At 44.5% G+C, this 57,671-nt stretch carries 49 protein-coding genes, 1 other RNA gene and 1 pseudogene (2 of these 51 only partly in view); 37 read left to right on the top strand and 14 right to left on the bottom strand.

Annotated elements, in window-relative coordinates:
* From rpoN to smpB, 8 genes and pseudogenes are all read left to right on the top strand, one after another.
* Window positions 1-139: the end of an RNA polymerase factor sigma-54 gene (rpoN, locus tag DESPCE1_RS0119770; protein ID WP_014795767.1), read on the top strand. 1,265 nt of this gene lie to the left of the window's left edge; the window shows 139 of its 1,404 coding nt (coding positions 1,266-1,404); its start codon lies off the left edge, out of view; it ends in the stop codon at window positions 137-139.
* A gap of 279 nt (window positions 140-418) precedes the next feature.
* The gene (pgk, locus tag DESPCE1_RS0119765; protein WP_019851462.1) at window positions 419-1,603 is read left to right on the top strand and encodes a phosphoglycerate kinase; all 1,185 of its coding nucleotides are present in this window, start codon (window positions 419-421) and stop codon (window positions 1,601-1,603) included.
* Between the two features lie 29 nt (window positions 1,604-1,632).
* On the top strand, window positions 1,633-2,400 hold the full coding sequence (gene tpiA / locus DESPCE1_RS0119760) for a triose-phosphate isomerase (RefSeq protein WP_019851461.1): 768 nt from the start codon (window positions 1,633-1,635) through the stop codon (window positions 2,398-2,400).
* A 59-nt stretch (window positions 2,401-2,459) separates the two neighbouring features.
* Window positions 2,460-3,929, top strand: a pseudogene (gene gpmI, locus DESPCE1_RS0119755) (2,3-bisphosphoglycerate-independent phosphoglycerate mutase); the annotation flags it as partial.
* A 388-nt stretch (window positions 3,930-4,317) separates the two neighbouring features.
* Window positions 4,318-5,595: a phosphopyruvate hydratase gene (gene eno, locus DESPCE1_RS0119750; RefSeq protein ID WP_019851459.1), complete on the top strand. Its 1,278-nt coding sequence runs from the start codon at window positions 4,318-4,320 to the stop codon at window positions 5,593-5,595.
* A 177-nt stretch (window positions 5,596-5,772) separates the two neighbouring features.
* Window positions 5,773-5,997: a preprotein translocase subunit SecG gene (secG, locus tag DESPCE1_RS0119745; RefSeq protein ID WP_014795762.1), complete on the top strand. Its 225-nt coding sequence runs from the start codon at window positions 5,773-5,775 to the stop codon at window positions 5,995-5,997.
* Between the two features lie 259 nt (window positions 5,998-6,256).
* A complete protein-coding gene (locus DESPCE1_RS0119740; RefSeq protein WP_014795761.1) occupies window positions 6,257-8,272 on the top strand; it encodes a sodium-translocating pyrophosphatase in 2,016 nt (671 codons plus the stop codon).
* Between the two features lie 215 nt (window positions 8,273-8,487).
* A complete protein-coding gene (gene smpB / locus DESPCE1_RS0119735; protein ID WP_014795760.1) occupies window positions 8,488-8,958 on the top strand; it encodes an SsrA-binding protein SmpB in 471 nt (156 codons plus the stop codon).
* 90 nt (window positions 8,959-9,048) lie between these two features.
* On the opposite strand, the gene DESPCE1_RS0119730 is transcribed toward smpB, so the two are convergent.
* Together DESPCE1_RS0119730 and DESPCE1_RS0119725 are read right to left on the bottom strand one after the other, a co-directional pair.
* Entirely contained in the window at window positions 9,049-9,288 is a 240-nt protein-coding gene (locus DESPCE1_RS0119730; protein WP_014795759.1) for a DUF2922 domain-containing protein, read from the bottom strand.
* Between the two features lie 35 nt (window positions 9,289-9,323).
* Window positions 9,324-9,548 (bottom strand): DUF1659 domain-containing protein, encoded by a 225-nt coding sequence (locus tag DESPCE1_RS0119725; protein ID WP_014795758.1) that lies wholly within the window; start codon window positions 9,546-9,548, stop codon window positions 9,324-9,326.
* Between the two features lie 229 nt (window positions 9,549-9,777).
* Here DESPCE1_RS0119725 and DESPCE1_RS0119720 point away from each other — a divergent pair, with 229 nt between their 5' ends.
* The 16 genes from DESPCE1_RS0119720 (at window position 9,778) to glpK (ending at window position 28,770) form a co-directional block, all read left to right on the top strand.
* Window positions 9,778-10,602 (top strand): DUF3102 domain-containing protein, encoded by an 825-nt coding sequence (locus DESPCE1_RS0119720; RefSeq protein WP_014795757.1) that lies wholly within the window; start codon window positions 9,778-9,780, stop codon window positions 10,600-10,602.
* Window positions 10,603-10,872: 270 nt separating this feature from the next.
* Window positions 10,873-11,850 carry an MBL fold metallo-hydrolase gene (locus tag DESPCE1_RS0119715; protein WP_019851458.1) on the top strand — a complete coding sequence of 326 codons (978 nt, stop codon included), beginning with the start codon at window positions 10,873-10,875 and terminating at the stop codon, window positions 11,848-11,850.
* A 177-nt stretch (window positions 11,851-12,027) separates the two neighbouring features.
* Window positions 12,028-13,614 carry a VWA domain-containing protein gene (locus DESPCE1_RS0119710; protein WP_019851457.1) on the top strand — a complete coding sequence of 529 codons (1,587 nt, stop codon included), beginning with the start codon at window positions 12,028-12,030 and terminating at the stop codon, window positions 13,612-13,614.
* Between the two features lie 11 nt (window positions 13,615-13,625).
* On the top strand, window positions 13,626-14,261 hold the full coding sequence (locus tag DESPCE1_RS0119705) for a 5-bromo-4-chloroindolyl phosphate hydrolysis family protein (protein ID WP_019851456.1): 636 nt from the start codon (window positions 13,626-13,628) through the stop codon (window positions 14,259-14,261).
* Complete coding sequence (locus DESPCE1_RS0119700) at window positions 14,262-15,362, top strand: hypothetical protein (RefSeq protein ID WP_019851455.1); 1,101 nt, start codon at window positions 14,262-14,264, stop codon at window positions 15,360-15,362.
* Window positions 15,363-15,388: 26 nt separating this feature from the next.
* Complete coding sequence (locus tag DESPCE1_RS0119695; protein WP_019851454.1) at window positions 15,389-16,498, top strand: toxic anion resistance protein; 1,110 nt, start codon at window positions 15,389-15,391, stop codon at window positions 16,496-16,498.
* Window positions 16,499-16,791: 293 nt separating this feature from the next.
* The gene (locus DESPCE1_RS0119690; RefSeq protein ID WP_019851453.1) at window positions 16,792-19,401 is read left to right on the top strand and encodes a molybdopterin-dependent oxidoreductase; all 2,610 of its coding nucleotides are present in this window, start codon (window positions 16,792-16,794) and stop codon (window positions 19,399-19,401) included.
* Between the two features lie 13 nt (window positions 19,402-19,414).
* On the top strand, window positions 19,415-19,993 hold the full coding sequence (locus DESPCE1_RS0119685; protein ID WP_014795750.1) for a 4Fe-4S dicluster domain-containing protein: 579 nt from the start codon (window positions 19,415-19,417) through the stop codon (window positions 19,991-19,993).
* A 3-nt stretch (window positions 19,994-19,996) separates the two neighbouring features.
* Window positions 19,997-20,830, top strand: coding sequence for a DmsC/YnfH family molybdoenzyme membrane anchor subunit (locus tag DESPCE1_RS0119680; protein WP_014795749.1), 834 nt, complete (start codon window positions 19,997-19,999; stop codon window positions 20,828-20,830).
* Between the two features lie 187 nt (window positions 20,831-21,017).
* Window positions 21,018-22,712 carry a DUF3365 domain-containing protein gene (locus DESPCE1_RS0119675; protein WP_172637637.1) on the top strand — a complete coding sequence of 565 codons (1,695 nt, stop codon included), beginning with the start codon at window positions 21,018-21,020 and terminating at the stop codon, window positions 22,710-22,712.
* 50 nt (window positions 22,713-22,762) lie between these two features.
* Window positions 22,763-23,464 (top strand): response regulator transcription factor, encoded by a 702-nt coding sequence (locus tag DESPCE1_RS0119670; RefSeq protein ID WP_019851452.1) that lies wholly within the window; start codon window positions 22,763-22,765, stop codon window positions 23,462-23,464.
* Between the two features lie 100 nt (window positions 23,465-23,564).
* A complete protein-coding gene (locus DESPCE1_RS0119665) occupies window positions 23,565-24,251 on the top strand; it encodes a molecular chaperone (protein WP_019851451.1) in 687 nt (228 codons plus the stop codon).
* A 248-nt stretch (window positions 24,252-24,499) separates the two neighbouring features.
* A complete protein-coding gene (locus DESPCE1_RS0119660; protein WP_014795745.1) occupies window positions 24,500-24,790 on the top strand; it encodes a DUF2325 domain-containing protein in 291 nt (96 codons plus the stop codon).
* Window positions 24,791-24,823: 33 nt separating this feature from the next.
* Window positions 24,824-25,417, top strand: coding sequence for a DUF3793 family protein (locus DESPCE1_RS0119655; protein WP_019851450.1), 594 nt, complete (start codon window positions 24,824-24,826; stop codon window positions 25,415-25,417).
* Window positions 25,418-25,494: 77 nt separating this feature from the next.
* Window positions 25,495-27,084: a prenyltransferase/squalene oxidase repeat-containing protein gene (locus DESPCE1_RS0119650; protein ID WP_028305643.1), complete on the top strand. Its 1,590-nt coding sequence runs from the start codon at window positions 25,495-25,497 to the stop codon at window positions 27,082-27,084.
* Window positions 27,085-27,273: 189 nt separating this feature from the next.
* Window positions 27,274-28,770: a glycerol kinase GlpK gene (gene glpK / locus DESPCE1_RS0119645; RefSeq protein ID WP_019851448.1), complete on the top strand. Its 1,497-nt coding sequence runs from the start codon at window positions 27,274-27,276 to the stop codon at window positions 28,768-28,770.
* Here the strand turns inward: glpK and DESPCE1_RS0119640 are convergent.
* The 9 genes from DESPCE1_RS0119640 to DESPCE1_RS0119600 all read right to left on the bottom strand — a co-directional run bounded on the left by DESPCE1_RS0119640 (window position 28,765) and on the right by DESPCE1_RS0119600 (window position 41,128).
* Window positions 28,765-30,093, bottom strand: a complete 1,329-nt coding sequence (locus DESPCE1_RS0119640; RefSeq protein WP_019851447.1) for an efflux RND transporter periplasmic adaptor subunit — start codon at window positions 30,091-30,093, stop codon at window positions 28,765-28,767. The genes glpK and DESPCE1_RS0119640 overlap by 6 nt on opposite strands.
* A gap of 57 nt (window positions 30,094-30,150) precedes the next feature.
* Window positions 30,151-32,529: an ABC transporter permease gene (locus tag DESPCE1_RS0119635; RefSeq protein WP_019851446.1), complete on the bottom strand. Its 2,379-nt coding sequence runs from the start codon at window positions 32,527-32,529 to the stop codon at window positions 30,151-30,153.
* On the bottom strand, window positions 32,523-33,227 hold the full coding sequence (locus DESPCE1_RS0119630; protein WP_014795739.1) for an ABC transporter ATP-binding protein: 705 nt from the start codon (window positions 33,225-33,227) through the stop codon (window positions 32,523-32,525). Before DESPCE1_RS0119630 ends, DESPCE1_RS0119635 begins: the two co-directional genes overlap by 7 nt.
* A complete protein-coding gene (locus tag DESPCE1_RS0119625) occupies window positions 33,224-33,877 on the bottom strand; it encodes a TetR/AcrR family transcriptional regulator (RefSeq protein ID WP_019851445.1) in 654 nt (217 codons plus the stop codon). Before DESPCE1_RS0119625 ends, DESPCE1_RS0119630 begins: the two co-directional genes overlap by 4 nt.
* Window positions 33,878-33,997: 120 nt before the next feature.
* Window positions 33,998-35,389: a sigma-54 dependent transcriptional regulator gene (locus DESPCE1_RS0119620; protein ID WP_014795737.1), complete on the bottom strand. Its 1,392-nt coding sequence runs from the start codon at window positions 35,387-35,389 to the stop codon at window positions 33,998-34,000.
* On the bottom strand, window positions 35,386-37,527 hold the full coding sequence (locus DESPCE1_RS0119615) for a PAS domain-containing sensor histidine kinase (protein WP_019851444.1): 2,142 nt from the start codon (window positions 37,525-37,527) through the stop codon (window positions 35,386-35,388). The genes DESPCE1_RS0119620 and DESPCE1_RS0119615 overlap by 4 nt, the downstream gene beginning before the upstream one ends.
* Before the next feature lie 186 nt (window positions 37,528-37,713).
* The gene (locus DESPCE1_RS0119610; protein ID WP_014795735.1) at window positions 37,714-39,063 is read right to left on the bottom strand and encodes a YeiH family protein; all 1,350 of its coding nucleotides are present in this window, start codon (window positions 39,061-39,063) and stop codon (window positions 37,714-37,716) included.
* Window positions 39,064-39,337: 274 nt separating this feature from the next.
* Complete coding sequence (locus tag DESPCE1_RS0119605) at window positions 39,338-39,703, bottom strand: hypothetical protein (protein ID WP_019851443.1); 366 nt, start codon at window positions 39,701-39,703, stop codon at window positions 39,338-39,340.
* Between the two features lie 72 nt (window positions 39,704-39,775).
* The gene (locus DESPCE1_RS0119600; protein ID WP_019851442.1) at window positions 39,776-41,128 is read right to left on the bottom strand and encodes a YeiH family protein; all 1,353 of its coding nucleotides are present in this window, start codon (window positions 41,126-41,128) and stop codon (window positions 39,776-39,778) included.
* 150 nt (window positions 41,129-41,278) lie between these two features.
* Here DESPCE1_RS0119600 and DESPCE1_RS23920 point away from each other — a divergent pair, with 150 nt between their 5' ends.
* From DESPCE1_RS23920 to ssrA, 4 genes are all read left to right on the top strand, one after another.
* Window positions 41,279-41,776, top strand: a complete 498-nt coding sequence (locus DESPCE1_RS23920; protein ID WP_242835411.1) for a hypothetical protein — start codon at window positions 41,279-41,281, stop codon at window positions 41,774-41,776.
* Window positions 41,777-41,778: 2 nt separating this feature from the next.
* Window positions 41,779-42,486 (top strand): RNA-guided endonuclease InsQ/TnpB family protein, encoded by a 708-nt coding sequence (locus tag DESPCE1_RS23915; RefSeq protein WP_371200625.1) that lies wholly within the window; start codon window positions 41,779-41,781, stop codon window positions 42,484-42,486.
* Between the two features lie 323 nt (window positions 42,487-42,809).
* Window positions 42,810-43,145 carry a hypothetical protein gene (locus tag DESPCE1_RS0119590; protein WP_014795732.1) on the top strand — a complete coding sequence of 112 codons (336 nt, stop codon included), beginning with the start codon at window positions 42,810-42,812 and terminating at the stop codon, window positions 43,143-43,145.
* Window positions 43,146-43,254: 109 nt separating this feature from the next.
* Window positions 43,255-43,605: a transfer-messenger RNA gene (gene ssrA, locus DESPCE1_RS22805) on the top strand.
* Window positions 43,606-43,881: 276 nt separating this feature from the next.
* Here ssrA and DESPCE1_RS0119585 read toward each other — a convergent pair.
* Window positions 43,882-44,067 (bottom strand): hypothetical protein, encoded by a 186-nt coding sequence (locus DESPCE1_RS0119585; protein WP_019851441.1) that lies wholly within the window; start codon window positions 44,065-44,067, stop codon window positions 43,882-43,884.
* A gap of 355 nt (window positions 44,068-44,422) precedes the next feature.
* Here DESPCE1_RS0119585 and DESPCE1_RS23910 point away from each other — a divergent pair, with 355 nt between their 5' ends.
* The 7 genes from DESPCE1_RS23910 (at window position 44,423) to DESPCE1_RS0119540 (ending at window position 51,659) form a co-directional block, all read left to right on the top strand.
* Window positions 44,423-44,842 (top strand): hypothetical protein, encoded by a 420-nt coding sequence (locus tag DESPCE1_RS23910; RefSeq protein WP_028305642.1) that lies wholly within the window; start codon window positions 44,423-44,425, stop codon window positions 44,840-44,842.
* A complete protein-coding gene (gene istA / locus DESPCE1_RS23905) occupies window positions 44,794-45,270 on the top strand; it encodes an IS21 family transposase (protein ID WP_242835410.1) in 477 nt (158 codons plus the stop codon). The genes DESPCE1_RS23910 and istA overlap by 49 nt, the downstream gene beginning before the upstream one ends.
* A 227-nt stretch (window positions 45,271-45,497) precedes the next feature.
* Window positions 45,498-45,890, top strand: coding sequence for a hypothetical protein (locus tag DESPCE1_RS23900; RefSeq protein ID WP_028305640.1), 393 nt, complete (start codon window positions 45,498-45,500; stop codon window positions 45,888-45,890).
* A complete protein-coding gene (locus DESPCE1_RS0119560; RefSeq protein ID WP_019851440.1) occupies window positions 45,874-46,194 on the top strand; it encodes an ATP-binding protein in 321 nt (106 codons plus the stop codon). The genes DESPCE1_RS23900 and DESPCE1_RS0119560 overlap by 17 nt, the downstream gene beginning before the upstream one ends.
* Before the next feature lie 347 nt (window positions 46,195-46,541).
* Window positions 46,542-48,410 carry a hypothetical protein gene (locus tag DESPCE1_RS22160; RefSeq protein ID WP_019851439.1) on the top strand — a complete coding sequence of 623 codons (1,869 nt, stop codon included), beginning with the start codon at window positions 46,542-46,544 and terminating at the stop codon, window positions 48,408-48,410.
* A gap of 565 nt (window positions 48,411-48,975) precedes the next feature.
* On the top strand, window positions 48,976-49,932 hold the full coding sequence (locus DESPCE1_RS0119545; protein WP_242835409.1) for a DUF2935 domain-containing protein: 957 nt from the start codon (window positions 48,976-48,978) through the stop codon (window positions 49,930-49,932).
* Window positions 49,933-50,084: 152 nt separating this feature from the next.
* Window positions 50,085-51,659 carry an FAD-dependent oxidoreductase gene (locus tag DESPCE1_RS0119540; RefSeq protein WP_019851436.1) on the top strand — a complete coding sequence of 525 codons (1,575 nt, stop codon included), beginning with the start codon at window positions 50,085-50,087 and terminating at the stop codon, window positions 51,657-51,659.
* A gap of 132 nt (window positions 51,660-51,791) precedes the next feature.
* On the opposite strand, the gene DESPCE1_RS0119535 is transcribed toward DESPCE1_RS0119540, so the two are convergent.
* Entirely contained in the window at window positions 51,792-53,207 is a 1,416-nt protein-coding gene (locus DESPCE1_RS0119535; protein WP_019851435.1) for a sorbosone dehydrogenase family protein, read from the bottom strand.
* A gap of 153 nt (window positions 53,208-53,360) precedes the next feature.
* On the opposite strand from DESPCE1_RS0119535, the gene DESPCE1_RS0119530 reads away from it, so the two are divergent.
* The gene (locus DESPCE1_RS0119530; RefSeq protein WP_019851434.1) at window positions 53,361-54,560 is read left to right on the top strand and encodes a CynX/NimT family MFS transporter; all 1,200 of its coding nucleotides are present in this window, start codon (window positions 53,361-53,363) and stop codon (window positions 54,558-54,560) included.
* A gap of 198 nt (window positions 54,561-54,758) precedes the next feature.
* A complete protein-coding gene (locus DESPCE1_RS24105) occupies window positions 54,759-55,829 on the top strand; it encodes a PrpR N-terminal domain-containing protein (protein ID WP_019851433.1) in 1,071 nt (356 codons plus the stop codon).
* Between the two features lie 34 nt (window positions 55,830-55,863).
* Here DESPCE1_RS24105 and DESPCE1_RS0119520 read toward each other — a convergent pair whose 3' ends face one another.
* Window positions 55,864-57,671: the 3' portion of an APC family permease gene (locus DESPCE1_RS0119520; RefSeq protein WP_019851432.1), read on the bottom strand. The gene runs 19 nt beyond the window's last position; 1,808 of the gene's 1,827 nt are visible here — the last part of the coding sequence; its start codon lies off the right edge, out of view; the stop codon is at window positions 55,864-55,866.

The raw sequence follows: 57,671 nt of genomic DNA, 5'->3' as shown, positions 1-57,671 counted from the left end.
GGATCCCAAGAGCCCATACTCTGATCAGAAACTCTCAGAGATCCTTAAAGGAAAGAATATGGAGATTTCACGACGAACCGTCGCGAAATACCGTGATGAACTGGGTATCCCTTCAACAACTCTACGGAAACGCTATTAGCGAATAATGATCAGCTGAATAATTACAATCTGATAGTGAATGCCCTTAAAATTTGGGATCAAGGTATAGTCTAAAGAGTAGAAACTTCCTTCGAGCGGTATACTAAGATGATAGAAAGTGCTAAACTAAGACAGATTGGATTGGCATAAAATTGCCAATGGCTATGATTCATTACTCAAAATTTACATAGATAGTAATGCTTAACTTACTGAACACATAAGCTTTCATAGCAAAGACCCAGAGATGATTAAGCTAATGAGGAAAGGAGAACCATACTTAATGCATAAGAAAGGGCTTAAGGACATCGTGGTACGAGATAAACGTGTTTTTGTGCGGGTTGATTTTAACGTACCCATGGATGATCATGGCAATATTACCAACGACACGAGGATTCGGGCAGCTTTGCCTACCATTCAATACCTAATCGGCGAAGGGGCCAAAATTATTCTTGCCTCCCATTTAGGACGTCCTAAAGGAAAACCCGATCCGAAGTACTCCCTTGCTCCCGTAGCAAAACGCCTCAGTGAATTGCTCAATCGACCGGTATCCATTGCCCCGGATTGTATCGGTCCGGAAGTAGAAAAAGAAGTGGCCCAATTACATGAAGGTGAGGTCCTTCTCTTAGAAAACGTTCGTTATCACGAAGAGGAAGAAAAGAATGAGCCGGAGTTTGTTAAGCAATTAGCTCGCTTAGCCGAAGTGTATGTTAATGATGCTTTTGGCACAGCTCACCGGGCTCATGCTTCCACAGAAGGAATCGCTCATCATATTCCCGGCGTGGCAGGCCTCCTTCTCCAAAAGGAAATCGAAAGCATGGGCAAGGCCTTGGAAGATGCGGAGCGGCCTTTTGTGGCCATTATTGGAGGAGCCAAGGTCAGTGATAAAATCGGTGTCATTGAGAACTTGCTCAATAAAGTCGATGCTCTTATCATTGGTGGTGGAATGGCCAATACCTTCCTGAAAGCTCAGGGATATGACCTGGGAAAATCTTTGGTGGAAGCAGATAAATTATCCTTAGCTCAAGAGATTCTTGATAAAGCGCAGGAACTTAAAGTAGACATTCTTTTGCCTCAAGATGTAGTGGCGGCAAAAGAATTTAAGGCCGATGCACCTTATCGGATTACCACCATCCAAGAGTTAACTGAGGACGAAATGGCCTTGGATATCGGACCGGAAAGCGCCGGCCTTTTCAGCGAAAGAATACAAAAGGCACGGACCATCGTGTGGAATGGCCCTATGGGTGTCTTTGAAATGGAACATTTCGCCAAAGGGACAGAGAAGGTTGCTCAGGCCGTGGCTCTATGCCCGGGCATGACTATAGTAGGCGGTGGAGATTCTGTGGCTGCCGTAGAAAAAATGGGTGTGGGGAATCAAATGAGCCATATCTCTACAGGAGGAGGAGCTTCTTTGAAGCTCTTAGAAGGGAAGACCCTACCCGGTGTAGCCGCACTTCAAACTATATAAACTATCTCATCTTGAAAGGAGCTCATTTAATGGCCAAACGACATCCTATTATCGCTGGAAATTGGAAGATGAATAAAAGCCTTCGTGAAGCTCAGGATTATGCGGTAAGGCTCTTAGGAATGCTTGGTGAACTTACTGAAATTGATGTTGTCGTGTGTGCTCCCTTTACAGCCTTAAGTGTTCTCAAGGATGAGCTGGAGGAGAGCGTCATTCATATTGGGGCTCAGGACATGTTCTACGCCCCTAATGGGGCCTATACCGGAGAGATTTCTGCCGCTATGCTGGTGGATGTTGCTTGCACCTATGTCATCCTCGGGCATTCGGAGCGCCGGGAAGTTCTCCGTGAAACAGATGAAGAGATTGCCAAAAAGGTGAAGGCAGCTCTCAAAGCAGGGCTTACCCCTATTCTCTGTGTGGGTGAAAACTTAGCCAACCGTGAAGAAGGAAAGGCCTTTGCTATCGTTCGCGGTCAGGTGGAAAAGGATCTCACTGATCTTTCAGCGGATGAATTGAAAAGAGTGGTCATTGCCTATGAGCCCATTTGGGCCATTGGAACGGGTAAAACCGCCTCCAGTGAAGATGCTCAAGAGATGTGCGCCATGATTCGCTCCACATTAGCCGGAATTGCCGGCGTGGTTGCCGATGAAATCAACATCCTCTATGGAGGGAGCGTTAAGGGCGACAATATCGGGGAACTCATGGAGCAACCGGATGTGGATGGAGCCCTTGTGGGCGGGGCCAGCCTTGAGCCTGAAGGATTTGCGCAACTGGTTCAGAATGCGGTGGCTGCCCTATGAAGCCCCTTTTATTAATGATTCTTGACGGATGGGGCCATAGTCCTCAGGCAGAGGGCAATGCCATAGCCAATGCCCAAAAGCCGAGCTTCAATACGCTGTTTGAGGAGTACCCCCATACCTTCATCGTTGCTTCAGGGGAAGAGGTAGGATTACCCCCAGGGCAAATGGGAAACTCGGAAGTCGGCCATTTAAATATTGGGGCGGGGCGGGTGGTGTATCAGGAATTCACCCGTATTTCCAAAGCCATACGGACCGGTGAGTTTGCCCAAAATACCGTATTGAAAGAAGCCATGGAACGGGTAAAGGATGGGCCCAACGCTCTGCACCTTATGGGATTGCTCTCAGACGGAGGGGTTCACTCACATAGTGAGCATCTTTTTGCCCTTTTAGATATGGCAAAAGCCATGGGGGTTAAAAAAGTATTTATCCATGCCCTTTTAGATGGCCGGGATGTGCTGCCTCAAAGTGCTAAGGTATTCATGACCAGACTCAATATTAAATGTAAGGAATTAGGCCTTGGCAAAGTCGCTACCGTAAGTGGCCGTTATTATACGATGGATCGGGATAAACGTTGGGAGCGGGTAGAAAAGGGTTACCGGGCCTTAGTCGATGGGGAAGGTTTGAAAGCACCTAACCCTTTGGCAGCGATTGAACAATCTTATGATATCAGAGTCACGGATGAGTTTGTAGCGCCTACGGTCATTGTGGATTCAGAAGGAAAGGCCGTTGGAACCCTCCAGGATGGAGATAGCTTCATCTTCTTTAACTTCCGTTCCGATCGTGCCCGGGAGATTTCTTATGCCCTCGTGAATGAGGAATTTACTGGCTTTGAGCGAGGAAAACCTTTGAATCTTCATTATGTGTGTATGACTGAATATGACGATACTCTGAAAGTTCCAGTGGCTTTTCCTGCTCAGAACTTAGACAATACCTTAGGGGAGGTTCTGGCAAAACATAAGAAGAAGCAGCTTCGTATCGCTGAGACAGAAAAATACGCCCATGTTACTTTCTTTTTTAACGGAGGGGTAGAGGATCCTTGTCCTGGCGAAACCCGTTGCCTTATTCCTTCTCCAAAAGTTGCTACCTATAATCTGAAGCCGGAAATGAGTGCCTATGAAATTACTGAGGAGCTCCTTAAACGCTTGGATACAGAGGATTATGACATTATCATTCTGAACTTTGCCAATTCGGATATGGTGGGTCATACCGGGGAATTTGGGGCTACCGTTAAAGCCATAGAAGCGGTGGATGAGTGTATTGGAAAAATCGTTCCCAAGATTTTAGAGCGCCAGGGAACTGTCATCATAACAGCTGATCATGGCAATGCTGAAGCTAAAGTGGACTTGGAAACAGGCCAACCTCTGACTGCCCATACTTCCAATCCGGTGCCTTTTATCTTGGTTAATGATGACCTTAAGGGCAAAACCTTGCGGGAGGGAGGGGCTCTTCGGGATGTGGCTCCTACGGCCCTGGAGCTGATGAAAATTCCTAAGCCTCAGGAAATGACCGGAAAATCCTTGATTCTGTAATGATGGCTCTCTCCAGTATTTTGCTTTAGGCGTTCACTCTATAAGCTGCGCGGAGCAATCTAATCGCTCAAGACTTCCGCTACGTCAGGTCCACCTGCGCCGCTAAGCAGCTTTCTGTGGCATGGCGGCTTGGGCGAAACCCTCATCCGGCTTTCGTGCCCAAATCGCTCCTGCTCAATGGGCGGTTGGAAACGTCCTGTTTCCAACCTGACTCCGCTGCAGCCTTTCGCGAAGATTGCTTCCTGCTCGCTTAAAAGCCGTTCCCTGCCTGAAAGCAAAATCCTTGGGTTGTTTTTGGGGTCTTAGCGATGCGGATGCAGGATAAAGATCATTAAGCAAGTTTACGACAAGAATTTAGGTTGAATACTATATTTAGGAGGTTATACATATGAGTTATATCGACGAGATTTATGGACGTGAGATCCTGGATTCCCGTGGCAATCCTACTGTTGAGGTAGAAGTCGTTTTAGAAGATGGTTCCATGGGGCGGGCGGCTGTTCCCTCAGGTGCTTCCACAGGTGCGTTTGAAGCCGTTGAATTGAGAGATGGCGATAAAGGGCGTTTTCTGGGTAAAGGGGTTCTTAAAGCCGTAGAACATGTTAATAAAGTGATCGCCCCGGAACTGGAAGGATTAAACCCCTTTGACCAACCGGCTATTGACCGTGAACTCATTGCTCTTGATGGAACAGAGAACAAGGGTAAACTTGGAGCCAATGCCATTCTAGGAGTTTCTTTGGCTAACGCCAAAGCTGCAGCAGAATGCGTTGGACTTCCCCTTTATCAATACTTAGGGGGCGTTAACGCCAAGGAGCTCCCTGTTCCGATGATGAACATCTTAAACGGCGGTCAGCATGCCGATAATAACGTGGATATTCAAGAATTTATGATTATGCCTGTAGGTGCTAAAAGCTTTACTGAAGCTCTGCAAATGGGAACAGAAGTATATCATAGCTTGAAGGCAGTTCTTAAGGAAAAGTCTCTTGCGACTGCCATTGGCGATGAGGGAGGATTTGCCCCCAGCTTGGAATCCAATGCCGATGCACTGCTGGCTATTATGGATGCCATTCAACGTGCAGGTTACACGCCTGGAAAAGATATCGCTCTGGCCCTGGATGTAGCAGCCACGGAGCTTTATAAAGATGGAAAATATCATCTTGAAGGGGAAGGACTAACCAAGACTTCTGATGAAATGATTGCCTATTATGAAGATCTGGTTGAAAAGTACCCTATCGTTTCCATCGAGGACGGGTTGTCTGAAGAAGACTGGGAAGGATGGAAAAAGCTTACTGAAAAACTTGGAAGCAAGATTCAACTGGTGGGAGATGATCTGTTTGTCACCAATCCTGCCCGCTTGGCACGGGGTATTAAGGAAAAATGCGCCAATTCCATCTTAATTAAACTCAATCAGATCGGGACCCTTACTGAAACCCTGGATGCCATCGAAATGGCCAAACGTGCTGGATACACAACGGTTATTTCACATCGCTCCGGGGAAACAGAGGATGTGACTATGGCTCATGTAGCCGTCGCTGTCAATGCAGGACAGATTAAAACAGGTGCGCCCGCACGGACAGAACGTGTAGCAAAATATAATGAACTTCTTCGCATCGAAGAAGAACTTGGGGAAACCGGAGTTTATCGCGGCCATGAGGCATTGGGCCGTTGATGGTTCCATATTGACAGTTGACTTATCTACTCTTGCCTTTTGTCAAATTTTTGTGCTAAAATAGCGGTACTGACTAAATCATAAGGAATGACCGCCACGAGAGAAGTGGCGGTTTACCTGATATAGGCAGGATACTGCTTCCGACTGATTTTTAATATATTTAGGGGGTGAATAGGTATGGTTATTTTTCTAACCGTTATATTAGTCCTTAGCTCCTTGGGTCTGATCGCAACGGTTTTACTTCAATCCGGCGTGAGTGCAGGTTTGGGGGCTATTGGTGGCGCCAGTGAGTCCTTCTTTGGGAAGAAGAAGGGATTGGATGCTGTCCTTCAAAAAGTTAGTATTGCCTCAGCTGTGGTATTTTTGCTGAGTTCTCTGGGGGTAGCCTGGCTTATGAAATAAAGTCAGGTCCCCTTTTTCCCTTTATTCAGCTTCCGTAAAAATAGAGCAATAACCGCAGAAAGCTAATCCTTTAAAAACAGAAGTTCTTATAACCTGCATAATTGAACCGGTAGGTTCACCTTCATCCATTACCTTACTAAAATCAATAATGAACAATCCTAGTATGTAGTTTTAATGGTGCCAAACGGGAACTGAATTAATATTTAGGGGGAAACTGGCTCATTACATAAATTTTCATTATTTAGGGGGGTTTTTGATAATGGATTTTGCTTCAATGCCTATATGGGCTGTCTTAGCAGGTCTTGTCGGGCTGGCATTTGCCTTTTACTTCGCAAGTAGTGTTTTAAAAGAAAGCCCAGGAAATGCTCGGATGCAGGAAATTTCTCTCGCGATTCAAGAGGGTGCCATGGCATTTCTCAATCGCCAGTACAAAACACTTATTCCTTTTGTAATCATCATCTTTATTATCCTGACTTTCTTAAAAAGCTGGCAAACTGCGGTATCTTTCCTTGTGGGAGCGCTGCTTTCCGCTGTGGCCGGCTATGTGGGTATGGGAATTACCACTCGTGCTAATGCCCGTACTACGGAAGCCGCCCGGACCAGCTTGAACAAGGCCTTAGGAGTATCCTTCCGTGCAGGGGCTGTTATGGGTCTTTCTGTTAACGGATTAGGTCTTATTGGGGTCGCTGCTCTTTTCTTATGGTTCCAAGATGCTGAAACCATCAACTCTTTTGCCTTTGGTGCCAGTGCTATTGCTTTGTTTGCTCGTGTCGGCGGTGGTATCTATACGAAAGCAGCCGATGTCGGTGCGGACTTGGTAGGTAAAGTTGAAGCCGGTATTCCTGAAGATGATCCTCGTAACCCTGCTGTTATCGCCGATAATGTGGGAGATAACGTAGGTGATACTGCCGGGATGGGAGCCGACCTTTTCGAATCCTATGCTGCTACCACCATTGCAGCTATGCTTATCGGTGCTGTAGCTTTCCAATCCGTAGGAAGCGGAGCTCCCGGACTTATGCTTCCCCTCATGATTGGGGTGGCTGGAATGCTTTCTTCGATTATTGCAAGCTTTTTTGTTCGTACCGGAGAAAATGCCAATCCACAAACTGCCTTGAACAAAGGGTTGTGGGGTACTAACTTATTAACAGCTATCGCTTCTTACGCTATCGTCCAATTGATGATCACTGAACCTGTGCGTGTAAGTGAAACCCTTACGCTAACTCCTAACAATATATTCATTGCGATTATTTGTGGATTAGTCGTTAATATTCTTATTGGTCTATTAACAGAGTACTATACGTCAAATCAGAAGGCTCCTTCCCAAGCAATTGCCAAAGCTTCTGAGACCGGTGCAGCCACCAATATTATTCAGGGTCTGGCTACCGGTATGAAGAGTACCGCTCTTCCTGTTATCGTCATTTGCGTTGCTACTTATGTTTCCTTTGCAGTCGCTGGAATCTTCGGTATTGCTATGGCTGCTATGGCTATGCTTTCTACTGCAGGGATGGTCGTGGCCATCGACTCCTTCGGACCGGTTGCAGATAATGCCGGCGGTATTGCTGAAATGGCCGAATTAGAGCCCGAGGTCCGTAAAACCACGGATAAACTCGACTCTGTAGGGAACACCACTGCCGCTGTGGCTAAAGGATTTGCTATCGGTTCCGCAGCCTTGACCGCCTTAGCTCTCTTTAATGCTTACTCTGAGCTTGCGCATCTTGATCGTATCGATATTCTCGTACCCACCACGATTATCGGTCTCTTCATCGGAGCCGCGCTACCCTTCCTCTTCTCTGCTTTTGCTATGGAAGCTGTAGGTAAAGCTGCTTTCGAAATGATTGGTGAAGTCCGTCGCCAATTCCGTGAGATTCCTGGTCTTATGGAAGGAAAGGCTAAACCGGATTATCGCGCTTGCGTGGATATCTCCACTAAAGCTGCTATTCGTCAAATGATTGTTCCTGGACTCTTAGCCATAGGCTCTCCGATCCTGGTAGGGTTTTTACTTGGTAAGGATGCTTTAGGTGGAATGCTTGCCGGTGGAACAGTTTCCGGATTGCTCATGGCAATCTTCATGGCTAACGCTGGTGGAGCTTGGGACAATGCCAAGAAGTATGTTGAAGCTGGAAATCTCGGCGGTAAAGGAACTCCGACCCATGCCGCTGCTGTCATCGGGGACACCGTAGGCGACCCCTTCAAGGATACGGCTGGCCCGTCCTTAAACGCCTTGATCAAAGTTATGGGTACCATTTCCCTGATTATCGCTCCATTTTTGATTTAGTAGATTAGATTATCCAGGAAGAGAGTATCGCTGACTACCTTTTAAAGTAATCAGCGATGCTCCTTTTTCATATCCCTAGTCCAAGGTCTTGAGCAGTTTGAACAGCACTGCATTAAGCCAGCTGCTTACCCTACTGGAAGAAAGCGAGAGTTTATGCTATACTTATGATCTAAAGTTTTACTGTATGTAAACGGGAATCTGGGAGGAGGAGCCTTGTGGCATCTGAAGGAATTAAAGTTATCTCCGACAACCGAAAAGCCTATCATGATTATTTTGTAGAGGAGAAGCTGGAAGCCGGGATTATCCTCACAGGAACCGAGATTAAATCCATTCGTAATGGACGTGTCAACCTCAAGGACAGCTATGCCCGGATTGAAAACGGTGAGGTTTGGCTTTATCAGCTGCATATTAGCCCATACGAGCAAGGAAACCGTTTTAATCATGATCCCTTGCGCAAGCGCAAACTCCTTCTTAATCGTTCAGAGATCATTAAGCTTATCGGGAAAGTGCAACAACAGGGACTGACCCTGATTCCCACCAAGATTTACCTTAAACATGGCCTGGCTAAAATCGAACTCGGGGTTTGCCGAGGGAAAAAGAATTATGATAAACGCCAAGATATTGCCGAGCGGGATGCCAAACGTGAGATTGAGCGTCACTTCCGGGATCAAGGCAAAAACTATTGACCTGACTAAAAAAACCAAAGGGTACTCCTTTTTGAAGGGAGTATCCTTTGGTTTTTCTTACATGGAGCAATGACCCTTCAGATCCTCCGCTTAAGCTTGCGGGGGATCGTACATGTCATTGGTCATCGTTCCCACGATCCGGATATCTCTCTTTCCGATCAGCTCACCGCTGGGGGAAAGAAAGATATTCTTTTCGATGATCGTATCCATGGCGGCTTCGATTTCGCCTTTAGTCAAGTCCGGCCTTGGATCATCCAGGCTGAAGGAAAAGGCTTTGTTTCCGGTTGTGTTAAAGGTCAGCCGCAGAACCGTTTTGCTTATGATTGCCATCGCAGCACCTCCTTTCCGGTTAATGCTTTCAGGAATTACTCGTCTATCAAATCATAATTTTTTCTGAGGATCGTCTGAATCACCAGACGTTCGCTCAGACCGAATAAAGCTGCCGCCACATCATAAATATCTTGGTCCGTGGCCTCAGCTTTGACGTTGTTCAGGCTTTTTTGCCTGATGATCGGGGAACCGGAGGGGGTTTCACCCACCTGATATCTTATCACTACAGTTGAGCTCAATGGATGAGCTACTACAGCCATATGCATCACCCTCCTTTCCGCTGTATTGACCGACCGGGAGACCCCGTCCTGTCCTATCTTATGGGCTTGTTCATCCAGAGGTGACAGAAGCAACGACTATCGTGGTTAAGGGAATGTATATTCTTGGAGTTCCTTGTCAGGTTTGTCACACTTAAGACCTTGATCACATAGTCTATGAGTAAATCAATCAAAAAGGACGGGAATTCCCGATTAAAGGCAGGGAACCATCATGGGGGATGTGAGCACAGAACGCACGCCGCTTTTAATAGCAGCTGAAATCAATACGATGAAGCATCAGGTATGCAAAGTTCTTCTGTACAATGCCATCGAGATCGGCAGCCGCCTGGTGGAGGCCAAGGGTCTGCTCCCCTATGGTGAATGGGGCCGGTGGCTGGAAGAGTCAGTCAGTTACTCCCAGAAAACGGCGGGCAACCTGATCCGCCTGTTTGAGGAGTATGGGCCCCCACAGCCCGCCTCACCAGATTGGCAAGCGCTTTCCAAACTGAGCTACACTCAGGGGCTCATTCTGCTGGGGATCCCGGAGGAGGAACGGGCTCAGTTTATCACCGAGCTGGATCTGGAGAGCATGTCGACCCGGGAGCTGCAAAAGGCGGTTCAGGAACGGAACCGGGCTGCGGCGGAGCGGGATCAGGCTCTTCAGGAAAAGACAGAGCTACAGCAAACCCTGGCAGACCAGGAAGGCCAGATAACCCGGCTGAGCGGCGAACGGGACAACCTGATAACCAAAGTGGAAGAGCTGAATCAAGCCAAAGCGAAGAGCGAGGCCAGAGCCGAGAAATTGAGCATGGACCTAAAAAACCTTAAGCAGGATACTTCCGCCCAAGCCATCGACCGGATGAGCAACAGGCTTGATCAGGCTTACCACAAGAGCAAAGCCAATAAAATCGCCTTTTTATACGAGAGCCTTGACCGGAACTTCAGGGAGCTTTTGTGGGAGCTGAAGGAATTTGCCAAGCAGGAGCCCGACACATATAAAGTCTACAAAGATAAGATCATAAATTTTTTAGCTGAGGGCTTAAAAGCGAAAATGTAGAATGAAAGTCCCTTTATCCGAATGATATACTATACGGATAAAGGGGCTTTTTCATATTGAAGGGGCACGCTGACGGTGAACCGGCAAAGGTATAAAAGAAACTATGCACATAGCAGGGACAGAGGGTAATTCTATGGTAAACTTATACTAAGAATATTGGGAAAATTCGCAACAATGGGTTGTAGATTCACGGCAGACTCCCATGTTGTTAAGGTTGGCATCACCAGAGTAAAAAAACAGGCTCAACATATACTGAAAGGATGTTTAAAGATGATTGAACAAGTATACCCAGATATTTTTAAAATTCAAATTCCACTGCCTAATAACCCTTTAAAGGCAACCAATGCCTATTTAGTCAAAGGAGATGAGCGGAACCTCCTTATTGACACCGGCTTTAATCGTTCCGAATGCAGGGAGGCTATGGATCAAGCTATAGAGGAGCTTGGTATTGCGATGGAAAACACGGATATCTTCATAACTCATATTCATGGCGATCATTCGGGCCTGGCCGGTTACTTATCCCGTCCGACCAACACAGTCTATAGTGGCAGGTATTGTGCCCAATCTTTGCAGGGCTATGCAGAGGAAGGGTTACAAGGCTTCTTTGATGATTTGATCAGTCAAAGCGGATTGCCCCAGATCAGTATATCCGCCCACCCTGGGTATACCTATGCCAGTGACATCGTGGAAAGTGTAGCCATTGTCCAGGATGGGGATATTCTCCAAGTTGGCGAATTCCGCTTTCAGTGTATTGAGACCTCGGGTCACGCCCCGGATCATGTTTGCCTTTATGATGCGGAACGAAAAATCCTGTTTTCCGGGGATCATATCTTAGGAAAAATCACTCCCAATAATACGATTTGGGCGCCGCCGGCAACCATCACCAGAGATTACCTCGGTGAATACCTAAAGAGCTTGGATAAAATTGCCGGTCTTGATCTAAAGGTGGTTTTCCCTGCCCATCGTTATGTTCTTGAGGATGGATATACAAGGATAGAAGAGCTTAAATCTCATCATCAGCGGCGGCTGGAAAATATCCTGACGATATTGGGCAATGGGAGTTTGTCGGGAGCCCAAGTAGCCAGTCAAATGCAATGGGATTTATCCATTAAGTCCTGGGAAGACTTCCCGCCGGCCCAAAAAATATTTGCGACCGGGGAAGCTCTGGCCCACCTGACCCATCTGGTTTTTCAAAAGGTTGTGGTTAAGGACTTAAAGGATGGAGTAGTCTATTATTCAAGGGTATAGAAGACTATTTTCGATTACGGACACCGCCTTTTTGCGAAAGGCGGTCTTTCTATTTTTTCATGCTGTGCGGTGGGCAATTTCCTTGCCGCCAGCCATGGTTTTTTCCTGGCGGCTTCCATAAATCCTCACTGACATATGCTATAATATAGAAATGAATGCAAAAAGAGGGGAAATGAGATGGGTTTGTACAGAAAAATAACGATTGTTAAAATAGCGATTGTTTTTCTGCTGGTAGCTATAGTTTTTTGGGGCGCTCGTTCTTCCCAAAAAGAGCTCAATAATGCTTTCGCTGTCCCATCAGGTAGTGAAAATGGGTTCACTATTTTGTCAAGTAGTGAAAATGAGGACTTAGAGCCGATGCTACGCGAGTTTGCCCGGAAAAATAAAATAGACTTGAGATTTGAGTATGCGGGCTCAGTAACTATACCTGATATGATCAAATCATCGCCCCAGGATTATGATGCCGTATGGTCCGCAAGCAGTATTTGGAATGCGTCAATCCCAAGCAATCTTCTGAAAAACTCCAAGTCCATATTCGTTAACCCCGTCATCTTTGCGGTCAAGGAAAGCAGATATAAAGCCTTGGGATTCAGTAGGGATACTGTTGTCAATGACTTGGTGGAGGCGATTGAAGCAGGAAATTTAAAGTTTATGATGCCTTCAGTCACGAAAACAAACAGCGGAGCATCGGCTTACATAGCCTTTTTAAACGGCCTGGCGGGTAATCCTCTGGTGTTGACAAAGGAAGACTTAACATTACCGGCTCTTCAGGAAAGAGTAGAGAAGATCTTTAAAAGAGTGGTGAAAAATTACGGCGGTGATGAGCATTTAATCGACATATTCCAGGCAGGGGAATACGATGCCCTTGTAAGCTACGAATCGTCCCTTATCGAGCTGAACAAGCAGCTGATCGCCAGCAATAAAGAGCCTTTGCGGTTTATCTATCCCTCGGACGGAGTCTCTGTTTCAGACAGCCCCTTTGCCTATATAGACAATAATGACAGTGAGAAACTGGAGATATTTTATAAGCTGCAGAATTTCTTGTTATCCGTGGATACCCAGCAAAAGCTTGAAGGGTTGGGGAGAAGAACCACCTACGGAGGTCAGGTATCCAACGTTGAGGTGTTTAAAGAGTCTTACGGAATTGACGGAACTGCTTATTTGTCCCCTATTAAATATCCAGCGGGTCCTGTGCTTAAAACGGCCCTGGCCCTTTACCTTGATATGTCCCGAAAGCCGGCTGCCGTCGCTTTCTGCCTGGATCTTTCAGAAGGTATGGAAGGGAGGTCCAATAAGCAGCTTGTTGCGGCCATGGAGAAGATATTAATCCGTGAACTAGCCGTAGAGGAGATGATCCAGTTTTCTGAAAAGGATAAGATATTTGTTATTCCCTTTGGTTATGCTCCTGAAAAGGTTTATTCAATTCAATCTGTCGCGGATACGGAATCCTTGATTTCCGGGATAAAGGGTGTCACTAAAGGATTTAGAGCGGATATATGCAAACCAGTGGAGTTCGCTATTAAGATATTAAATGATGTTGATTCTGAAATCTATACAAAATCGATCGTCCTGATAACCAACGGTCTATCCCGTGATGGCAGGTTCAGTTCTGATATATCCTATGATATCCCAGTATTTTCAATTGTGTCAAATTCCCGAATTCCGAAACAGCTGGATGAAATCAGCAGGCTCACGGGGGGCAAGGTATTTGATGAGGACACGGATATTATTAACGCCTTTAAGGAGATAAGAGGATATAATTAGGGGAGATTGCTATGAAAGAAATATTCATTGGTGTTGCAGCGGCTGCAGCATCCCTTGCCGTCTGGCTGATCGGCGGCAATATTGTAATATCTGCCTTATGCAGTGCAGCCTGCCTGCTAATAGCTGTGCTGACCATTAAGGCTCTGCAAAAGGAAAAGAACATAGGAATTGAAGTAAAAGGCGATGAGGGGGCCTATGGTAAGGTTTATCAATCGATTCTTGATCACAGCTCCGCTATCGCACAGTATATGGACAAATTGCAAGAGCTGAACATGGAGAAGGACATCATCGGTATGTTGTCCTCAATCCATAAAACCTGCCTGAAAATAGCTGAGGCCCTGGAGGAGGACAATTCGCTGTACACGAAGCTGAATGATTTCTCCTTATATTATCTGCCAGGGCTGATTAATATTTTAAATACCTATGAGAATTTGGCTGAAGGCTCATTTAAAACAGAGGAAGCCCAGAAATTTGCTGCAGAATTTTCCCTCTTTTTGCCGCAAATAGCGGACGCTCTCCATAAAAAGTATTACAGTCTGTTCTCTAAGGATGTGTTGGACAGCAAGGCTGAAATGATTGCCATGACGGCTGTATTTAAATCAGAAGGACTTATAGACAATCAGGATTTTAGGGGAGGAGGTTCATAAATGAAAAAAATATTGACCGCTGTTGCAGCTTTTATCGTCGTGATTATTATTGGAATCTCTGCCTCATTCATGACTGAGCAGAAGGACACATCCATAACGGTTACCGGAGCGGTAGGTGGCGGTAAAGAGGACTTTCTGGCGGATCCGGAGATCCTGGGGATCTTGCATGATAAATACAATATCAACCTGAGGGTTGACGACTGGAGCAACGACGCCCTCATTAAGGACACACTCACAACCAAGGATAATCAAGGCTATGACTTTGTTTTTTTCAGCGATGAAAGTTTTTATGATTACTATAGAAAACCTGCCGCAGAACGCGAAGCCCCCCGGCTGAAAATCCTTAAATCCCGAATCGCCTTATCCACGCCCATCGTGGTTTACAGCTGGGACAGCATCTGCGATGTACTCATGTCCAGAGGCATTGTTAAACGATCAGGAGATACTTATTATATTACCGATATGTCCGCCATGCTGTCCTATATCGAAAAGAACACCAAATGGTCGGATATAGGCATCGAAGATATTTACGGCAAGATTGAGATTGCCAGCACTGATCCAGTAATCTCTTCACCGGGTGCAACGTATTACGGACTGCTGGCCTCGATTATGAACGAGGGGGATGTGGATGAAAGCAATATCGGCGAGGTTTTGCCCAAACTCAAGGATTTTTACAAGTTTTCGGGCTTTATGAACAAGACTCCCGCCGAGCTGTTTGATCTGTATCTCAGAATGGGGAAGGGCGCTTACCCCATGATCGTTGACTATGAAAAATCCATGATTGAATTTGCCCATAAAAACCCTGATGGCTTTACCAAGGTGAAAGATAAGATAAGGGTACTGTATCCCAGTCCAACCCTATGGAACTCTCACTGCATCATGAGCTTTACGGAAGGCGGCACAGTCTATGTGGATGCCTTGGCCGATCCGGAGATTCAAAAAATAGCCTGGGAAAAATACGGCTTCCGAACCGGCGTGGTCGGCGGGGAATATGACGTGAAGTCCGTGCCGGTACAGGGAATCCCCCAGGAAATAACCTCAGTAACCAAAGGGCTGCAAAAAGAAATTTACGATAAAATTATTGAGGCGCTTAAAAATTAATCGATAGGAAAGGGGCCTTGGATAACATGACAGAGATAAAGTTAGACTTCGGCAACGACGGGCAAGCATTACCGGCGAAAATCAAGGATGAGTCTGGCGGCGTCAGCCTGGCTTCCTTAACGGCTGAGGAGCAAAAGCAGGTTTTGGAATTTGTAGATAAAATCGATATTGGGGACAGCAACTCCATCGTTACCTATGGTTCCGGTGCCCAGACTAAGCTGGCCAAATTTGCAGATGATACTCTGGCCAATGTCAAAACCAAGGATTCAGGTGAGGCGGGCAAGCTGCTTACCGATTTGGTCGTAACCATCAAGAACTTTGATGCCACCGGTGAGAGCAAGGGCTTTTTAGGCAATCTGTTCGGAAAGGCCAAAACGGAAATTGACAGGCTGATTGCACGCTACAGCGATGTGGAAGTCAACATTGACAAGATAAGTAACATGCTGCAGGCTCATCGTCATACTATGCTTAAGGACATTGCCATGTACGATGAAATGTATAAAACGAATCTGGTGTACTTTAAAGAGTTGACCATGTATATCGTGGCGGGCAAAGAAAAAATTAAGGAAATGAATGAAAAAGTGCTGCCTGCACTTAGAGAGCGGGTTGCCCAATCAGGGGATGAGGCAGAGGCGCAAAAGCTGAATGATTTGGCCAATGCGGTAAACCGCTTTGAAAAGAAGGTCTATGACCTGCAGCTCAGCCGTCAGATATCCCTGCAGATGGGACCGCAGATCCGCCTGATTCAAAACAACGATGCTCAGCTGGCTGACAAAATACAGTCATCTATCGTCAATTCCATACCTCTGTGGAAAAACCAGATGGTTCTATCTCTGGGTCTGGCCAATGCCAAGGCCGCCCTTGAAGCTCAGACCAAGGTCACGGATATGACCAACGATCTTTTGAAGAAAAACTCCGAAATACTTAAAGCAGGCACTCTGGGTGTGGCTAAGGAAAGCGAAAGAGGAATTGTATCCATAGAAACCATAAAAAAGGTCAATCAGGATTTAATAGAAACCATTAGCGGCGTGCTGGACATTCAAAGAAAGGGCAAAGAGGAAAGATTGGCCGCTGAGTCGGAGCTGGCTTCGATAGAATCTGAACTTAAACAGACATTGATATCTATAAGACAGTAAACGGAATAGTTGCTTGATTTGGAGTTATTAGAGATAACCGCAAACCCTGACGAGGAGGCGGTTATTTCTGCTTTGTATTCCCAACAAAGAATGTTGCAAATCAATTATGATATTATGTTAAAAGAAATTCTATAAGTGAAAATATTAACAAAAATTAATAACTCATAATTTTTTGGAAATAGAATTAACATATTTAATTTGTTAGACTTTATACAAGGAGTAATAATATTTTCTTATAGTTGCTATGATTTACCACAATGAACTTGTATGAAAGTAAAGGAGGAAGGTGCTGTATGGGAAATATTCTTGAGGGTATTGTCAATCATAAAATTAACCGCAGGAATTTTCTAAAAGCCAGTGCTATTGGTGCAGCGAGCTTGACGTTGCCAGGCTGCAGCAGTAATACACTGACCAAAGCCGGAGCCGACGCAGCAATAGCTAACAACGAGGGTGAATGGATTACCGCAGGTTGTTGGCATAACTGTGGGGGACGGTGCTTAAACAAAGCCTATGTAGTTGATGGAGTTGTCGTCAGACAAAAAACAGATGATACACATCCAGACTCTCCTGATTATCCGCAGCAAAGAGGTTGTCACCGGGGGCGTTCCCAAAGACATCAAGTATTTGGGGCGGATCGAATTAAATATCCGATGAAGCGTAAGCATTGGGAGCCTGGCGGCGGCAACAAGGAGCTACGGGGAAAAGACGAATGGGTACGTATTTCTTGGGATGAAGCCTTGGATCTTGTCGCTGCTGAGTTAAAGCGGATTAAGGAAGAGCATGGAAATAAATCCATTCTTGGAACAAGCAGACTGCTGAATTTCTACGGCGGAGGCCTTGTAAGATGGGGTTCTTCTTCATCGGGTGCGTGGGGTGTGGTTCAAGAATGCATGACAGGCTTCTTCTCGTGGAAAGCCAACGACAGACCTGACTGGAGAAATGCTAAACTGATTGTTATGTGGGGAGCTAATCCTGCCCGATCCAACCTGGGCAATCCCACCTACAATTTATTGCAGGCAAAAAAGGCCGGAGCAAAGTTTATTTTTGTTGATCCGCAAGTATCACCCTCAGTAAAGACCTTAGCTGATAAATATATACCTTGCCGACCAGGCACAGATACTGCACTGCTTTTAGGAATGGCCTATCACATGATTGAACACAATCTGCAGGATCAGGATTTCCTTGATCGGTGTACTGTAGGATTTGATAAAGATCATATGCCTGAGGGGGCAGATCCCAAAGAGAATTTCAAAGATTATGTTTTAGGCACTTATGACGGGGTTCCCAAAACTCCTGAATGGGCTTCAAAAATCTGCGGAACGGATCCGCAACTGATTAGAGAGTTCGCGACTGAAGTTGCCACAACAAAACCGGTTATTTTCAACTCATCTTTTGCGCCTGCCCGCACCTATAGAGGCCAGCAATTCTGCCAAGCATTTTTAACAGTCGGCTGGATGACTGGAAACGTAGGAAAGCCAGGTTCCGGAGTATGGACTATGAACTATGCGGCAAATCAAGGATACGGTGGCAAAACTCTTGTCAAAGGCGGAGGCAGGGGCCTTCCCCCGGCCGTCAATCCGTTATTCCCGGATGCCACATACGGAGCATATGATGGCTACCGATGGGCAAACCCAACCAACCCCGATGCCAATGGAATGGCTTATTGTGAAACCTATGATGCTATATTAAAGGGCGAATATACCGGAACGGGAGGTAGAGGGAAAGTTCCTTGCGATATTCGTTTGATTTGGTTGGTTCGGGACGGCAGCGGATATAATTTCCTCAACCAATCCTCTGGAATCCATAAGGGAATTGAAGCATTCCGCAAAGTGGATTTTGTAGTGACCAATGATACTGTTCTCTCAAGTATCTCCAAATATGCTGATATTGTTCTCCCAGCAACCACAGAGTGGGAAAAAGAAGGGAAGATTTATCAAGGAAATCCAGAAGCTATCTTTATTAACCAAAAAGTGACGGAACCCCTTTATGAGGCAAAAACAGAAGAGTGGATGGATCGTGAACTAGCAAAACGCCTCGGGCTGAATCCGGATGAAATTTATCCGATCACTGAGAAACAGCAATTCTTTAACAGTCTCGCAGGAGCTGAAGTGATTGGTGGGGACGGGGAGACCTACGAGAGTCTGGTAACTATTACGGAAAAAGACATTCAAGAATGGGGAGTTCAGGGTAAACCGCAACAAGGAAAGATCGCCTTGAATGACTTGATGGCGCAGGGTGTTTACCAAGTAGAGAGAACTGCCGGTGATAGCTTAACTGTGATTCAAGGGGAAGATTTTGTTAAAGATCCTGCCGCTAATCCGCTCACAACCAAAAGCGGTAAGCTGGAAATCCACTGCCAACCTCTCTCTGATAAGATTGCATCTTATGGTTTGACCACGGTCCCGCCAATCGCCATGTATGAACCACCGCTAGATGGCTATGAAGATACTTTCGAAGATTGGCAAAGCAAAAAGAAAGGCAAATACCCCTTCCAGCTCGTTACCATACACTATGGAAGACGTTCCCACTCAGTATTCGATAACATTCCTCAGTTGAGAGAAGCCTATCCTCAGGACTTTGTGATGAACACAAGAGATGGGGAAGCACTTGGCCTTAAAGATGGGGATACCGTTTTAATTGAGAGTGAATATGGCAAATGCATTCGTCCCCTGACCCTCTCAGAGACATTGATGCCAGGTGTGGTAACCTTAGGAGAAGGTGCTTGGGTAGAAATGGATGAGGAAAAAGGAATTGATAAAGCAGGTGCAACAAACGTTCTTTGCGGAGCCCGGTTAAGCGGACAAGGGGAAGAGCCTTGGAATACTACTATTGTTAGAGTTGAGAAATACGCTGGTGAACCATTAAAACCGGATGCACAGTGGGCGCAAAGAATTATATTTTAGGAGGTGACACCTGATGGGACAATTAGGATTTTATTATGATATGGCTTCTTGTATGGGATGCAAAGCCTGTCAAATTGCCTGTAAAGATAGGAATGATCTCAAAGTAGGGGAACTATTCCGCAAAGTCTATGAATTTGAAGGTGGTACCTATCCCAATGTAGGGGGCTATTACCTTTCCATGGGGTGTAATCATTGTGCAGAAGCTAAATGTGTTAAAGGCTGTCCTACGGGGGCCATGCACTTTGATAAAGATGGTACAGTTCAACATGATAAAGAACTATGTATCGGCTGCAAATATTGTGTTTGGAACTGTCCATATAGTGTACCTCATTACTTCGAAGACAAAAATGTCGTAGGAAAGTGTGATTCCTGTAAAGAATTAAGAGATGCTGGACAGAACCCCGTTTGTGTGGATGCATGTATTATGCGTTGTTTGAAATTTGGAGATTTAGACCAAATGAAAGCAGAATACGGGGAGGATCTGGTCAAGGAGTTACCCATTCTTCCTTCGGCCACCAAAACCGATCCCTCCTTCTTAATCAAACCCAAAGCCGAAGCCCTAAAGCCCGGTTATAAGAAAGTGGGGGTGTAATCCATGGGTGAACATTTTGCCTTGACCACGTTTTCCATCTGTATCCAAGCAGCCGTGGGAGTTATGCTCTTTGTGGCTATTGGTCGGCTTGTGAATAAAGAAGGGGTATTCAAGAATGCTATGATCACGGCGACAGGCCTTGGCGTCATCGGCATGTTGGCTTCTCTGCTACACTTGGGGCGCCCTTTAAGTGCCATGAATGCTCTGTTTCAATTCGGTACCTCCTGGCTCAGCCGCGAGATTTGGTTTACTGCGATGTTTGTTGGGTTAACCGTTGTGGCTGCTGTGCTTCTCTATGTTAAACCCCAAGCAGCAGGAGCTATCACCGGCTTATCCGCAGCGGCTGCACTGGTGGGTCTGATCGATGTCTTTGCCATGGCGAAGATTTATAGCTCGGCCAGTGTGCCTGTATGGCAAAGTGCTACGACCACTGTTGAGTTCTATACCGCTGCACTATCCATGGGAGCCATGCTTTTCCTTGTTCTGAGTATGAAAGAAGCTGGGAAGATGAAGAAATTCGTGGCTTTAGCTGTCGCAGCTGTTGTAGCTGTTCAAGTCGCTGCTGTAGTCCCTTACTTTATTTCTCTGGGGGCCAGCACCAGTACCGCTTTGCAAGCCAGCCTTGCTATTCTCGGCAGTCTGAAGACAGCCACAGCCATTAAATGGCTGTTTATCCTCGCTGGAGCTGGGTTGGTTCTTTGGATGGCTAAAGATGAACTAAGCAAATCTGTATCCAATGCTGTCATCGGCGGTACAGCTTTGATTCTGGTTGGCCAGGCGATCGGAAGGTATGTATTCTACGCTGCAATGGTTATATCTGGGGTAGGGTTAACTTAATTCTCTGTCTGAACATGAGAACTATGAGTGCTAAAAAGGAGTATCGGATAAGATACTCCTTTTTACAATCGGAGGGTTCCTGGCATTATTCAGGCTATCGAAAATGCAAGAGATACTAATATAGGGGAAAGAATACGTTTAATTGACATTAACTGATATAATAATAATACATTTGAAACTGCCGGGGGTGAATAGGTTGGGTTTAAACAATGTTCGTATAAGAACCCGATTTGTTATATTATTAGTGGGTATTTTGGCGGTTTCGCTTCTTATGAATGTAGTTTGGATTTGGATGACTCAACAAAAGCAGGCTGAAAAGGAAATGCATGAAAAGGCTTACGTCCTCTCTCAACAGATGGATGCTGCGTGGGAGTTTATGGTAATCAATCAGGATGTCATCAATTATGATGCCAATGGAGAATATAATTTTAAAAAACTACATTGTTCTCTTGTGGGGAAAAGCATCGGAAAATTATTTGGTAAAAAAACAGGTTATACTGTTCGCTATACTAATTTTAATCCACGCAATAAAGCGGATATTCCTGATGAATTTGAATTAGAAGCGCTCAACCTATTTGCTGAAGATGTGAATACAAGTGAATTCTATAAGGTGTCGGAATACGCGGGGAAAGACGCCTTTCGTTATACCGCTCCCATGCGTATCGAAGAGAACTGTTTAGAATGCCATGGGGAACCAGCCGGGGAGTTAGATATTTTAGGATATCCCAAAGAAGGTTGGGAAATAGGCGACTTGGCTGGCATTGTGAGTATTGTGATGCCTATAGATATGTATACGGAAAACATTCAATCTAATGTGGTAAAGCAAGTAGGTTATATTTCCCTGCTTACCTTGAGTATTATTATGGTTATTTACTACGCTATGTCCAAGCTTGTAACCAGGCCCTTAAATCAATTAAAAAATGCAATGGAGCATGTTAAAACAGGGGACTTGAAGGTTGATTTGAAAGATATTGATGCTCAGGGAGAAATTCGAGATGTGGCAGACCACTTTGAGATCATGACTAAAGAACTCCAGACTTTATATAATGACCTGGAGACCAAGGTTCAACTAAGAACTCAGGATTTAGCTCATGCTAAAGATACCCTGGAATCTCAGCGAATCCAACTGGAAGAAGTCAACAGACGTTTGCGTGAAGATAATCAGTATAAATCGGACTTCCTCACCATCATTAGCCATGAACTTCGCACGCCATTGACTTCGATTATCGCTTTTGCAGAGGTTCTGGAAAAAGTAAGCGGTGACAAATCCCCTAAAGAGCAGAAAATGACTCAGGAAATTAGAGCGAACAGCCAAGTTCTTTTGCGCATGATCAACAATATCTTAGAAATCGCTCGTATTGAAGCTGGGAAACAAGAATTGATCATCGAGCCCATTGATCTTGTTGACGTGATCAATGCTGTTGAAAATGTCGTTGAACCTTTAATTGAGAAAAAGAATATCAGTTATTCCAGTGTTATAGATCAAGACGTTCCTGTTATAGAGGGAGATCGCGAAGGGCTAAAAAGGATTGTAGAGAATCTGGTAAGCAATGCCTTGAAATTCACGCCTAAGGGTGGAGAGATCAAAGTCTGGGTTTCTTATGACCAAGAGCAGAATGAAGTGCTGATTAATGTTCAAGATAATGGTATTGGTATACGGAAAGAGGATCAGCCCTATATCTTCGAAAAATTTGTTCAAAGTGATTCATCCATCCACCGCCAATATAATGGCAGTGGTTTAGGTTTAGCATTAGCTAAGGAGTTGGCAGAACTTCACGGAGGCTGGATTAAAGTCGTCAGCGAACCCAACGAAGGGAGCTTGTTCATGGTAGGAATTCCGGCCGGGGAGGATAATGAAGACTGGCTTCACATGGATTTTTAAAGATTATGGGGCATTTAGTCAGGGTTCAGCAGAGAAAGGGGCGATAGAGGATGAAAATTATGCTGGCTGATGACGAAGAGAGCATTCTTATCGTCGTGGAACACATAGTCACGGAAGACGGCTATGATTTTTGCTACGCATCAGATGGTGTTGAGGCCTTGGCTGTTTTTGAGGCAGAAAAGCCCGACCTGGTGATTTTGGATGTCATGATGCCGAAACTCAATGGGTTTGATGTGTGTGCCCAACTTCGCAAAAAGGGCAGCAATGTCCCCATCATTATATTGTCTGCTAAGGGAGATATCGTAGACAAAAGCGTTGGGTTTAAGGCGGGGGCCGATGATTATCTCGTCAAGCCTTTTAGCTCTTTGGAATTATCCCTACGCATTGAAGCTCTTCTTCGTCGGCGGGATCACCAAGTCGGTTCATCAAGTGCAGCGGAGAAGAAAGAAAGCATTAAACTCGGAGATTTAGAGATCTTTTTCAAGCGTTATGAGGCTCGATTGAAAGGCAAGCGTGTGGAACTCACACCGAAGGAATTTAAGATCTTAGCCTATATGGCTGGTCATCCCGGGGAAGTATTTACTCGGGAGCAGCTTCTAGCTTATGTGTGGGGGGAAGACTATGTAGGTGAATTAACCAGTATTGCTGTTTTTATCCGCAAGATTCGGGAGAAGATTGAGGATGATCCTTCCAAACCCAAATATCTGCAAACAGTCTGGGGCGTTGGCTATAAATTCGGTGAGAAGGAGTAAGAATGGGTTGAAAATTTGAGTACAACATTATAGTATATGGAAGTAAAAATAAAATTAAAGATTAAGGCAAAATTATTAATATGAACAGGTGGTATAAGAAATGAATCAACAAAACGATGCAATCGCAATTTTGCTGGCCAACCGAAGTTATCTCTATAGATTATTGCAGCGGATCTTTGGCGGAGAACCCCAAGCCGAAGTATTGAAGGTTGTTACAGACCCACACACCCGGGAAGCACTGCAGATCCTGCTCCAGGAAGATGAGCATCTCTTTGATAAGCATTTTGAGGTTTTAAGTGAGGTGGCTCAGGCCTTGGCGGCTGAACCTGAGCAGACCTTGGACAAGCTGAAAGGTGAATACACTTATCTGTTCATTGGACCTAACAGTTTGCCTGCACCTCCTTGGGAATCCGTCTATCTCACCAAGGAGCGGGTTCTGTTCCAAGAAAGTACGTTAAATGTTCGCCGTGCCTATTTGAAATATAACTTTTTACCTTCAAACTACCCCCATGAAGCCGATGATCATCTCGGCCTGGAGCTGGATTTTATGGCTCATCTATCTCAAGTGGCTCAGGACCATTTCGAGAATGGCCGGGTGGAGGAGATGAAAGCTATCCTCGAAGACCAGCAAGCCTTTTTGCGTGACCATTTGCTCCTATGGATTGGTGATTTCGCTCACGACATTCAAAAAAGCAAGACCCATTACTTCTATCCGCCTATGGCCGATCTGACCAAGCATATCGTAAAGATGGATGCCGAGCTTTTGGATGAGTTAACGGCACTTTAAAGTCATGATCACCGGATTCGCTAATTACTGTTAAGAAATTAGAAAAATACCGAAGGGATCCTTTCAAAAGGAGAGGGTCCCTTTTTGTGTTCTCAAAAACAGTTGGGTAATTGAGTGAATAAAAAGTGGCAAAGAACAAAAAATAGAAACAAATACGATATTGAAAATCATTATCAATTATAGTATATTAATAGCAAGCTCATTTAAAACTATTGCAGGGAATAAAGGGAAAAGGAGTGTGTGGTTTGATGTCTATATTACTCATCGGTGGACTTGATCGTATGGAAAAGGATTACATACATATCGGATCAAAACGTGGGCATAATGTAAAAGTCTATACTCAGCTCCCGACGCGTTTTGAAAAAGTGATGGGGGATCCGGATGGAATTGTTCTTTTTACCGGAACCGTATCCCATGCTATGGTCAAAGTCGCCGTAAAGGTAGCCAAAAACCGGAACATTCCCATCATCCGCAGTCATAGCAGTAGTTTAAAAGCCTTGGAACGGGAGTTGTGTAAGTTAGAGGAATGTGCATGTTGATTAACTAAGGATTTCTTTCAGGAGGTGGCAGGAATGAGCAAGGCATGTGTCCATGATTTTTTTAGAGCTTTAGACCGATTTGAAGATAGAGACTTTCTTCTCTATAAAATCCAATATGATATTGCTCCAACTTTGGCCGAAATTAAGCCATCCTCTTTGATGACCTTTGTTAACCATAAGCGAAAGATACTAACCCTTTGGGATCGTTATAAAGATGGGATCTGCAAACAGCTGCAGATATGTTACTACGAGCTAAGGCGCAAAGAAGATCGGGTTATTGTTTTATTCTATCGGGATGAGACTCTGGCCAACTGTTTATCCGTCTGGAAAAATAAAGACTTCCTCAAAGGGCAAGGCTATGATGATTTGCCTAAGGTAGAAGATAGCCTGTGTCTTTTAAAGAAACGGTTTGAGGAAGAATGTCCTCATGAACTGGGGATTTTCCTTGGTTATCCCGTGGAAGATGTGACCGCCTTTATTGAGAGTAACGGGGCGCCTTGCTTGGCCTGTAAGTACTGGAAGGTTTATCAGGATGTAGAAAACGCCTTAAAGATCTTTGAAGCTTATGACGAAGAACGGGAAAAAGTGATTCATGCTGTCCTTAGCTTACAAAGAAAAAGTGCATAGAGCAATGAAGTTCCCAGGAGGCAACAGCCTCCTTTTTTTATTCTAACAAAAAATTTGTTTATGCATAGGATAAAGAGATGGATGGAGGTGATCGATTGGATTTTGGTAAGAATTTAGGTGAATCTTTAGATAAAGCTAAGATTTATGTGTCCGAAGGGGTCGAGCAGATTTTAGCGGGCAAGCTTGATCAGGATCATGGTGTCTCTCCCAGCCCTGGGGCAACGGCCTTAGCATCCCTTGCCCTGCTGGCTTTGGGCCGGGAGTTTAGAAGTGCTCAACAGCGAGGAATTCAGTGGTTATGGCGGAATAATCGTGGAGGCTGGGGGAAGGTCCCCGGGGGGCAGCCCGATGAAGAGATAACGAAGATTGCGCGACTGGCCCTACAGGGGAGCCAAGGGGGATGGATGGCGAAGCTCCAAGTGCTCTCCCAAGCCAGGCAGTTTTCACAAATGATTTTGACCTTGGGTCAGCGAGTAGTTCCTGGGTTAGAAGGCCCAACCCCTGAAGAAATCGTCCTTCCCAAAATTCTTGAAGAAAGTGTACTTGCTAAATTGCCCCTCTATGGTCGGCCGGTTGTGGTAGCAGCTTCCCTACTCGCTACAGAATCCCAGGATGGACTGAATAAGGGAATTCAATATCTTCTCGAAACTCAGATGAAGGACGGTTCTTGGTCGGAGGATATTATCGCTACCAGCCTGGCTATTCTAGGGATTATGCGTTTGGGAGGTCAACAGGAGCAGTGCCAGCGAGCCGGGCATTGGCTTATTCAGAAGCAGTATGCTAATGGAGCTTGGCCGGCCTTTGATCAACTTAAGAACTGGGCTATGGGTTGGGCAATCTGCATCGCCGGAGAAACAAGAAATAGGTGGGGCGATAACTCCTGGTTGGAGCCGGGAGTCTCTTGGTTAGAACAGGCACAGAATGCCGACGGCAGCTATGGCAGCACTCCCCCCTATACTCATCCTGATTTGGACGACACGGCGGTTGCTTTGATCGGCCTCAATCAGGTCGGAGTAGAAAATTCTCAGGGAGTCCAGCTTCTCAAAAGGCTGCAAAACAAGGATGGAAGTTGGAGTACGTTTCCCAGCTTTGAAGGAACACCACCCCAGATAACTTCAGAGTTTCCTGTGTATATTTCTAGTGTTGATGTCACCATTCATGCTCTGGAGGCTTTATGGAGACGAGGGCGATCCCAGGAGGAATTCATCTATCGGGGGTTAAGGTGGTTATTATCTCAGCAAGATGCTCAAGGAGCTTTTTCTTCATCCTGGTACGAAGGGCCAGTCTATAGCACTGCCCAAGCTCTGGAACTTTTCAGTAAGTGGAAATTTAATTTGCAACAGCTCTATATAACCCGAGATATCTTAGAGGCAAGGCAAAAAGCCATCAACTTTATCCTGGAGTCTCAACAAGAGGACGGGGGCTGGGGATCTACAGTTGAGACGGGGTTGGCCCTGTCCGGACTGTTGAGATATGGCAGAGCTGTTCCTCAGGAAGTGCTGGATAAGGGCTGCATTAATCTTATGGATTCACAGGATCTCAAGGGTTCTTTTAAACCCTCCTATAAGGCCATCTATGCTAAGGGGTGGGACTACGAGGAACCTATAGCCACAGCACTCACCGCCATTCGTGCCTTAAGCCGGTATGAGCGTCTATTGATGAAATGATGGATAAAAAATAACCAAGGGGCGTTAAGTGAGACCCCCTTGGTGTTTTCCTTTCCAGGCCTTTAGCGGTTCCTTAGTATCTATCTCACTATGGCTTGACGTAAGCTAAGTTTTCCTTATTATGAAGAGTAGGGAAGGGCTATACATGGAAAGCGGGCCAACCTAATCTTTCTTGTGAGGGGAAAAACTATGAAGAAATACATTCTTGCCTTAGATCAGGGGACAACCAGTTGTCGAGCGATCCTTTTTGATCGGGAAAGCCATATCGTAGGAGTGGCACAAAAAGAATTTACGCAAATATACCCTCAACCCGGCTGGGTGGAGCATGATCCGGAAGAAGTGTGGAGCACCCAATATGGGGTCATTGCCGAGCTTCTGGCCCGTTATCAAGTAAATATTGAAGAGATTGCCGGAATCGGGATTACCAATCAGCGTGAAACCACTGTAGTTTGGGATAAGCACACGGGGAAGCCTGTGGCCAATGCTATTGTCTGGCAATGTCGAAGAACAGCTCCCCTCTGTGATGAACTAAAGATGAAAGGACTAGAGCCTTTATTTAAGAAAAAGACAGGCTTGGTCTTAGACGCCTATTTTTCTGGAACTAAAATCCGCTGGATTCTCGACCAGGTGCCGGGCGCTCAGGAAAAAGCCGAAAAAGGAGAGCTGCTCTTTGGAACCATGGATTCCTGGTTGGTTTGGAATCTGACCAAGGGCCGTATTCATGTTACGGATTACTCCAATGCCTCCCGCACCCTCCTCTATAATATTAAGACTTTGGAATGGGACACAGAGCTCCTCCGCATACTCAATATTCCTTTAGCCATGCTCCCTGAGGTAAAGCCCTCCAGCACTATCTACGGGGAAACAGCTCCCGAAGGTTTTTTCGGGCATTCTATTCCCATAGCCGGAATTGCAGGGGATCAGCAGGCCGCCCTCTTCGGTCAGGCTTGCTTTGAACCGGGGATGGCCAAAAACACCTATGGCACCGGCTGCTTTATGCTTCTTAATACAGGGGAAGAACTCTATGAATCTCAGCACGGTCTCATCAGTACCATCGCCTGGGGACTTGATGAAAAAGTAGTTTATGCCCTGGAAGGCAGTGTCTTTATGGCCGGAGCAGTGATTCAGTGGCTGCGGGATGAATTAAAGCTGATCGAAACCGCAGGGGATTCGGAATATTTCGCAGGGAAGGTTGCCGATAACGGCGGGGTCTATCTGGTGCCTGCCTTTACAGGACTGGGTGCACCTTACTGGGATATGGAGGCTCGTGGGGCTATTTTGGGATTAACCCGGGGCAGCAATAAGAACCATGTCATTCGTGCAGCTTTAGAGTCTATGGCTTATCAGACCAGAGATATCCTGGAGGCTATGGAGGCGGACTCCCAATTGCCTCTCCAACTTCTGAAAGTCGATGGGGGAGCGGTGGTCAATAACCTCTTGATGCAGTTTCAGGCTGATATCCTGGGAGTAGAAGTGGAACGTCCTTATTGTATTGAAACCACAGCCTTAGGCGCAGCCTATCTGGCCGGGCTGGCTACAGGGTTTTGGAGCAATAAAGAGGAGTTAAAAGGGAAGGCGAACATCGAACGCTCCTTTAAACCTCAGATGGAAGCGGGGCTTAAGGAAAAGTACTATCAAGGCTGGAAGAAGGCCGTCACCCACACGATGGGCTCCCTCGACTCATAGAGCCTTGATCTTTTTACCCTCTTTAAGCCCAACAAGGTCCGTATCCAAAAGTATTTGATCTCCCGAAGCAAGTCCTTCCAGGATGATGACATCCCGGTCGTTTTCCATTCCCTTAACCACAGCCTGGATCTGGGCTTTACCTTCACGAACTACCCAGACGGCTTCTCCTCCTTCATAGGGAAAAAGAGCGGTCTTTGGAATCATGATCTGAGCCTCTTCTCTGTGGGTGATGAATTTTAGATCCACGGTACTGCCAATAATCACGGCCGTCTCGCTGTGTAAAAAGACAGTTACTTTAACTCTGTTTTCCTTTAACCCCAGAGGAGAAATACGTTCCACCGCCGAAGGCTCCACACTTTCGATGTCTCCGGCTAGAATTTGATTCCCTGAATTAGTATCCTGAATGATCTCCACAGGATCTCCTGTCTTAATAGAGGGGGCCTCTTTGGCTAAGATATAGCTTTCTACCTTGTAACCCCTATCCGCAAAAACATTCAATAAGAGTTGACCGGTGGCGGCGAACTCTCCTTCTTTAAGATGACAATCCCTAATAAAACCATCTTCCGGGGCAACTACTTTAGCTTTTTCAATCTTATTCTCAAGCTGGCTGATTTGTGCTTGCAATGCATCTTTTTGACCGGCATAGATCTGTTCTGTTCCGGGTAGAGATTGCTGCTCATAGATTAAATCTAGAGCGGTTTTTTGTTGTTCCAGAAAGTTCTGGGCTTTTTTCGCTTGAAGCTGGGCTTCTTCATATTGGGTCAGGGAAATTGCCCCTGCTTCATAGAGAGTCTTCATTCGGGTGTAGTTTTGTTCAAGAACCAGTGCGTCCCTTTCAGCTTGTTCAATGAGTAGTTTTTGCTGCTGTACCAAGGCATCCCTAGGATTGCTGGTTGTTTGAAGATGCTGGCCTTCCACACTTTTAAGCTGTGCCTTTAAAGCATCCAACTGATAAACCAAATCCGTAGTATCGAGTTCCAGCAAAACCTGTCCTTTGGCCACGGAATCGCCGTTGTGGACATGAATAGCAGTAATTTTTCCATCCACAGAATTATACAGTGGGAACTCTTTGGCAGCCAAAACCTGCCCCTCCTCCGTAAATCCTCGGACAAATTCCTTCGGCTCCAGGGTGAACACTGTTCCTTTGAGCGGCTTAAGACTCGAAGCCAGAACGGATGCCAGAACAAGGACGGCAATCATTCCGAAGATGATAACTTTTTTCTTTCGGGCGTTTTGCTGGCTGACTTTTTTAGATCCTTGTTTCCGGCCCTTTTTTAAGAAGGAGAACGGAAAACCTTTGACAGGAGATGGTTCAACAGACATAAGAATACCTCCTCAATTAGAGTCTATTTCATTGGATTGATGAGTCTTAAACAGGTGTTATTCTTTCGTAGCCAGAACCTCCACAAAAGGCATGGCAACAATTTTCCGGTGAGCTCGTGTCTGAGCGAACCATACGGACAATGCCGTTCCAACCACCGCGCCCATAAGAGCTGAAAGAGGAACTCCTGTGGGAATAGTGAAAAGATCCGAGCTCATGGATTGTCCCATCGCCTCTGAGAGGGCGAAGGAAAGTGGAATCCCTAGGCAAATACCGAGGAGGGTTAAAAGCCATTGTTCTGAGGTAATGACTTTAAGGACTTCCTTGGGTGTCATACCTAAAACCCGCAAGGAAGCCAGCTCCCTTTGCCTCTCGGAAAGAGAGATAATACTGGAATTATAGATTAATGCAAAACCGGCGATTCCTGCCAGAACGGCCAGAAAGTAGATGGTAAAGCCATAGGAGCCCATCATTTCCTCGATTTTTTCCAAGCTTTCTTTGGCGGATTCGATGGAACCCACTTGACTGGCATCCCTATACTTGCTCTTTAAGGCAGAGACATCCTCCTCATTCATCCCGATGAGCATTGAGGTAGCGATTTCTCCTTGCTGAAGAAAATCCTGGAGCGCACCGATTTCCATAAAAGCATTAAGGCCTACATACTGAGGGATGATTCCTCTGACCATAAGAGTTTGATCTTGCTCGGCAATAAACTCACGGCGGTAAGGGCTTTTCACTTGGATGGAGTCCCCTACCTTCACTTGAAGCAGATGGGCTAAGCGTTCTGAGAGTATAACTCCATCATCGGGTAGGGGGATTTTATTCCCTTTTTGATCGAGAACATGATAAAGGGTAGAATCCTGGGATATACCTAAGAGTGGCACCTCTTTTTTATGCCATTGGTTCTGTAGGGTAGCCGGGACTTCTAAAAGTGGTTCCAGCCTGGTGATTCCCGGTTCATGAGCTAATGAGTATTGAAGGGACCGAGAGGTGACAGGGCTATTTAACGAGATCTTGACATCATAGGTTTGAATCTGCTGGAATTGAAAGGTCGTGAGTTTATCCATCATATTTTCCATGGACCAGGAAACGGACATTAAGCTAAAGACGACAGCCATTCCTACTACGGTAAAGGCGCTGCGCACAGGGGCACGAAAAACATTACGAATGCCCATTTGGGTTTGGGAAGTGAAAGACCGCCATAGTCCGGGCAGTTTCTCCAGGGGTGTTTTCTTTGCCGAGCCCGGGGCCGCAGGACGCATGGCCTCGGCCGGATCCAAACGGAGGATGTCCAGACTCCCTTTCATCCCACTAAGCAAACTAAACCCCAGGGAAAGGGCTATCCCTAAAAAGAGATACTTTAAAGAAAAGGTGCTTTCTAAACCAGGCAGGGCGAAGAACTCTTCATAGAGAGCCGTTAAAGGATAAGAAAGAGCGATCCCTGCCAGTCCTCCCAGCAATCCTCCTACCCCTCCAATCAGGAGAGGATAGGATAAATAGTGAAGGACAATCTCTTGATTCGTAAAACCGAAAGCCTTTAAGGTTCCAATGTTTCCCCGTTGTTGTTCAATCAGGCGGCGCAGCATGGTATAGAGAATAATACTGGAAACGGCCAGAAAGACCATGGGCAAAGCTTGTGCCATGCTGCGTAAACTACTCAACTCCTCTTCGAGGATAGCATGGCTGGTCTGATCCTTACGAGGGAATACTCCTTGGAGGCCATAAGGCTTAAGTTCTGTTTCCAGGAGTTCTTTAACATCCTCGAATTTCGCATTGGGTTCCAAGGAGAAGACGATGTCATTCACTTGGCCGGATTCCTTGACTAAAGTCTTAAGGGAGTTATGGGGCAAATAAGCGATACCAAAAGTCTCCGGGTCAGGATAAAGGTCCTGAGCGGAGCGCAAAGCATAGATAAACTCAGGGCTCTGAGCGGTTCCCACTACCGTAAAGGTGGAACGCTTTCCTTCCAGGATCAGGGTTAGGTTATCTCCCAGAGAAAGTCCATTGGCAGCGAAGAATTTTGGATCCACCAGGATTTCCAAAGAACTATCCACGGGAAAGCGCCCGCTGAAGAGTTGAATCTGATTGAGTTCAGGTGGAGTCTCGAAGCTCATGGAGACCAGCCGTAGAGAGCGATTGCTATCGGATTTTTCTTCAAAAAGCCGGGCATCCTTGACGATTCGCCCTTCACCATGATCGATTCCCCCAAACTGAGCCAGCTTTTTCACCTGGCTTTCGGGATAGCCGGTAACTTTAATGAAACCATCGGCAAAATGAGTAGTCTCATAAAATTTGCTTTGAGCCCGCTCCAGATTTTCCAAAACGATGGACATAGAGGTATAAGAGAGAAGCCCGATGATTATCACCAAAATACAGGCAAAATAGACGCCTTTATTGGATTGGATCTCCCGGAACAGCTTCTTTCTCAGTACTACCATAAAAGTTCCTCCGGTTGGAGAGGATGCTCATTGACTTGGATTTTTTCCAACATCCCATCCTTGATAAAAAACACACGATCAGCCATCTTGGCAATTTCCCCATTATGAGTAATGATAATAATGGTTTTGTGGTAATCATGGTTGAGTTTTTGTAAAGCTTTTAAGACTTGAATACCCGTTTGAATATCCAAAGCCCCGGTAGGTTCATCACAAAGAAGCAAGGCAGGGTTTTTAACAATAGCACGGGCAATGGCCACCCGCTGCTGCTGCCCACCGGAGAGCTGGGAAGGAAAATGTTCTGCCCATGGTTCCAGTCCCACATCCTGAAGCACTTCATCCACAGACAGGGGGTCTTCAGCGATTTCGGCGGCCAGCCAAATATTTTCAAAGGCTGTAAGATTGGGCATCAAATTGTAGTGCTGAAAGACAAAACCAACGGCTTGACGCCGATAAAAGGTCAGTCCCGAATCATCTGCGTCATGCAAGGGCTCGTCGCGGTAATACAGTTCCCCTGAGGTGGGAGGAGTCATGCCGCCAATGATATTAAGAAGGGTGGTTTTCCCGGACCCGCTTTGACCAAGGATTACGATAAATTCACCGGTGAAGATTTGAAAATCCAGCCCTTTCAGGACCTCCAATTCAACCTCTCCGGTTTGATAAACCTTGCGGATACCTTTTCCTTCAAGCAAAAGAGTCATGGTATCACCTCCTTATTTTTCAAACCATGAGCAAGGAGATAGAGAAGCTTATTGATGATATCCAGATAGGTTTTATCTTCGAGGGCATTATTGAGATTGCTTTGCTCTAAAGACAGGTAAGCGTCCGTCAAAGCTGTATTCATACCATGCATAAAGAAAACTGCGGTTGAGTAATCCACGGAAGGGTCCAGCTGTCCTAATTCAAAGCCTCGCTGGAGCATATTTCCGTAAAAATTGGTGGATTTAGGGGCTTGTTCAGCAATCACTTCCTCGCGAAGTTGGACGTTGGTCTCTTTCATAAAGCGATGACCAAGGGCCAGAAGCTCAGGATGATCCTGAGCAAACTCCAGGCCTACCGTGAAAAGCCTCTGTAATGTGGAGAAGAATTCAAAGCCATCGCCATGAAGGTCAGGGACTTTGGCCTCAAAATACTGGAGCTTCTTTTCTACAGCAAGGTTAAAAATGTACTTATACAAATCCTTGAGATTTTTAAAATATTGATAAAAGCTTCCCCGGGGAATCCCTGCTTGCTCAATGATGCGGGCAATACTCGCCTGGTCAAATGCATAGGCAGCAAATTCCTGGATGGCAGCCTCAAGGATGCGGTTCCTTTTTTCTTCAGGCAGATTGAAAAAGGTTTGAGTAGGCAAGGAAATCCTTCTCCTTTCTATAACTTTATATTCCATATGAGGGACTTTTCTAAAAGATGACACAGTTGTCATCTTAAGTGTATGACAGGAGTGTCATATCGTCAAGATAAGGCTGTATCTTTACTCATTCATATTATAAGCCTGGAGTTTGCGATAGAGATTGCGCACACTAATTCCCAATAAATTGGCTGTTTGAGTTTTATGTCCTTTGGCCTTTTTCAGGGTAGACAGGATAAAAGCCTTTTCCACATCCTCTAAAGAAGGATAGGAGCACTTCTGAAAGATACGGAAGAATTCTTCTTTCGAATCGAAAGCTGGTGGGGCTTTCAGAACTTGAGTCAATTTTTCCGGCCAAATGTCACTGGGGGTGATGGTGCCGTCGGAGGATAAGATTTGGCCGCGCTCGATAAGATGGAAGAGTTCACGAATATTGCCAGGGAAATCATAATTCAGCAATTGTTCCTGGGTCTCCGGCAATAAGATATACCGCTCATGGAGCAAATCTTTGCGTTGAGTTTTCAGGAAGTGATTGACAAGAGGGATGATATCCCGGCGCCGTTCCCGCAGAGGAGGAACCAGGAGGGTTAGCCCATTTAAGCGGTAAAAGAGATCCTCACGAAACCTTCCCTGAATGATCTCCTGCCACAGGTCGCGATTGGTCGCCGTCACAATGCGCACATCAACCCGTCGCAGCCGGGTGTCGCCAACCCGTCTGAATTCTCCGCTTTCTAAAAAGCGGAGCAGCTTGACTTGAATAGATAGAGGCATTTCCCCGATTTCATCGAGAAAGAGGGTGCCGTTGTCGGCCATTTCCACTAAGCCGATTTTTTGAGTCCCGGCACCGGTAAAGGCGCCTTTTTCGTGTCCAAAAAGTTCGCTTTCGATGAGAGCCTCAGGGATGGCCCCGGCATTGACGGGGATGTAGGGACGATTGACTCGGGAACTCCAGAAATGGATGGCTTGGGCAATCAGATCCTTGCCTACACCGCTCTCTCCTTGGATAAGGACAGAGGTATCCGTCTGAGCAACTTTATGCGTTATCTCCAGGAGTGAAGTCATGGCTTCACTTTCCGCAATGATGGTTAACTCTGGAGTCTGGCGGTTGACAACTTGGCGCAGTCCGGTATTCTCCATCAACAGCTTGCGGTTTTCCAGGGCTTTTTGCAAAGTGATGTCAAGCTTTGATAAATTGCAGGGCTTGGTCAGGTAATCATAGGCGCCGAGTTTCATGGCTTCAATGGCGGACTCAATGGTCCCGTTCCCGGTCAGCATAATGACCTGCAGATCTGTTTGGATCTGCTTAATTTTGGGCAGCAGGGTCAGCCCATCACCATCCGGCAGTTTGATATCCAATAAGACAGCATCGACTAAAGTATCTTTAAGGAAAGCCATCCCTTCACTGGCCGTGCCGGCCTCCAAGACGTCATAGCCTTTGCGCTTTAAACGCTGAGCGATAATGGTTCGCAAAGTGTTTTCATCATCGAGGATTAAAACTTTTTGACTGTGCTTCATGAGCTTTGTTCTCCTGCTTCATGGAAGGGCAAGGAAATTTTCACCTTAGTGCCCTGTCCTTCCGTACTTTCTAGGGCCATTTCACCATGCATTTTGACAATAATTCCATAACTCACGTATAAACCTAAGCCTGTGCCCTGGCCTGGGGATTTGGTGGTAAAAAACGGATCTAAGGCTTTTTTGAGATGGTCCTGAGGAATGCCTTCTCCATAATCCTGGATGATAAACTGTATTGTATTGCCCTCCCGGTACCCCCGGACATCGATGGCTTTTCCTTCGGAAGAAGCATCCAGTGCATTGGTCACCAGGTTGAGCACGACTTGCTGCCATTCGTTTTCATTGCCCAAGACGAAGAGACTGTTTTCTGAATGAAATTGAATGTGAAGATGTTTTTGTTTGGCCTTATGCTCCAAAAGTCCCAGAGTCTGAGCGCTGGCTATCCCAAGATCAATGAGGTCACTGCCTGAATCGCGTTTGCGGGCAAAACCCAGCAAACCATCGGTGATTTGCTTGCAGCGGACAATTTGCTCCAAGACCGTGTCAAAGCCCAGCTTAATCTCTTCTTGGCTGGGGCCGGAATCCTCTTCGTCTAAACGTTCAAGTAAATCCTCACTATAGGCGGCAACGACAGCTAAGGGGTTATTAATTTCATGAGCTACCCCCGAGGCTAAAAGTCCGATGGCAGCCATCTTATCCGTCTCAATCATGCGGGCCTCCATCTCCACTTCCTGAGTCACGTCATCAAGGAGCAGGAGATAAGCTGCATTCTCAGGATTATCCGGGGACAGTTCATAGTACATCTGACGAAAATGCCGGCGTTCCTCATGGAGAAAGACAGAGATGGTCCGGCCGTTTTCCAGGAGGATATCCTCTGTTCCTTGTCCGGCAATGACCTGCTCACAGGGGAGATGGGCGAACTGCTGACCAAACCACTGGGCAAACTTCGTATTCCACCAGAGTATTTTTCTTTCCGAATCCAACAGCACCATTCCGGCGCCGACTCCATCTACGACGGTGGTCAAGAGTTCTTTCTCGTTCTTTAAATTTTCATTCTTTTGATCTAAGGAATTCAGCAGCTGGTTAAAGGATTTTACCAGTCTGCCGATTTCATCCCAGCTCTCAATGGGGATATGGGATTCCAAGTCGCCGGTCTGGATAATTCGCCTGACTTGAGATTCAAGATTCTCAATGGGATGAACGACTTTTAAGCCAAAGGAAATGCTGATAATCATCACCAGGACCATGATTAAGACGGCAATCATAATGAGGCGAAGGGCCAACTCAAAGATGGGTTTATTGGCTTCGTGAGCAGGCTGTTCGATAAATACCCCCCAGTTGGGGGTATCCATAGAAGTAAAGGCGCCAATAACGTTCACGCCGGCATAATTTTTATACTCGCTCCCAGTGGAAAAAAGCTCTCCCGCCATGAAACTTTGGACGGCAGGAGCCTGACGAAGGTCTTCCTCATGGAAATGAAGATCGGAATCTGTTTGGCCTATCAATGTTCCGGACCGATCAACTAAGAAGACATATTTTCCTTCATCTAAATGAAAATTAAAATAGCGGTTGATCATCGTTGTTAGTTCGATGGTTCCCTGCAGATGCCCCAGGAATTTTCCATCCATAGGGTCTTGAATGGCCACAGTAAGGCGGATTTCAGGTTGGCCTTCCTGGGAAAAGTACAGGTCACTTATAGGAGAGAGACGTTCTGAAGAGAGGATAGGTTCAGGGGCGTTGGTTGATGAATTCGGCGGAGCACTTGCCTGACGATTGATTTGAGCTATGCTTCTAAAGTTGGCATCATAAACCTTAAGCTCTTTAAGTGAAGGTTCTTTCTGCAACAAGGTTTCCAAAATCAACTGACGTGATGCTTCATCGCTTCCCGTCAAGGCATGAACAGTAGTTGTCTTCGTAAAAGTTAAGCTATTTTCGATAGTGGCGATGGCATCCTGAATTTCCCGGGCAAGTACGGAGACTTGGTCAAAGTTTTGCTCATAAATATCCATCTGAAGATTCTGCCGTACGGATGTAAAACCTAAATAGCCCAGAAAAAACAGAGGAAGAATCGACATGGCGATCCCAAACAAGAGAAAATGTACTTTTATACGCATCCACCAGGGAATTGAATTTTCTTTCAAGGTTTGGCCTCCATCCCAGTGCTTTCATCATTGCCATAAAATCATGCTTAAGCTTCTTCCAGTATATAATACAACCCTTTAATGTTCATGTCGAAATTTTTTGAGTCCGGTTATGAGAAAAAGCCTTCCCGGTTGTGGAAGGCTTTTTCTTGATGGGGTGCGCCGCGCTGGGCATGGCGATGAACCTTATTGAACCATTGTCCAGTAGTTGCCCATCACGATGACCGAGAGGATGTAACCGAGAGGTACATTCACTAAAACCCCTGTGGTAAAAGCGGCAAAAGGTTTCCAGCCAACGGAAGTGAGGTCTTTGAAGCGAGTGGTTAAACCGATAGAAAGGAAGGTGAAGATGAAGGCCCAGTTTCTTAACTCCTTGATGGGACCAATAACCTGTGCAGAGATTTCCTTTGAAGTAGGGGCATCCACTCCTGCTACCAAGGCGGTGATAATAATAGAAGCGACAAAAAAGCCTAAGACAAATTTGGGGAAGCGAGTCCAAATTTCACCGGCATTCGGTTTGGTTCCATCCTCGCGTTTTTCCCATTTGGTGATCGAGATGAAAGCCATGATGAAACACCAGATCCCAACGAACATATCCCGTCCCACGACCTTCATGAGAGTAAAGGTTTTGATGGCTTGTTCGTTAATGGAGGCTGCCGCAGCCATCCCTGCCGCATCGGCAAATTCAGAAGTTCCAATCCAGGCTCCGGCGGGACCGGGAGGAATGTTAAAGGCCTTAATAAACATGGGAAGAGCAAAGATCATGACAATGGCCCAAACAACAACTAAGGAAATGGCAATGGAGACATGCTGCTTTTCAGCCTTAACGGAACCCCCGATGGCAATGGAAGCGGATACGCCGCAGATAGAGCCGCCGGCAGCCAAAGTAGCGGAAAAACGGTTATCTAAGCCAAAGAGGCGGGTTCCAGCCCAGTAAATGGTCAGATAAGTGGTGACAGCAATAATGGTTGCCTGAAGAAAAGCCACCGGACCGGATTGGAGAATTAATGTGAAAGGAAGGGTGGCGCCCATGAGTACAATCCCGGTTTTAACAAAGAACTCCGTCCGCAAGGAAGCATCCATAAATTTGGGAAGCTTAATAAAGTTACCGATAATCAGTCCAACGGCAAGAGCGAGAAGGGGAGCTTCCAGGTTGAACTTTTTCATGACATCCCAGGACCCCAACACGGTGACCGCGAGACTCATGATAAAGACGATTGTAAATCCCGGAATAAACTGGCTTAGTTTATGGCCCAGAATTTTCACGGCGATGGAGAAGAGGACGATAAACAGTAGGTAGAGACCGATAATTCCGCTGACATGAGTGCTGACATAACTTGCTGCTTTGCTGAATTCCGAATAGCTCGGTACACTGATGGCCATCCATTTCATAGCGGTACTGCCTGTGGACCAGAGCAAAATAGCAACTAAGACTACCCCTAAACCAAGCCAAACTGCCCAATAGTCTTCCTTTTTCCAAAGATCGGACCAGCCTCCGGAAGGAGAGGTTGGTTTATTAGTTTCAACTTGTGCCATCTTAATACCCTCCAAAAGTAGTTTTTAGACCGGTTTGCCCAAAGACTGGGTTCAGCTTGAGGAATAAAACATACTGTCATCTCCTTTTGTCGTATTTGTTTAGGTACTATTTGATTTCGTAAACTAATTTATAAGCAATTCTTATGCCAACGATTTGCTCTTGTGAATTCTAGCTTAAATAAAGGGGTTCGGGGTTCTTAACAAAGCTGGGGAGATAATAAAAAAACCGGACAATTTGTCTGGTTGTGACAAATTGTCCGGACATAATGTCAGGTTACAGAACGCCCCATTTGCGGGTATATTCCACTTTAAGGACAAATTCAGTGTCCTTAAAGCCATGATCTTTAAGGAGTTTGAGAGCATGATTAAAATCATAAGTTTCCGTTTCCAAAAGGATATACTCCTTTTTGCCCGTCATGGCCCAATCGTCATGGGCTTCCGTCAGAAGCTCCAGCATAGCAGCAATCCGCTCTAATCGGATAGACAAAAAGTCCTTTAAATTGCGGACAGCTTGCGGGCTGATCTTCTTGCTTTTCAGGATGTCTTCTAAGGGAGGCTTTTCTCCAGGTTCCCAGGTTTTTTCAGAAAAATAGAAAAAGAATCGTGCCCTTTGTACGCAGGTTTCATTATCTGGGTGCATGTTGTTACTCTCCTTACTTTATATAAACTAGCCACAAGGCGTTGCAAGCCAAGGTGACAGTTTTGCCGATAGTTACTTGATCGTTGTCCAATAATTACCCATAATGACCACCGATAAGAGGTAACCCAAGGGGATATTGACTAGAACCCCTGCAGAAAAAGCGGCAAAGGGCTTCCAGCCTACTGAAGCCAGCTCTTTTATACGACTGGACAGTCCAATGGAAAGAAAGGTAAGAATAAAGGCCCAATTTCGCAATTCAATAATCGGGTTGATAATATGACTGTCGATGGCTTTTGAAGTAACGGCATCAGCCGAAGCGGCTAAAATCGTAATGATAATGGAGGCGATAATAAACCCCAAAACAAATTTCGGAAAGCGAAACCAGATATCCAGTGCATTGGGGCTGGTTCCGGAATAGCGTTTTTCCCAGCGTGTGACGGATGTGAGAGCCATGATAAAGCACCAGATGCCAATAAACATGTCACGGCCGACCACCTTCATAAGGGTAAAGGTTTTAATAGCTTGTTCGTTGATGGCAGCGGCTGCAGCCATCCCCGGAGCATCGGCAAACTCTGCCGTACCAATCCAAGCTCCCGCCGGCCCAGGGAGAACATTCAAAGCTTTAATGGCTAAAGGCAGGATAAAAATCATGATAATGGAAAAAAGAATAATCACGGAGATAGCAATGGACACATGTTGCTTTTCTGCTTTCACCGCACCCCCAATGGCGATGGAGGCAGAGACACCGCAGATGGAGCCTCCTGCAGCCAAGGTTGCTGCGAACCGTTTATCGAGACCCAAAAACCGCGTGCCCGTCCAGTAAATGGTGAGGAAGGTTGCCACAGCAATAATGGTGGCTTGGGCGAAGGCGGTTGAACCGGCTTGAATAATCAGGGTAAAAGGCAAGGAAGCACCCATCAGCACAATGCCTAACTTGACATAAAACTGAGTCTGCAGAGCGGTACTCAGCCAGTAGGGAATCCTTAAAAAGTTGCTGATTAACAGCCCTGCCAAAAGGGCCAGAAGGGGAGTCTCAATATTATAGCGTTTCATGATATCCCAGGAGCCTAAAAAGGAAACTAAAATGCTTAATAAAAAAAGAAAGGTAAAACCTACTAAGAAGCCTTTGACTTCACCGGTCAGGGCTTTTATAGCTATTGAACATAAAACGAGCAAAAACAGATAAAGTACGAAAAGGGAGCTTTTATGATCGAAGATATAATTCAGTCCCGTATGATAATCACTGTAGTCGGGTATTTTCAGGACAATCCAATTCATGAAATTATTGCCGGTACTCCAAAATAAGATAGCCAGCAGTACGATCGTCAGACCCAGCCACATGGCCCAATAATCCTCTTGTTTCCAAAGATCGGACCAGCCGCCCGAAGGAGTCGTGGATTTTTTTGTTGTAGATACATAGCCCAATGGTTGATCCCTCTCCTCTTTCAAGCTATTTATCATCATACGGTGATTCATCTCACTCTTAGGTGGTGAGATGAATCACCGCCCCCAAACTATTCCCCGAACGGTTGTTCTCAATACCTCCCGCCTTATGGTAAAATATTGGTAGAACAGATGCAGGAGGTGTTCGTCATCATTCGGGTCTATAAACTCAATTTCCATACTTCCCAAGAAAATCTCAATCGTCTCTATGCCTGTAATCGGATTTCTGCCCAGATCTGGAATCAGTGCCTTGAATTAGCTAAAGACCATTACCAAAAAACTAACACCTGGCTGAACCGCAAGGAGCTTCACTTAACTACGAAAGGGCAATACCCCATCCACAGTCAATCCATCCAGGCGGTCTATGAGCGGTATCTCGATGCTCGTGAAAACGCCCGGAAAGCGAGAGTCTTAGGGTACACTCAAATCCGCTACCCCTATAAAGAAAAGAACCATTATAATACTAAATGGAAAAAGGATGGCTTTCGCATCGGTGAAAAGGGCAGAATCGAGTTAAGCTTAGGTCTTCTGGAGGGTAAGCGTCAGAAACCCATCATCGTTCATCTTGCTAAACTACCTCCCGGGCAAATGAAAGAGATTGAACTTGTCTATGACCGGGGCCTAAATTAGCGATTGCCTTTGAGGATGGTATAAATTCTAAAGAAAATCTAGACCAAGGCGTAGCAGCCATTGACTTAGGTGAAATTCACATCATCGCTTCAGTCACCAATCAGGGACAAGGCCTTATCATTACCGGGCGCAAAGCTCGCAGCATCAAGCGGTTGCGGAATACGAAAATAAAGGAACTGCAAAGAAAGATGGCCCACTGTCAAAAAGGTTCCCGCCAGTGGAGAAAATATCGGCGAGCCTTAAATTATATCCTCAGTAAAAGCCGGGCTCAACTCACCGATGCCCTCCATAAAACCACTCGCGAATTCGTCCATTGGTGCTTGGAGAACACCATCAAGGATGTGGTCGTAGGGGATGTAGAAGGAATTCAACGTCACACTTCACCGAAGAAGAAACAAACTAAGCGGAAGCGTTCGCGAAGAACCAACCAGAAACTATCCCAATGGACGTTTAGCAAAACCCTGCGCTATTTACAGTACAAATTAGCTGCTGAAGGAATCAGCCTGAAGAAAGTGAATGAAGCTTACACCGCACAAACGTGTCCCGTTTGTGGGAAGAGAAAGAAACCCTCTTCCAGAAAGTATCGCTGTGCATGTGGTTATGTTCAGCATCGGGATCTGCATGGAGCGAGTAACATTTTAACCCAACACATATATGGCCACTACCAAGAGATCGTTTTAAAAGAATACAAGTATCTACGGATCGCCTGAAGGCGGGAAGTAGTAGAAGCCATGAATCTGGCCCGTATGCCGCAGGGCATACAGTTGCTGGCTGCAGCCGAGTGATGGGCTCACGCCCTATGGGTGGGGTAAGCAAGCTGCATACCCTTTGAGGCAGACATAAGGTATTAGCCAGAAGCCCCGATCCTCTTAGCGTAGTGTAGGTCGGGGAGGTTCATTCCTATTGTCACATGTTCATTCGATATCGTCAACAAGAGTTGTTGCAAGGGGAAGGGATATGCTATAATTGTGAAAAAGTGGAATATTTATAGTAATAAAGGTAAAAAGTTAAAGCGAGAAAAGGGGGATTAAAGATGGATCATTTAAAGGATAATCTGAATAAAGTAGTGGATGCAGCGAAAGAGCGCATCGACGGTGCAGTGAAAAAGACAGAGGAACTTTTGGATAAACCTGAGGTAAAGCAAAAGGTTGAAGGAATTAAAGATTTAGCCGAAGACAAAGCCGGGGTTATTGCGGGACGGGCGGAAGAAATTAAAGATTACATCGAAGATAAATTGGGAGATATGATGGAACGTGCTGAAGAATTAAAGGATGTAGTGGAAGATAAGGCCGAAGAAATTGCGGATAAGTTAGAAGGCAAAGCAGAAAAATATAAGGATAAAATTGAAGGGATGTTCAAGAAAGAATAGATCATTTGGAATTATTATCAAAAATATCTAAAGAAAAGCTGGAAAAGTAAGATGTACCGCTATCATTTATGCAAAAAAATGATATACTATGTATTGTAAAACAACACAAGGGGGCGTTTTAGACTCGCTCGGGGAAGCGGTGGCAAGAGTTGCGCGTCGAGATTCCACCTGGTCTCGTTAAACGGTGGACCTTAATAGTTAACAACGATAATTACGCTCTAGCAGCTTAATTGCCGCTAGCATCCTGCCTTCTTAGCCTACGATGAAGGGTCAGGGTGTCAAATGAGTAGGACTGCTCTAATGACAATTCTCGGAGTTATTAGCTAAGATTATCGAGATAGCCTCGGAAGGATCCTGCCTTCTGGAGCCCATGAGGTGAACTTTAAAGAGAAGGATACACGCGTAGACGCTTTTGTGGCAGCTCTTCGATACAGGGGTGCAATTCCCCTCGCCTCCACCAAATAAACCCTGTAGGTTATTTCTACGTCAAACTGTTAATATCCTTAGATGGTTTAATAATAATTCGATCAACATAATCTTGAAGGACTTTTTTCTTTTCCTCTTCATTGGCGGAAAAGAGGAAGTCCTTTTGCTTATTTATCCATGCTGTCTGCTTTAATCCTAAACGTATGACTGTTCCTTCTCTTTCAATTAAAGGGGCTAGGTAAAATATTAACTAGCCCCTTATGACAACAAAAAGGCCAGGGTAATTCGCCTGGCCTTCCTTTTATTTTTTTTAGAAAATTACACCAAGAGCAATCAAAATAAGAATTGCAATAAAGATAATTCCTACGCCAACGCCAACGCCAACACCTGTAACTGGCGCGCAAGGGAAGACAGAGGGACGACTAGTTACAATTGGCCCAATGTGTGGTGGGGCACCGACCGGTGAAATATGAGGAAAATGACTAAATCCGCCCATTAATAATCCCTCCTTCCTTAAAATTTTGCACTTAGACTAGAACACGATTCCCATTGCGATAAGCAAAAGAATGATTACAACTACGATTGCAATACCTTCGAATCTCTCTTCACGACGTTCAACTCCGTCAAAACCAAGTGCCATTTGAATTCCTCCTTTACTCGAAGATACTACAGTTTATGCTTTGTCTATAAGACTTGCCACAATATGGTAGTTTATGCAAGGCGGTTAGTAGTGCTAACATAAATGTTGATCACTAATTTAATGAACGCTAATAAAAAAGTTGACCACCCTAAGAGCCTAATCCTGTATGATTGGAGTTGCTAAGACAACAATCGTTACAGGGGGAAAGGACATGTTAGGAATGGTCGATAAAGAGTATATCAGAAAAAAGTACTTTGTTGAAGGGTGGTCCATCCGAAAGATTAGTCGAAACTTGGATGTTGCTCGTCAGACAGTGCGCAAAGCCCTTAAAGATTCCAATAGTCCACGATACAACCTTACTAAAGACAGGCCCTCACCAGTTTTAGAACCCTATAAAAAAGTTATTCAAGAGTGGTTGGAGCAAGATCAATCTGCACCACCTAAACAAAGGCTTACAGCAAAGAGAATATTTGAGCTTCTCCAAGAAGAATTCAACTTTACCGGTGGCGAATCAACGGTTAGAAAGTTTGTTCAGAAAGAAAAGAAACGTTACATTGAAATGTTTGTGCCGTTAACGGCAGATTGGGCGAACAAGCCCAAGTCGATTGGGGTAGAACCAAGGTATATCTAAATGGTAAGTTAACCGAAATCTCCTTATTCTGCCTTAGAATGAAAGCTAGCCTTGTACCCTTTGTATGGGCTTCACCGACTGAAAAGTTGGAGGCTTTTCTTGAGGGACATAAAAGAGCTTTTGAATGGTTGGGCGGAGTCCCTGCAAGCCTTGTTTATGACAATCTAAAAACGGCAGTCACCAAGACTCTCAAAGGACCTCATCGCCAAGAACATACCCTTTTCTCAAGCCTTAGGGCTAATTACTTATTTGACAGCGACTTTTGTAATCCCGCCAGCGGTAATGAAAAAGGCTCGGTCGAAAACCTCGTTAAATTCGTTCGTCGTAATGCAATGACTCCTGCTCCACATTTGAGTTCAATTGATGAACTTAATGACAAACTTTTACTTTGGTGTGAGAAGCAACGTAAAGCTCGGATAAAGGAATAGGAACAAGAGCGTGAGGGTCTTAGGGCTCTTCCCTCTATACCATTTCAATGTTCCCGAACCCATATGGTTTCTACAAGCCGTTTGCTCCTCTTCCAACTCGATCGTAACTTTTACTATATGGTAATCGTAATCTCCGAGTAGAGGCATTTGTTGACCAAATTGAAGTCTATGACTCTACAAAACTGGTCACCGTACACGAACGTTCTTACAGCCGTGGTGAGAAGGTCATGAAACTAGAGCATTACTTACCCATCATCGAGATTAAACCACGGGCTGCCAAAAATGCTCTGGTGGTCAGAAAGCTTCCCGAGGTATACCAAAAGCTAAGAATCCAATTATGCAGTAAAAACCCTGAAGGGTATCGCGAATTTGCGAAGATCCTTTTACTTAATCTTGAATACCGGTTTGAAGATGTTCTTGCTGCCGTGGAAGAGGGGCTTGAGTTGCACTCACCGACGCAAGAATCCATCCGACAGATTCTCGACTCACAGTTCTCTAATCCAAAGGTTTTAGTCAAGGAAGCATCTGAATCATCTTTAACCCATCTTAATGTTCCGGTAGACGCGCCCTCAAAGTATGATCACCTAATGGGAGGGTCTCAACATGACGGAGCTGCTTGATGCTAAAGAGGCTGTGATTGATATTTATTGTAAACAGCTTAAACTCCCTGGCTTAAAAGTAAATTTTAGGGATTTAGCCCGTGACGCTATGGCTCAGAACCAAACTCCGACCTCCTTTTTAGCCGCTTGCTTGGCCAAGGAAGTAGAGCTTCGAGCTCAGAAACGATTAACTACACGCTTAAAACAATCACGGATTCAAGAGATTAAAACGATCGAGGGATTCGACTTTACCAGCATACCTAAACTCCCCAAAAACAAGATCATTTCCCTTGCTGAATGTAAATTTAATCCCATTCATCGGTGAATCCTACCGGTTCAAGGAAAGCAGAGAAAAGCATAGCTAACCATGGTTTAAAGTAATCGAAAGTAACCGCCTTGGGGTGGTCAATTTTTTGGCTATCACAGTGGGCAACTTTTCGCTTGACGCTACTATACAAGTTTACAATGTGCTTCTCGGTCGGATATATGTGAGGACTTAGGATACTTAATAACTTTAGAAGCTGACATCATATTTTGCAAGAATTATGCAACAATTTTAATATGCAAACAGCAAAGCAAATGGTATAATATTCCTTATTATTACATATAATACTTTAATATATTTTTATGTAATAATTTACACATAAAAAAATTATATAAGGAGAGAAGCAGATGTATTACAAAAGAAAAAACATTAAAAAGTCTTGTGTTTTTTTAACCTTAGTACTATTTTTATCTTTTTTTCCAGGCGGCAATTTAGCATATGCTGATGATTTAGTCACTGACGTAATAAGCACAGCAGGAGGGGGTGGGCATACTATAGTTTTAAAGAGTGACGGAACAGTTTGGGCATGGGGCAAGAATTTTTTCGGGCAATTAGGAAATGGCGATACTTTAGATAGTATAAAGCCGGTTAAGGTATATGGGTTAAGTGATATTAAAGAAATTGCAGCAGGTAGTAACTATAGTATAGCATTAGATAAAGATGGATCTGTATGGGCTTGGGGGTGTAATAGTAGCGGAGAGCTAGGTGATGGAACAAGATTTCACAAGTATACACCAGTAAAGGTGTTGACAGGTGTTCAACATATAACAAGCTACTGCGGCCTCCATACTATGGTATTAAAAAAAGATGGAACCGTATGGGCATGGGGAGCTAACCATTTGGGACAATTGGGAGACGGAACAATAATTGATCGACTTACACCGGTGCAAGTTACCGGCTTATCAAATGTAAAAGAAATTGCAGCCGGTGGCCTTCACTCCATGGCTTTAAAGTACGACGGAACTGTATGGGCTTGGGGTTACAACGATTATGGACAATTGGGAGATGGGGCAAAAATTGATTATTACATACCGATACTGACACCGATACAAGTTCCGGGTTTATCAAATGTAACGAAAATTGCATCAGGCCCGAATCATTCTATAGCCTTACAAAATGATGGAACGGTATGGACTTGGGGATCTAATGGACAATACCAATTAGGCTACGACACTGGCAGTACATATAGGTGTTCAACGCCTCAGAGAGTGCCAGAATTATCGGATATAAAAGAAATTGAAGCAGGTGAATTGCATACTATAGCTCTCAAAAATGATGGGACAGTATATACATGGGGCATGAATTATGATGGTCAACTGGGGGATGGAACAACAATCAAGAGGAAAACTCCGCAAAAGGTAAACGATTTGCCGGAAATTAAAACTATTGCAGGGGGATATAGCCATACAATAGCTCTTCAGAATAATGGAACTATATGGGCTTGGGGATACAATGAATATGGGCAGACAGGAAATCAAAAAAAAAGTAATGTGCTAACGCCTGAGAAGGCTTTAGGCTTGGATCTACCTAAACCGGAAAAGATAAATGTATATAACACAAAATTACCCAATAAAACCATGCAGCTTAAAGTTACTGCAGATATGGATGATGGATCAGAAAAAGATATTACGACAGATGTAAATACATCTTATGTTGTGTCTAATCCAGAAGTAGCTTCAATAAATAACAATGGACTCGTTTCAATTGATCCTTATGCTGATGAGGATGATTTTACAATCACTGTATTTTACAAGAACTTTTATAAAAAGGTAGGTGTCTATCACATAAGAAAAACGGCTACTGGCGACATGGAAATTTATAAAGAGGCTTCTAAAGGTACATTTTATATTTTCAAAATGTACAAACATAATGAAAGCATATCTCAAATATTAATAGACAGCATTAGAAATGTGATGCTAGGTTACTTAGGTGATTACGGTGATGTTTTGAATCTTGTTAATGAAATAAATCGTAATAATGATGATAACAGGTGGAAAGATGGAAGCTGGCAAATTAAGATACCCTCATATGCAATAGGTGAGACTTTTCATCTTAATGATGATAGTTATTCTTCATATAGCTGGACAAGCATAGAAGGTAATAAAAGGCTAAAAAATTGCGTGCTAGCTTGTGGAAATGAAGTTATGTATATAGTAACTGATTGGAATGAGTTTACAATATATGTTTGCGATGGGGTATATGATAATAAGGAATAGAATAAACTTGATGCAAAAATGTCTAAAAGCTTAAATTTTAGAATGAACACTGAGCTAGTTCAGGGCTTTGAAGAGATTAGTTGCATAGGGGTGCGGGGTTTTGCCTTCATCCCTATTTATGCTGTATTTGACCTATTCCATTAAGTTATTTTTTGGTCGCCAGTATGCCGAATTAATTCAATTGCTAATTCTGTTGTCTTATAAAGATCGTCTATCTTTATATACTCCTCAGTAGTATGTATTTTCTGAGTACCAATTCCTAAGACAGCACATGGAATGCCATACACACGCTGCACTGTTACCTGATGTTTGCCACCCTGTTCAGTAACTGCACCCTCAAATGTGCCCTTGATTTTGTCTGATATTGCTTGGAGGTCGGACAGATTGTGGCTTCTCGCTTCCCCATGAATTTCTACCATCTCCGGTACAATATTGGTTGCAAGACCTCCCACAGCTAGGCAAGGGAAAAGGTAGCATTTTTGCTGAATTTGCGAATATGCTTTGACAGATAAGTGTCATTAGCTGTATACACTTTAGAAGGGGTGTGCCTATGAGTACTGTGTCGATGGCAGAATACTATATTCGAGAGTCACTTGAACTCAATCTTTTTTGGACAAGAATTATAAAAGAGCACTTTATCTTCATGCAAGCAAATTTAATGTGCAAAGATGTTTCTTATATCCAACAGGCCGAAGAATTTAAATGTCTGTTTGAAGGCTTTTTACATCAGACAATTCGTTTGTCCAATGGAGTTATCAGTCCTGAGGTGTTATTATCCGGGGAATTGTTGACTGGTAAGACATTGTTGGCTGAACAAAAAACAGTAGAGTTAACCGGGATTAGGATTGGAATACCGATCACTGTTGAAGAGTCTAATTTAACTCCAGGGCCCTTGTCCACGCCAGTATTAAGTCCCGAACGCGTTGCCAATATTTCCGCTTTAAACGAACAAATTTTGACCTGTGCCAGTTCTGTTGCTGAATTTATGGAGAAAGTGTATCAGGATGCTATCCATTGTCGGTTATATACCACCAAGATACCGTCCATTTATGCCCATCAACGCCGTGAAACCCTCAACTATATTACACTTTTGCGACGGTTACAGAATCATCAAGTGCTTGATCCTTATTCCAGTGTGGCCGAAGCAGAAAAGTTTTGGAACTACAATATGATGGTACATGCTGAAGCGATGAGGCAACTCCTGGATTTTTCCGAACAGGCAATGATCAAAAAAGCAAATGATTTCGCCCTGCACTTTCACCAATTGGTTAGCAAATTTCCCGATGATGCAAAACCACCAATCAACCTGGGACAAATGACGAGTGAAAGTCGGCGTGCTACTGTTGCCATCCGTGATTTCAAAGCAGCAAGTACAGAGATGCTGCTTGCGTGCCAACTTAAAGGGGTTATGACCGCTTTGCTTACGGACCATCTTTTGCGAGAAGCAAATTATTATCTTCGCATAATAAACAGAGGAGTACCGGAGTTTAAGGGCGGAAAAGGGTGGGCTTCTTATACTTAAAATAAAGAAAAATTGTATAGCAAAAAATAGGGGTTAGGCACAGGGCCTTACCCCTTAATAATTATCTACTCTTTAGTTTATACGGATATTTCACTGTAAGAGAGTGCAAAATAAACTTTAAGACTATGACAAGGCTATATGGAGGGATCATCATGAGCGAAAGGACAAAAGAGTATTTTACAAAACCACCTCGACCCTATTGGATGGCCTCAACAGCCAATACTGATTATTCCACCTTGGATAAGGATATGAAGGTTGATGTGGCAATTGTCGGAGGCGGTATTACTGGTATATTATGCGCCTATTGGCTGAGTAAAGAGGGAGTAAAAACAGTAGTACTTGAGGCGGATCACATTTTACAAGGTACCACTGGGCATACCACTGCAAAAATAACCTCACAACATGAACTGATCTATCAAAAGGTACAAAAAAAAATAAGCGAGGAATTTGCCAGGCAATATGCAGATGCCAACCAAACCGCCATAAAGATGTATCAGTCGATAGCAAAAGAATATAATATTGAATGCGATCTTGTCCCACAATCCGCCTATGTATACACTCTTGAAGATAAATATAGTGAGGATATTGTCAATGAAGCGAATGTCGCCTCTTCCTTCGGCATTAAAGCTACATATCTTGATAAAATACCATTACCATTTGATATAAAGGCTGCTGTACGTTTTGATGATCAGGCACAATTTCATCCTCGCAAATTTTTGTTGGCTCTTGCCGATAAAATCACCCATAACGGAGTTCAGATAGTTGAACAAACCAGGGTTGTAGACATTGAAGACAACGGAGATCATGGTGATTATGTTTTAATGACCGACAGGGGAACAAAAGTAACAGCACAAAGGGTTATTATAGCTTCTCATTACCCATTCTATAATAAACATGGAATGTACTTCACGAGACTATATACGGATCGGGCCTATGCTATTGCCATCAAAATGAAGGAGAACTATCCAGGTGGTATGTATATTACGGCAGAGGAACCCGGTCGGTCACTCCGCAGCCAAACTTCAGATCAAGGGGAATTAGTATTTGTTACAGGGGAACATCATAAAACCGGACAAGGAGAGGATACAATTAAACATTATGAAGCACTAGTGGATTTCGCAGAGCAAACCTTTCCCGTCGAAGATATTCCCTATAGATGGTCTACACAGGACTGTATGACATTGGATGGCTTACCTTACGTGGGACATTTCACGTCAAATACTCCCCGATTATATATTGCTACCGGGTATGGTAAATGGGGAATGACGAACAGTATGGCCTCTTCAATGATATTAAGAGACCTGATTGTACACGGGGAAAGTCCTTGGCAGGATGTTTATAATCCATCAAGAGGAACGATAGGGGCCTCCGCCAAGGAATTTGTTGTGCAAAATCTCAATGTAGCAGATAAGCTCATCGAAGGTAAACTTTCTCCTCTTCCGGAGAGTGTAGATATTCAACCGAATGAGGGAAAAATTATTAAAGCCGATGGTCAAAGAGCTGGAGCTTATAGAGATGGACAAGGTACACTGCACGTAGTGAACACAACGTGTACCCACATGGGATGTGAATTAAACTGGAATTCCGCTGAGACATCATGGGATTGTCCTTGTCACGGCTCAAGATTTACTTATGAAGGCGATGTAATAGAAGGTCCCGCACTTAAACCTTTGGATAGACACAATGAAGTAAACACTATTGAGAAACTTATTAAAGAAGATTATTAAGATGTGTAGAAGTTATTGAGGATCTTCAACAAAAAATAAATCCAATGCTGATCATGCGCTATTCGGTATTGGATTTATTTTTTACACAGTGGAACTATGGCAAGCTTAATGGACAATGAAATGAGGTTTTGATCATGGGATGATTGCAAAGACAGTACCTTGTTTAGGATCAGTCACTCTCATAGAACTATAAACCCCTAAATAGAGTCTGGTTTGATCCGAATTCGTTCCCAAACTAACATAAAAGGCCGATTGAGACCCAAAATTATAATCGGTTTCAATAACACTAAAATCATTAAGTTTACAATCTGTCCTTACCTTGGTATAAGCTAAAACCCCTCTAACCGGAAATTGAGATTTCCGGGCAAAATCGGTAAACACAACGCTTCCCGTTAAATAGGGGATTTCATTCCCCATATAGGGCTGGACTCCTGTAAGTGAAGTTCCTCCAAACTTATCGGGCCGGGGATCTTTATGAAAATAACTTATGAGAGGTTGAATACGCCCCACAGAAGTTTTTACTGCGTCATTGTAATAAGCCATTGTTTTCTCATCCAAAGCAGGATTTGCAGAGCAGACTTTAATAAACGAAGTAGGAAAAGCTCCTTCCCACCCACGCCAACCAAAGTTAATAAATCCCTCTTGATCAGGTTCAGACTTCGTTAAAGAAGCTTGAACGAGCTGAGTGACCGGTATGGGTTTATACTGAACGAATGAAAAAATAGACTCTACCAGATCCTGTCCGACATTTCCGACATATTTGATATACTGGTTATAGAGCCATTGATATGAAATGCCTGGAATATTGCGAACCCCTTTGGCAATTACTGTGAGCGTTTCCTGAATGGGTCCAGGAAGTTCATTGAAACGTGTGACAACGGGTGGATTATAAATGAATGTATCCTTCATGACATCAATCTCAATTATTTTGCCGGCGATTTCCATAGTATCCTGGCTTAAATTAAATGGATCATAGCCTGAACCACCATCTCCGGTTGTTAAAACAAGTTTTCCTGTTTCGGGTGAAAAGTTTAAGCTATTGACACCATTATGATTAAAAAATGGTCTTCTTAAATTGAGTAATGTCCGCCTTTTTTGAGGTTGACCATTCGGTCGCAAAACCCATTCTTCAATTGTATCAATATGATCATAGAGTAGTTCTCTGTTTACCCACTTTAGGTTTAAGGTTCCGGCATCACATGGGTTAGGCTTAAACGATTCAGGAAGGGCACCTGGAAAAGCACCTGGGCCTTGTGTTCCAGATACTGAATAATGAAGATAAAACAGTCCGTTATTATAAAATTCGGGATGAAACGCTAGGCCGATCAATCCCCGTTCATCATATCCGTGATTAGAAGCACCTAGCTTTATGATGTGTTGGCGAATATCTAAAAAGGTCCCTATAACTCCATAGCCGATGTAAAAGATTTCTCCTGTCTGGGTCGCAATAAATAATCTTTCGATTGAGTCACCTGGAAGCACCGCAGTCTTTAGAACCGTGGGTAAATTTATTTTACTGATAATGGGCCTTAAACTAACTTTTATCAACTAATTTATACCCTTTCTTATTGTTTTCTTTATTAAGAATATGATTTGAACTATTTTATTAGTACCCAAGTCACGGTACTTATGGGATTGGTTTCCTTGTATTTATATGGTAAGATTCTATAAATATATTATTTGTTAGGGGAGGGGATAAAATTGGGTAATCATCGGGTTCAGGGCTCATATAAATGGGTGGTATTAGCACTTTCCTTTTTTATGATGATTAGTTTTGCTTTATCTTTACAAGTCCTGCCACCACTATTTGAGCAAATCATGGTGGATATATCTTTTTCTAACTCCCAGGCAGGGATCCTAATGGGGGCTTATGCAATTCCCGGTATTTTTCTTCCTTTTATAGTGGCTTACTTAGCCAACCGTTTTGATATGAAAAAGTTGATCATCGCTGCGTTGATTATTATGATCCTGGGATTAGTAGCATTTTCTTTAGCGGAGTCTTTTTCACTCTTAGTAGTGTGTAGATTAGTGGCGGGGATAGGAGCGACGGTGTTGGTAGTACTCGCTCCTCTCTTAATCACGATGTTTTTTGATCAAAAGAATATCGGGATTGCGATGGGTATTTTTAACACAGCCGTGCCATTAGGTACTGTCTTAGCAGCCAACCTTTTTGGTTCTTTGGGACGAATCCTTGGCTGGAGAGTTATATTGTACGGCGTTGCAGGCTTTTTAGGAGTCATTCTACTTTTCGTAATCTTTGCCCTTTCCTTACAAAAAAATGATGGCAATACTCATTCCGATGATGTAAGCAGACAGTCGGCACCAAAGTTCAGAGGCAGTTTGAGCCTATGGTTCCTAGCGGCTATTTGGGTTTTGGCTAATTTTCAGCTTTTAGCTTATGTTACCTTTGGTTCCCAATTTTATCAGTCCCTCGGTCTCGCGAACCAACAGGCAGGATTTTTGACAAGCTTGATCATGCTGGCCTCGATTTTCCTGGCACCGATCATAGGGGTAGCTTTCGATAAAACCGGCCGCAAAAAGCCCTATCTGATCACAGGGAGCGTCATTATTTTAATTTCTTTCGTTTTAATGGCCGCCCATTTCCCTGGTCTGCCATTGTGGGCAGTTGCTTTGGGAATAGGTTTTGCTCCCATACCTGTTTTCGTATTTGCTCATCTACCTGAGACCGTTAAACCTCATGAGGTAGGAATGGGTATGGGGATGCTCACGATTGCTTCGAATTTAGGCACAACAATAGGACCATCTGCACTTGGCTCAATCCTTGACCGGACAGGTGGCAATTTCTCTATTTCGTTTATGGTTTTAGCAGCGGTATCTATCATCATTATCGCTTTTTCGTTGGGATTAAAACCCAGGAGTTCAAGAAGCGAAAATCAGTGAAGAGGTCTGCATTCTTAAGTCAGCTGAAAAGCTGACTTTTTTATTTTTTATAAGATTCTCAGGAGTGACTATAATTCTGGAGGATTTTGCTAGAATAAAGAGAATATTAGAATTTATTATACTTTTTATCTAATTATCCATTTACGGGGTGTGATCTTAAAGATTAGGGAAAAGAATTATTTAGGAGGTATTCGCTTCATGGAATCAATTTTTTTCGTAGCTCTAACCCCCGGTATGGCCCAGATTGCAGAGAAAACAAGGCAAGATTTAAATTTATCTTTTCCCATTGAAGTCGTAAGCTTCGAAAAAGGCAAAGAGATCATCAAAGCCAATCCTCAAGTTGATGTGATGATTAGCCGGGGGCTGATGGTTGATTTGCTGCGCGAAAATACCGATAAGCCAATCGTTGGGCTTACCATGACCATCGACGAGATGTTGGAAGCGGTTCAGCGGCTCATCGCTGAAGGAGCGACGAAAGTGGGTGTAGTAGCCCATAGGGGATTTTTGGATATGGAAAGTTCAGACTTTGCTTTAGGAGATCTAACGATTCATATCAGACCATGGAGCACCCTGGGGGATATACCAACGATACTGGAGCGGCTGAATAAGATCGGCGTTCACGCTATAGCAGGGGACAAAGGTGGTTACACTACTGCCGAAGAGCGAGGGTACATGGTAGAGCTGCTGGAATCGGGGCCCCTTGCGGTGAGAAGGTCTGTAAACGAGGCTTTGAAAATAGCCAGAGCTCAGGAACGAGAGCGGGAAAAGGAGCACGAAAAAACACGTCGTTTTGAGCAGGTGTTATCGGAGCTGTATTCCGGTTTAGAACAATCCGCCTCGTTTGTTGAGGAACTAGCTGCATCTTCACAAGAGCTTGCCGCATCAAGCCAGGAATCCTCCGCCATTGCTCAAACAACTACTCAGGAGATGAATGGAATTACGGAAATCTTGGATGTCCTGCGACGGGTTGCCCAGCAGACCAACTTGTTGGGACTTAATGCTGCTATTGAGGCAGCCCGCGCAGGTGAACATGGTCGGGGATTCTCAGTGGTGGCGGAAGAGGTACGTAAGCTGGCGGATGAAAGTAGCAGGTCGGCTAAGAATATTGAACAGATGCTGAAAAGATTCCATGAGTCGGTGGTTCAAGTCCAGAATAATGTCGAAGCCAGTAGCTCGATCACCCAGGAACAAGCAAAAGCGACTCAAGTCTTGTCTCAGAATTTAGAAGTGCTTAGAGGAATAGGGGATAAGCTGAGAGTCATGGCCTAAAAAACACCCTGTGCAATTTTTGAAGCTTTGCTGATTACTTTTTAAGATGATAGGGTACGGTTGCAACAACAACATTCTTTCGATGGAGCAAAACAGTGCGAATCAAGAAGCTGGATTGATTATGAAGAATATGATGCCATCCTTTTTTAGGGATAAATTCCGGAATGAGTACGGTTACCTGATAATTAGATCCCGTCGTCCTACGTTCAATGGAATCAATAAACTTAGTCAGGGGTTGAATAATGCTTCTATGGAGAGAATGCAAAGAGACCAACCGAACGCCTGTCTGCCATTGTCCCCATTTTTCCTCCAATTTTTTTTGTTCTTCTTTATCAAAAGATATATGGACGGCGATAATCTGCTGCGGGGATAAAGATTTAGCATAGTTCAGGGAGTTTTCAACAACCCGGGTGATTCCTGCAATAGGTATGATGATGATATTTCCCTGAATCGGTGTCGCCTCTTCACAGGTTGAAATGCGAAGTTGTTCGGCAATTTCATCGTAATGTTTGCGAATTTTTTTAAACAGAGTAATCATGATTGGAATGAAGATTAAAACGGGCCAAACTTGGTTGAACTTCGTTAAGAAGAAGATCAAAGTCACACTAAAACTGATGAGAGCACCTGTAGAATTGATCAGCAACTTGGGCAGCCAACCTTTGGGCCTTTCTCTAAACCATTTAACCATCATTCCCGTTTGAGACAAAGTAAAAGGAATGAATACACCGACCGCGTAAAGAGGGATGAGCTGCTCAGTACGTCCTTTAAAAGCAATGATCAGAAGAATGGATAAAAACCCAAGGATAATGATTCCGTTGGAGTAGCCGAGACGGTCTCCACGAATGGTGAACATTCTCGGTATAAATTTATCTTTGGCAAGATTAACCGCCAAAAGAGGGAAGGCTGAGTAGCCGGTATTGGCGGCAAGAATCAAGATAAGGGCTGTTGTTCCTTGAATAAAATAATAGACGTAATTTCGCCCGAATACTCCTTCAGCAATCTGAGAGACGACGGTTACCTCTTCGCTTGGGGCAATTCCGTAAAAATACGCTAAGAGTATAATCCCGGAAAAGAGGATGCCAAGCAAGCTCCCCATGGCAATCAGTGTTTTGGCGGCATTATTCGGAGCGGGTTCCTTAAAATTCGGTATGGCATTGGAGATCGCCTCTACTCCGGTTAAGGCCGAACTTCCTGAGGCGAAGGCTCTCAGCAACAAAAAAAGGCTTAATCCTGTCACAGTCGTCCCCATCGGTGTATGCAGTTCAGGTGAGACCTGACCCGTCAGAATAGTGTATCCCCCTACTCCAATCAAGATAAATAAGGCAACTACAAATAAATAGACCGGATAGGCTAAAATAGTAGCTGATTCCGTTAACCCCCTTAAATTGAGGAGTGTAATGAAAAGAACAAAGAAAACGGCGATCATCACATTATGAGCATGTAAGGCAGGAAAAGCTGATGTGATAGCATCCGTTCCTGCAGATACACTTACAGCCACTGTCAAAATATAATCGACCAATAAAGAACCTCCAGATATTAACCCCGGAGTGATACCTAAGTTATTTTTAGAAACCATATAAGCTCCGCCGCCGTGAGGATAAGCAAAAATAATTTGCCTATAGGATAAAATCAAAGAGATCAAAAGAATCAAAACTCCTAGTGCGATAGGAAGAGAATACCAGAAAGCGGCTGCTCCCACTGTGGCCAGAACAATCAGTATTTGCTCCGGACCATAGGCTACAGAGGATAAAGCATCTGAAGAAAGAATCGCCAAGGCTTTCTTTTTGTTTAGTCTTTGCTCTCCCAGCTCTGTTGACTTTAAGGGACGTCCGATTAAGAACC

Source organism: Desulfitobacterium sp. PCE1 (assembly GCF_000384015.1).
GTDB lineage: Bacteria > Bacillota > Desulfitobacteriia > Desulfitobacteriales > Desulfitobacteriaceae > Desulfitobacterium > Desulfitobacterium dehalogenans.
The sequence above is the reverse complement of the archived record's forward strand: the minus strand, read 5'-3'. Positions and strand labels throughout refer to the sequence as shown.

Coding starts and splice junctions, on each gene's coding strand:
- pgk (WP_019851462.1), top strand. CDS start 419: ATGCATAAGAAAGGGCTTAAGGACATCGTGGTACGAGATAAACGTGTT.
- tpiA (WP_019851461.1), top strand. CDS start 1,633: ATGGCCAAACGACATCCTATTATCGCTGGAAATTGGAAGATGAATAAA.
- eno (WP_019851459.1), top strand. CDS start 4,318: ATGAGTTATATCGACGAGATTTATGGACGTGAGATCCTGGATTCCCGT.
- secG (WP_014795762.1), top strand. CDS start 5,773: ATGGTTATTTTTCTAACCGTTATATTAGTCCTTAGCTCCTTGGGTCTG.
- DESPCE1_RS0119740 (WP_014795761.1), top strand. CDS start 6,257: ATGGATTTTGCTTCAATGCCTATATGGGCTGTCTTAGCAGGTCTTGTC.
- DESPCE1_RS0119730 (WP_014795759.1), bottom strand. CDS start 9,288: ATGGCAATCATAAGCAAAACGGTTCTGCGGCTGACCTTTAACACAACC.
- DESPCE1_RS0119725 (WP_014795758.1), bottom strand. CDS start 9,548: ATGGCTGTAGTAGCTCATCCATTGAGCTCAACTGTAGTGATAAGATAT.
- DESPCE1_RS0119720 (WP_014795757.1), top strand. CDS start 9,778: ATGGGGGATGTGAGCACAGAACGCACGCCGCTTTTAATAGCAGCTGAA.
- DESPCE1_RS0119715 (WP_019851458.1), top strand. CDS start 10,873: ATGATTGAACAAGTATACCCAGATATTTTTAAAATTCAAATTCCACTG.
- DESPCE1_RS0119710 (WP_019851457.1), top strand. CDS start 12,028: ATGGGTTTGTACAGAAAAATAACGATTGTTAAAATAGCGATTGTTTTT.
- DESPCE1_RS0119705 (WP_019851456.1), top strand. CDS start 13,626: ATGAAAGAAATATTCATTGGTGTTGCAGCGGCTGCAGCATCCCTTGCC.
- DESPCE1_RS0119700 (WP_019851455.1), top strand. CDS start 14,262: ATGAAAAAAATATTGACCGCTGTTGCAGCTTTTATCGTCGTGATTATT.
- DESPCE1_RS0119695 (WP_019851454.1), top strand. CDS start 15,389: ATGACAGAGATAAAGTTAGACTTCGGCAACGACGGGCAAGCATTACCG.
- DESPCE1_RS0119690 (WP_019851453.1), top strand. CDS start 16,792: ATGGGAAATATTCTTGAGGGTATTGTCAATCATAAAATTAACCGCAGG.
- DESPCE1_RS0119685 (WP_014795750.1), top strand. CDS start 19,415: ATGGGACAATTAGGATTTTATTATGATATGGCTTCTTGTATGGGATGC.
- DESPCE1_RS0119680 (WP_014795749.1), top strand. CDS start 19,997: ATGGGTGAACATTTTGCCTTGACCACGTTTTCCATCTGTATCCAAGCA.
- DESPCE1_RS0119670 (WP_019851452.1), top strand. CDS start 22,763: ATGAAAATTATGCTGGCTGATGACGAAGAGAGCATTCTTATCGTCGTG.
- DESPCE1_RS0119665 (WP_019851451.1), top strand. CDS start 23,565: ATGAATCAACAAAACGATGCAATCGCAATTTTGCTGGCCAACCGAAGT.
- DESPCE1_RS0119660 (WP_014795745.1), top strand. CDS start 24,500: ATGTCTATATTACTCATCGGTGGACTTGATCGTATGGAAAAGGATTAC.
- DESPCE1_RS0119655 (WP_019851450.1), top strand. CDS start 24,824: ATGAGCAAGGCATGTGTCCATGATTTTTTTAGAGCTTTAGACCGATTT.
- DESPCE1_RS0119650 (WP_028305643.1), top strand. CDS start 25,495: ATGGATGGAGGTGATCGATTGGATTTTGGTAAGAATTTAGGTGAATCT.
- glpK (WP_019851448.1), top strand. CDS start 27,274: ATGAAGAAATACATTCTTGCCTTAGATCAGGGGACAACCAGTTGTCGA.
- DESPCE1_RS0119640 (WP_019851447.1), bottom strand. CDS start 30,093: ATGTCTGTTGAACCATCTCCTGTCAAAGGTTTTCCGTTCTCCTTCTTA.
- DESPCE1_RS0119635 (WP_019851446.1), bottom strand. CDS start 32,529: ATGGTAGTACTGAGAAAGAAGCTGTTCCGGGAGATCCAATCCAATAAA.
- DESPCE1_RS0119630 (WP_014795739.1), bottom strand. CDS start 33,227: ATGACTCTTTTGCTTGAAGGAAAAGGTATCCGCAAGGTTTATCAAACC.
- DESPCE1_RS0119620 (WP_014795737.1), bottom strand. CDS start 35,389: ATGAAGCACAGTCAAAAAGTTTTAATCCTCGATGATGAAAACACTTTG.
- DESPCE1_RS0119610 (WP_014795735.1), bottom strand. CDS start 39,063: ATGGCACAAGTTGAAACTAATAAACCAACCTCTCCTTCCGGAGGCTGG.
- DESPCE1_RS0119605 (WP_019851443.1), bottom strand. CDS start 39,703: ATGCACCCAGATAATGAAACCTGCGTACAAAGGGCACGATTCTTTTTC.
- DESPCE1_RS23920 (WP_242835411.1), top strand. CDS start 41,279: ATGCAGGAGGTGTTCGTCATCATTCGGGTCTATAAACTCAATTTCCAT.
- DESPCE1_RS0119590 (WP_014795732.1), top strand. CDS start 42,810: ATGGATCATTTAAAGGATAATCTGAATAAAGTAGTGGATGCAGCGAAA.
- DESPCE1_RS0119585 (WP_019851441.1), bottom strand. CDS start 44,067: ATGGGCGGATTTAGTCATTTTCCTCATATTTCACCGGTCGGTGCCCCA.
- DESPCE1_RS23910 (WP_028305642.1), top strand. CDS start 44,423: ATGTTAGGAATGGTCGATAAAGAGTATATCAGAAAAAAGTACTTTGTT.
- DESPCE1_RS23900 (WP_028305640.1), top strand. CDS start 45,498: ATGAAACTAGAGCATTACTTACCCATCATCGAGATTAAACCACGGGCT.
- DESPCE1_RS0119560 (WP_019851440.1), top strand. CDS start 45,874: ATGACGGAGCTGCTTGATGCTAAAGAGGCTGTGATTGATATTTATTGT.
- DESPCE1_RS22160 (WP_019851439.1), top strand. CDS start 46,542: ATGTATTACAAAAGAAAAAACATTAAAAAGTCTTGTGTTTTTTTAACC.
- DESPCE1_RS0119545 (WP_242835409.1), top strand. CDS start 48,976: ATGGCAGAATACTATATTCGAGAGTCACTTGAACTCAATCTTTTTTGG.
- DESPCE1_RS0119540 (WP_019851436.1), top strand. CDS start 50,085: ATGAGCGAAAGGACAAAAGAGTATTTTACAAAACCACCTCGACCCTAT.
- DESPCE1_RS24105 (WP_019851433.1), top strand. CDS start 54,759: ATGGAATCAATTTTTTTCGTAGCTCTAACCCCCGGTATGGCCCAGATT.